A 40,671-nucleotide genomic window follows, 5' to 3' on the forward strand; every position below is an offset into this window, starting at 1 on the left:
GCAATTTGCTGGAAACTCGGATGAAAATCACAGCCTATAATCTTCATTGGCGGCTCCTTTCGTTCCGAGTCTTGGTTTTCGTCAACTCAAGTTTACTCGGCACTCGTTAGGAGCCGTCGTTGTTATGAAATCAAGCCGAAGCGCAGCATTGTCTTAATTTCTCGATACTTACAGCGCGAAGGCGAAGGATCAGCTCCGCTGCTTTTAAGTGCAACCCTCATTCAGATCAGGATTGGTTTTGGATAGACGAGACGCTCGCTCTTGCCTCTGTCAAGAAAGCAAAAAATGAATAGCACATAACAGCGAGGGTTGGCGGCAATATTTGCAAAACCCAGAACTGGCGTAATCGTCAACCTTCAGAGTAGCGGAGCGATCCCTCAGCTTCGCCCGGAGCTTATGAAAGAACACCGCACTCTCGATGGCTCCGCTTCGGGATGGCGTCTTCTGATTAAGACGGAGGATAAAAACGGCAGGCAGCGCGGTTACCTACTTCCTTCTCGCCTTTATCATTGCATCCAGCACCGCATCCTCTACTCGCTCAGCTTTGAGCCGCGCCCGCCGTTCCGGCGTCAATTCAAAATTCACGCCATGCTGTCTCATGCGATCTATCAATTGTGCGGGGCTCACGCGATTCCCCAGCATCAACTCGATATCTTCAAAGCTAAGTGCGTCTGACTCTTTACGTTCAGCCTGGAGCCTCTTGGCAGTGGCCTCAACTTCACGCATCACGCGCATAAAGTTTCCGCCCAGAATCTTGAGGATCTGCTCACGCGTATAGCCACGCTGATATAAAGCTTGTGTGATCTTGGGCAAATCAGCCACGGAATCGATTCCGTCTGGAAGGGAAGTAACGCCGTCAAAATCCGATCCCAGTCCCACATGGTCAATCCCCGCAACTTTGGCGATGTGATCTATGTGGTCGATTAACGACTTCAGCGGCGGACGCGGAAACTGTGCCGCCCACTTCTTTTCAATGGCTGCCGTTTCGTCGTATGTCACCGGACTGCCATCGGGATGGGGATGAGCTTTCTTGTATGCTTCGACCTCGGCATCGCGCTGTTTAATCTTTTCAGGATCAGACGACGCCTTGCGGTAGTTCTCATCGATAAACGCGGAATAGAAATTCACCATGACCACGCCGCCGTTATTGGTCATGGCGCGGAGCATGTCGTCAGTCATGTTGCGCGGCTGGTTGGTCAGCTCGCGCGACGAAGAATGCGACGCGATCACCGGCGCCTGGCTGACCAGTAGTGCCTGATAAAACGTAGCATCGGAAACGTGGGAGATGTCCACGATCATGCCCAGCCGGTTCATCTCACGGACCACGTCTTTCCCAAAGTCCGTCATGCCGTTGTGGTGCTTGACGTTGGGATCCTGAATGTCGCCGGAGGAGTCGGCCCACTCATTGGTGTTCGACCATGTCAGCGTCATGTAGCGGACGCCCATGCGATAAAAATCGCGCAGCAGACGCATGTCATTTTCAATGGCATGGCCGCCTTCAATACCCATCAGCGCGGCGAATTTGTGCTGGTCGCGCGCGCGGGCGATATCGTCGGCAGAGAATGCCATTGTCATTTTGTCAGGATGCCGTGCTGCCTGCTGGTAAACGCTGTCAATCAGGTCCATGGCGCGTTGGCTGTAATGGCCCTTGAACTCCGGTTCTACCCAGATGGAGAAAAACTCCGCTCCCAGATTACCCTGCTTGATCTTGTCCAGATCGATGTGGCCTTCGGCTACGGGCGTGTTCTGGCCGAGATCGAAGTTTTCGTCCAGGAAGCGTTGAGGCGTGTCCGCGTGAGTATCTACGATGAGGGTAGACTGGTGGATGGCCGCGACGGGATCAGCCTTAGGCCGCAATGCACGAGCGGCCCTGGCAGGTTTTTTATGAGGAGCTGGATGTTGTGCGAGCGTTAAGCCTGAAAGCAGAAGAACACAGATCAGCGAATGTTTTAGGTTCATTCTCTGGCAATTTTATCAGCCAGTTGGTTCGCTTCACGCCATTCGGTATAGCGGTCTGAAACCATCACGTGGAAGCACGCCTGACGGCGCTCTTCCGCGGCTTCTACCAAGCCCTGATCGCGCAGGTTCTTCAGGTATTCTTCAATCCATGCATGCTGGGCGCGCGTCAGTCCGCGCTTGGCCAGGTCAATCGTGATGCCGGCCAGGTGAGAAGAGGCATGTTCGCCAACTTCCGGCGCCGCATTGCCATTGTGGCGGCGCAGCTTCTGCTGCTGCTCCATGGTGCGCACTGCGGAATTAACCTGTAGCGGCGTGCGAAATTCTTTGTAGTACGCTTCGCTCATGTCCTGGAGAAACTGATTGCACCAGGGACGGCAATATTTCTTGTCGGCCTGCAGGGACGGACTCACGTGCAATGCACGGGTTTCCTGGATCGGCACTAACTCCTGTGTGCGCTCGAGTTCAAGCAACTGGTCATTGTCCGCAATACGCGGAAGTTGCAAGCGATCAATTTCTTCATTCTGGCGGACCATGGAATCCATAGAGCCTTTCAGAACGGGGTTCCATGCCACGCGGCGAACGTGTCCGCGATGGTGACGGGTGGTGGTATAGCGGCTGGTGGCAAAAGCCGGCACTGTGGCGGCTAGCGCCATCAGGCAAATCGACGAAGTGATTAAGATCTTCTTAGCGCTCATCGGGTCCTGTTTCGGTGCAGATGTCAGACACTCCCAACATCGGCATTAGATGACAAATTTTAAACCAGAGCTGCCGCATCTGTACCCAGCTATTTACCTGAATTTTCACAAATTTACGGAACCCTGGACCATTTGCAAGCAGAGACTTTGGTAATCAACAGCTTAGGCTGTCTGACAAAATTTGCTAGTTTCCAGCCCTGTTCGCCTAAATTTTTTTTGATCGATGATCTGGCCTTCGAAACAGCCTAAAATGCGTCTCTATTTGAGACAAACCGCACATTTAACGAACGATCCTATCTCGCCGATTGGCGGATGGAGCACAAGTTGGCTGATGAATTTGGTTATGCCTTCAGCGCTTGTTCTGGACGAGGAAATATCATTGCAATGGGTCTCGCTTTTCCGCGCGGAGATGCCTCTTTGTATCCTCGCACCCACCTGATTTTCACTGATGCCATGCGTATACGCCAGCGTGAAACGATGTGTTATTCTCCGGCACTATCCCGATGATCGATGCCCAGCACATTCCAAGTCTTGCCATAGAAAGGCTACTACTACCATGAAGCTGAGATTCCTGATTTTGTTGTTGCTCGCCACTTCCGGAACCGCGGCCCTCGCCATGCAATCGGCTCCGGCTTTGCACCTGCACGCAATCCGTGTAAATCCTGAAGCACAGGCGGCGCAGAACCAGGCTGTGGATGCCCGCAAGCGACTCTTGCTTGTCAGTGAAAACGTGCAGAAGGCAATTGCAAAAGCGGAGACGGACAAGAGTCCAGCGGCCCAGGCAGATGCTGCCAAGGCACAGCAGCAGGTTGCTTCCGCGCAAAATGCCGCTGACGATGCACAGAAAAAGGCACGTGCAGTAGAGTCACAACCTGTGACGGCCCAGGACTGGAAGCAGATACAAAATGTATTGCAGACTTACAAAAACCGTTATGAGAGCAGCATGAACCATTACGGCGTGCTTGCCACAACGCTGCTTCTGGCTGGCATTGTGCTGGCCGCGGCTTCCGCTATTGCCGGATTCATGCGCAAAAGCATCGCCGCAGGTATCGTCTCGATTATTGTTACATGTGTGGTGGGCGTTCCCAAGGTCATTCCGATCAACCAGCGCGCTGACTATTACCGTGCCCTGTTCGGACAGAGTTCCGCGCTGCTTGTCCGATCACAGTTGCGGCTGCATCCTACGACCGCCGACTATAACGAATTTGTAGATGACATTAACGTGCTTTCAGACTATGAGACGAATAAATTTCCATCCGGCGGAGATGTAGCGGCAAACACAGAGAGCCTAATCAAGGACATTGCAGCAACATCAGTCGCGCAATAATTCTTTTTGACAGTTAGCCGCGGAAGAAATCTTTGATCGCCTGCTTCATGACCTCACGGCCTGTATCGGCAATGGCTTTGGTGAGCGGAATGTCTTTGGGGCACACCTCAACGCAGTTCTGGGCGAAGCCGCACTCCTGAATGCCGCCATCGCCCATCAACGCCTGCAGACGCTCGTGCTTGAGCGCTTTTCCAGTAGGATGCTGGTTGAACAGTCGAACTTGCGCGATGGTCGCGGCGCCAACAAAGCCGGTGCTCTCATTGAACTGAGGGCAAGCTTCCATACAGCAGCAGCAGGAAATGCACCGCGAGACTGGGTAGGCCTCTTCCTGTTCGGTGGGAGAGATACGCAGACCTGCCCCGAGATCATACGTGCCATCGATCGGCACCCAGGCTTTCACGGCTTTCAGGTTCTCAAAGATCACGCTGCGGTCAACGGCCAAATCGCGAACGACAGGGAACTTGCTGAAGGGTTCCAGGCGGATTGGCTGCTCCAGCTTATCGACCAGAGCCGAGCAAGCCATGCGCGCTTTGCCATTGATCAGCATGGCGCAGGACCCGCAGACTTCTTCCAAACAGTTGGAATCGTAAGCAATGGGTGTGGTGGTTTTGCCGTCACGCGTCACGGGATTGGCGGCGATTTCCATCATGGCAGAAATCACGTTCATCCCCGGCTTCCAGGTGAGCTCAAATTCTTCCCAGCGTGGGCTGGATTTGGGATTCTCCTGGCGTTTGATCTTGAGAATGACGGTCTTTGCGCCAGACTGGGTCATTATTGTTTTGTCTCCCGTAGCGAAATGAGCTTCAACGTGGTCATGAGTGCATTGAGAAATGTGATTCCCGCAAACGCGCCAAAAATCCAATCATGATGCACAATGGCCTGCCAAACCAGCACGCAGCCGATCACAAAGAACAGAATCGCGGCATTCTTGTAAAACTTCGGCGATGTACTGCGCTGTGGCTGATCCATTTTCAACATCCCGGGCGGAGCGAGCGATCCCTACCGGCTCTTGCATCCTCATTTCCCACACTTGTCGAACCCCGAACTATTCCAAGACCCTTCAGGCTAAAGGGTTCCCTCGCTTGCGCTTGGGATTTCACAACTACTTCGCCATGTCATACCGCCGCGGCCTTGGCGGCAGCAGAGAAATGTCCACTGGCTCAAATTCAAACCGGGGCTCGTCGGCATCGGGCGCAAAGTAAGCCTTGGTAGTCTTCAGGAAATTCTTGTCGTCGCGGTCAGGGAAGTCCGGCTTGTAGTGCGCGCCGCGTGATTCATTCCGCATGGCCGCTCCCTGCGCAATCACACGCGAGAGCTGCAGCATATTGTAGAGCTGCCGCGTAAAGACAAACGAAGTATTGGCCCACTGGCTCTTGTCGCTCAGGTTGATGTTGTTGAATCGTTCCAGGAACTCAACCAGCTTGGCGTCAGTCTGTTGCAGGTTTTTGTTGTAGCGGATGACGGTACAGTTGCGCGTCATCAGTTCGCCTAGTTCCCGCCACAGGCGGAACGGGTTCTCTGTGCCATTTGAAGTTAGTAGTGCTGCGTTGGCCTCTTCCTGACGCTTGCGTTCGGAATCAAATACCGTGCTGCTCACGCCATCAGCAGACTTGCTATTGTTCTTGGCGTACAGAATTGCTTGCGGGCCCGCCACGAAGCCTCCATAGATGCACGAAACCAGAGAGTTCGCTCCCAGCCGATTTGCACCGTGGTAACCGTATTCGCATTCGCCGGCGGCAAAGATGCCTTTGATGTTAGTGGCCTGATTGAAATCCACCCAAAGGCCGCCCATGGTGTAATGCATTCCGGGGAAAATCTTCATGGGGACGTCGCGGGGATCGTCGCCCACAAACTTCTCGTAAATTTCCAGAATGCCTTCAAGCTTGCGATTGAGTGTTTCACGATCAATGTGTGTTAGATCAAGATAGACCATCGGCTGGCCATCAATGCCAAGGTCGTGCTCGTACACAACTTTGTGAATCGCACGGGTAGCCACATCACGCGGGACCAAATTGCCGTATTTCGGATACCACTCTTCCAAAAAATACCAGCGCTCGGATTCAGGAATGCTCTTCCAGTCGCGCTTGTCGCCTTTGGTCTTTGGCACCCAGACCCGGCCGCCTTCACCGCGCGCCGACTCCGACATCAACCGCAGCTTGTCCTCGCCGGGAATTGACGTGGGATGAACCTGGATGAATTCACCGTTAGCGTAATAACAGCCCTGCTGGTACAGCGCGGACTGTGCCGATCCGGTGCAGACAACGGAGTTGGTCGATTTGCCAAAAATCGCCCCGATGCCGCCGGTTGCCATGATGATGGCGTCGGCAGGAAATGTGCAAACTTCCATGCTGCGCAGATCCATGGCGCAGATGCCACGGCAGACGCGATTCGTGTCCAGGACTGCGCTCAGGAACTCCCAATGCTCGTATTTAGTGACCTTGCCTTCGGCTTCATAGCGGCGAACCTGCTCGTCCAAGGCATAAAGAAGCTGCTGGCCCGTGGTAGCCCCGGCAAATGCCGTGCGATTGAAAAGAGTGCCGCCAAAGCGACGGAAATCCAGCAACCCCTCAGGCGTGCGGTTGAAAGTGACGCCCATACGGTCAAGCAAATCGATGATCGCTGGCGCAGCCTCGCACATGGCCTTCACCGGTGGTTGGTTCGCGAGGAAGTCTCCACCGTAAATAGTGTCGTCAAAGTGCTGCCAGGGCGTGTCGCCTTCTCCCTTAAGGTTCTTGGCGGCATTGATGCCGCCCTGCGCGCATACGGAATGCGATCGTTTGACCGGCACGATGGAAAACAAATCGACGTGACCGCCGGCTTCTGCAATCTTGATAGTCGCAGCCAGCCCTGCTAGCCCGCCGCCTACCACGATAATTTTTGGTGTCGTTGCCATAAATCTTTTTTAACCACAAAGGGCACGAAGGAATGTTTCCGCTTTGCTTCATTTTTCGTACGAGCTAAAAAGACGCTTGAAAGTTCAGAATCCAGAGTCAAAGATTCGCGACCGATTCATCCCTTCCTTTGTGTTCCTTCGTGTCCTTTGTGGTTCAGTTCCTAATGTCTGCTTTGCTCCGCGCTTTGCTGCGCTGGAAGTTCAGCCGGGGTGTTCTTCCACTGTGGCCGGAAAAATGCCGCCATGGTGACCCATCCGACGATAATCAAAGTGAGAGCAAGCACCGTGCATGCCCGGCCCATCCATTTGCGCGATCTCTCGCTCACGGTGATGCCCCATTTTGCGCAGAAAAGATATATGCCGTAAGCAAAGTGCCATGATGCGGCAATGATCCCAATCAGATAAAACACCCCTGCCCACCAATGCTGCAATTCCATTTGCACCTTGTGAAAGGCGGCGTCTGAATTCGTTAAAAGATGGATCCCCGTGAAACGCATTGTGTAGGTGTGCCACACGATGTAAACGAAAGCGATTGCGCCGGTCCAGCGCTGCGCGGCATACATGAAATTTCCCGCCCACGGATAATCGCTCACATTCGATTCACCGCGGAACCAGATGTAAAAGCCGTATAGAGCGTGATAAAGCAGCGGAATATAAATTCCGACTGTCTCCAATACGGGCACAAACGGTAACCCGGTGAGAAATTTCACCTGGTCGGCATACGCCTTTGGGCCATTGGTAGCAAATGCGTTTGAGATGAAATGCTCAAGCAGAAACGCGCCAACCGGGATGATCCCGCTTAACGAATGCAGGCGACGAAGGAGAAACGAGTGGCCTTTACCGGCACGAATCGGGGGGACTCCGCGCTCGACAGGCGAGGCAATGCTAGCCATGTACTGCTATGCTCCGATCAGATTGCTAGGCAAACTCTATATTATGAAACGTGAATTTGGCCGCGTCAAACTGTGAGCCTCATCACACCTCATCACTGATGAGAGGACGCAACGCGGGGGCAGCATTAGCTTTCGTAAAAAAACAAATTCGCGACGCTTTAAAACGCCGCGAAACTGCTTTCATTTGGCGACCAGTGTCTTCATCCTATCGGAACACCAAAAGTACAAGGCAGGTTCACCGGCTGCGTAGGAGGCGTGGGAGGGGTAGCCCACGGCCCAGTATCGGTAGTGAAATCGAAGAACTCGGTCATATCTGGCATGGAAAAGTCTCTCTTGGTAAGAGCGGGCAACTTAAACCGTGTTTCAATCAGCTTGAGCGCCGCGGTGTAATCCATCGGGGTGTGAGATACGAAATTCTTCTTGGAAAACGGCGAGATGACCATGAGCGGCACCCGGAAGCCGGTCAGGGTAAAGTCGCCCGGCTGGTTCGTTGCCGGCATAATTGGCGGTATACCGTCCGGACTGGGAACAGGAATTGGCGGAACGTGGTCGTACAGCCCCCCGCCTTCGTCAAACGTTTCAATCATGACAGTATCTTTCCACGATGGGCTGTTCATGAGTGCATTGATAAGTTTCGCGGCGAATTGCGCACCCAGTTGAACATTGCTTTTCGGGTGCTCATCGACGCCGCTGCTGCTGGTGTCATTCACCTCGATACCGGTTTCTATGTACGCAACCTGAGGCAGCGTGCCGTTTTTCACGTCAGAAAAATATTGGCTGAGCGGGACCACGTTCGCGTGGTGCGCGTTGAAATAAGAGAAATAAGAGAAGTACGTATGCCCATCCGTCGTATAGATCTTCCAGGAGATGTGGTTGTTGTCCATCACCTCAAAGATTGTTTTCGCCGTTATTTGCTGAAGCGGAGGCACCACAAGACCTTGCGAGGTGGCGGCCATCCAGTAAAAGCGGTTCGGATGCGTGCGCGTGGGAGCCGGAGAAAACCAACGGTCGGATGTCGCAAAATTCGATGCGATGAAGTAGTAAAAAGGCAGATTGCTGTCGTCGTAATAACCCATGGCGCGCTTGCCGGTGAAGTCCGTAAAATTCGGCACGCCGTTCATAAACTCATCATGCGCAAACTTTCCCTCTATGAAAGCATTGCCATTCATGGTGAAAGGACCGGAGAAGTTGAATATTCGGTGAGTTTCATTCCATGAAGGCGTCAGGTTTTCTGAACATGCGCTCTGCATGTGGAATGCTTTGATGGGCGGTCCTGCCTTTCCGGTATCTGGGTCATAGCTGGGAGTAGAGACGTTTGTCGGAGTCTTGTCCGTTCCGGAAGTCCATGTATCAACGTCCTGGGGCAGAGGCGGAGTCTGTTTTGCCCGGTATGCGTTCAATTGACCGAAGTAGGTATCGAAGGAGCGGTTCTCCTGCATGAAAAGCACAATGTGGTTAATTGAATTCAAGCTCCCCGGCGTAGGTGTGGGAGTTGGCGCGGGACCTCCGCCCAGCCCCTGGCACGCGGACATCAACAAAGAGAGAAGGACTACACAGCAAAATCCTGCAGCACGACGATACAACATGGAAACTCCTGGGCCCGAAGCCTGCGTGCAGACGCACGGAAGGCTATTAATCTGAGCATGTGATAGCTGCTGCTGGAAGCAGGTTGCCACAGCTGCTCTGACTCAGCAGTTCCCCTCTGAAATTAACGGTTTGGGCCCACGATGTTTGCTCTGTTCGACCGTTCACTCACTGCTGGGATTAAACTATGGGGTTCATCAACTTCGGCGGGAGGCATGTATGAATTCATTGCTCCAGGAACTCCGCTATGCTGCGCGGCAGTTGCGCAAGGCCCCGGGTTTTGCCGTGCTGGCGGTAATAACTTTGGCCCTTGGAATCGGAGCAAACACGGCCATGTTCACGGTAATTGAGAGCGTGCTCTTGCGGCCACTGCCTTACCAGCATTCTGATCGAATGGTCTACATTGGGCCGGCGGAGGGAGACAGCTTTCAATCCACTTCATGGGTCACCTACCGCGACGTTCGCGATCAAGCGCAAAAATTGGAAAGTGTCGCCCTGTTTTCAGAGGACGTAGGCGTGGTACAGGGTAAAGAAGGCTCAGTGAGTGTAGTTACACCCGGCATTACGCCGAATGCCTTTAAGCTGCTTGGCGTTCAGCCGCTTCTGGGCCGGACGTTTACCGAGGATGAAGGCCAGTCCGGCGGCCCGCAGGTAGTGCTTCTTTCTGAAGGACTATGGAAGCAAGCGTTCAATGCCGACCAGCAAATCGCGGGCAAGACAATTCGTGTCAATGGCAAAGCGCGGACTGTGGTGGGAGTGATGCCTGCGAGCTTTCATTTTCCGGAAATAATGGGACAGGACTTGCACAAAGGGTTGTGGTTACCAATTCAGCCGACAACTGAGATGCAAAAGGATCGAGGGAGTCACTTTTTTTATATCGTTGCAGGGCTGAAACCTGGCGTTGCAATGGGGCAAGCGAAAGCCGAGTTGGCTTCGATTGCGCAATACATCCATCAAACGGACCCAGAGAAGGGCAAAGATATTGCTTTTCGGATTGCCAGCTACCAGGAGATGCTGACGGGTTCAGTGCGCGACGTTTTGCTCGCTTTGGTCATTGCACTGGGTCTCGTTCTGTTGATCGCCTGCGGAAACGTGGCGAATCTCTTGATTGCGCGGTGTCTGGGCCGTCAGCAGGAGTTTGCTGTGCGCTCCGCGTTAGGAGCCGGGCAGTTCCGCCTAGTGCGTCAACTTTTTGTAGAAGGCGGACTATTGAGTATCCTGGGATGTGTTTTCGGACTGGGTATAGCGCGGCTTGCAATCAGCCTGATTCATAAATTGCCCCCCGACACAATCCCGCGCGATGAGACCATCGCGATCCATTGGCCGGTATTGCTGGCCCTTGCAGGAATCGCAACCCTTACCACCGTGTTGACCTCAGTTCTGCCTGCACTCTTTGTAGCTCGGACTGATCCCCAACCCGCGCTGCAGGCTGCGTCGCGGGGCCTGGGGTCGCGCTCCATCAGCTCGCGCGTAAGCGGCTGGCTGGTTGCGGCAGAAGTGGCCCTTTCAACTCTGTTGTTGATCGCCACCGGTCTGCTTTTTCACACGCTGTGGAACCTGGAGCACACCAAGCTGGGCTTTGATGTGACGCGCGTGACCACCTTCATGTCCATGCCGGCCGATGCCTCAGGTTTCGCAAATATGAGCGCGTCGAAGAGCAACGAGCCATCCTCAACCTCAGTGGCAACGCTCTTTTATCAGCCAGTCCTGGAACGGATGAGGCATGTGCCCGGGGTACAGGAAGCAGCGCTCATTACCTCTCCTCCTCTTTCCGGTATCGACATGAATACCAGCTTCGTCGTGGTTGGTCAGCCGAAAGACCCCGCACACGCTCTAGAGGCCAGGATTTCCGCAGTGAGTGAGGGATATGAACGGCTCATGGGAACGCCGGTTGTCCGTGGCAGGATGATCACCAATGACGACAGCGCAAATGCGCCCTACGTTATGGTGATCAATGAAACATTGGCGCGCAAGTATTTTGCGGGGAAAGACCCACTAGGACAACAAATAGACCTGGGCGGCGAAGACACTGGAGCTATTAAGCCATATACCATTGTCGGGATTGTTGGCGATCAGGTGGACAATGGCGTGTCACATCCGCCCAAGCCTCTGCTTCTAGTGCCATATGAACAGGTGCCAACCACTTCAATCTATTACCAGCTTCTGATCAAGACGATTGTCTTTTTCGCCGTAAAGACCCGCGGAAATATTGCCGTGGCGCCGGCAATGCGAGACGTTTTCCGGCAGACCGCTCCAGACTTCGCTCTGGATAATTTTCAAACCATGCAGCAGGCAGTGGATGGCAGCAATTTCAGCCAGCGGCTGGGACTCTACCTTACAGGCTCATTTGCCGGTATGGCCGTTCTGATGGTGATTGCAGGACTGTATGGAGTTCTGGCCCAGTTGGTGAGCTATCGCAGGCGCGAAATTGGCGTTCGGCTGGCATTGGGCTCCACGCGCGAAAAGATTCTTGGCATGTTCCTGAAACAAGGTTTGACGTTTGTCCTGGCTGGCCTGGTGCTGGGCGTCATATGCGCGTTGTGGGCAGGACGGTTGGTGAAAGCCTTCCTCTATCAAGTGAAGCCTCTGGATGCCTGGACCTATGCCGGCGTGGCGGTCGTGTTGATCGTGGTGGGGGCTTTGGCGGCAGCTATTCCAGCACGACGGGCTGCGGCGGTTGAACCAATTGAGGCCCTCAGGGACGAGTAAGTTCGTCAATTTTCCAGAGCCGATGTTGTGCTTTGGAACCGGGGTGGTACTCTATCCAGTCGAAAAGGAGAGTGCCATGCCTTCGATCAGTCGCTTGCGTGGTTTCAAGATTGTCGCATTTTCAGTGTTGCTTCTTTCTCTCATAGCGGTGCGTGCTTCGGTGCAGAATTCGCCGCTCGATAAACAGGTCAGCTCCGTGCTTCCAGAAGCGCAGAGTTTGCATCTGGATCTGCACCAGCATCCTGAACTTTCATCGCATGAGACGAGGACAGCCGCGGAGCTGGCGAACCGCTTGCGCACGCTAGGCTATGAAGTCACGGAACATGTGGGCGGGACCGGCGTCGTCGCCATCCTTAAGAATGGTCCCGGCCCAACCGTGATGCTGCGTACCGAGTTGGACGCGCTGCCTGTGGAAGAGAAAACGGGGCTGCCGTATGCCAGTAAAGTTCGCGCAAAAGATGACAGCGGACGCGACGTAGGCGTGATGCACGCTTGCGGGCATGATGTTCACATGGCGGCTTTGTTTGGGACCGCTTCCATCATGGTGCATAACAAGGATTCATGGCACGGAACGCTGATGCTGATTGGCCAGCCTGCGGAAGAAACCATTACCGGCGCAGACAAGATGATTAAAGACGGGCTTTTCACGCGCTTTCCAAAACCGGATGTCGGCATTGCGCTGCATGACACAAACAATCTTCCCGTCGGCAAGGTCGGGATCACTCCCGGCTATGCCAAGGCGGCGGCGGATTCCATTCGCATCACCGTTTACGGAAAGGGCGGACATGGAGCGCAGCCTCACACCACCATCGACCCTGTGCTGATCGCAGCTCGGATTGCCGTGACGGTGCAGTCGATTATTTCGCGGGAAATTAAGCCGGGCGACGCGGCAGTGATCACCATTGGCTACATTCAGGCAGGAACTAAAAACAACATCATTCCTGACGACGCGCAGATGGGATTCACTGTTCGTTCATTCAAACCTGAGGTGCGTCAGCACCTGCTGGCATCGATTGAACGCGTAGCCAAAGGTGAAGCCATGGCTGCCGGCGCCGAGAAGATGCCACTGGTGGAAAAATATGAATCGACAGGCGCTGTCTCTAACGATCCAGTGTTGACCAGGCATCTGGCGGCGACTCTGGAGGGTGTGCTGGGCAAGGGAAGTGTGGTGACGGAAGATCCGATCATGACATCAGAAGATTACGCATATTTTGTGGAGCAGGGAGTGCCATCGTTTTATTTCACGCTCGGCGTTGCCGATCCACAGAAGCTGGCGGAAGCCAAGTCAGCGGGCAAACAGTTGCCAAGCAATCACTCGCCACTGTTCGCTCCTGTTGCGGAACCGTCCATAAAAACTGGTATGACGGCCGAGGTTACGATTCTGCGCGATCTGTTGAAGGGAACGCCGGCGGACGTGAAGAAGTACACTCAGTCGGCCGCAGGGAATTAACTTTCCCGACGTCCCGAGCGGAGCGAGGGATCTCTATAATAGCGAAGAGTTTTCGGTAACAGATCGTGACGCTTGAAAAGCGTAGAGGAACGTAGAGATCACACGCAAATCCGCCGCGTTCGGGATTCAGAAAGACCGCAAGATTCCTAAGGAGCCCTTGATCCGATGAAATTTTCTCGCCGCAGTTTTCTTCAGAACGCTGGACTCGCAACGACTGTAACGCTGGCGCAGCCGGGGGTGGCGTTTGGCGCTGGCCACGACCACAAAAGCAAACAGCCTGATGCGATCGCAAAGTTGAAATCGCGCAAGGGCGAAGCTCAGCCCATTACCACCGCTGAACGCGAGCAGAGGATGGAGCGGGCACGGCAACTGATGTCGGAAAACAAGATTGACGCCATCATGGTGATGGGCGGAACTTCATTGGTTTATTTCACCAACATTCACTGGTGGATGAGCGAGCGGCTGTTTGCGGTGATTCTGCCGGTGAAAGGGAATCCGTTTTACGTCTGCCCGGCGTTTGAAGAAGACCGCGCGCGTGAGCAGATTGCCGGCGGCCCTGGCGGAAACAACGCGGAAGTCCGCACGTGGCAGGAAGATGAAAGCCCTTATCAGCGGATTGCCGAAGGGCTTAAAGATAGAAACCTTACGACGGGAAACATCGGGATGGAAGAGACTGTCCGCTATGTTTTCAGTGAAGGGCTGAGCAAAGCCGCGCCGGGCCTGCACCTGGTAAGCGCCACGCCTGTCACGGCAGGCTGCCGGATGATCAAGAGTCAGCACGAACTGCAGTTGATGAAGCTGGCGAATGAAGTTACTCTTGCGGCCTACGAGGCGGCTTATCGCTCCACCAAAGAAGGCATGACACAGAACGATTTCGGCGCCATGGTTCAAGCCGCGCACTCACAGCAGGGCTTTCAGGGTGGCGCGAGCATACAGGTGGGTGAGAACTCCGCCCTGCCGCACGGCTCAGCCAAACCGCAGGTGATTCGTGAAGGTACGATCCTCTTGATGGATGGCGGTTGCGTCGTGGAAGGCTATGAATCCGACATCAGCCGCACTGTCGTGCTGGGCAAGCCGACAGACAAGATGAAGCAGGTGTTTGACATCGTGCACAAGGCGCAATCCGCGGCGCTGGCTGCGGCAAAGCCCGGCGTCGAGTGCCAGGCGGTTGACGCCGCAGCGCGCAAAGTGATCACCGACGCCGGTTACGGTCCAGACTACAAACATTTCACGCATCGCGTGGGACACGGGATTGGAATGGACGGGCATGAATGGCCTTATCTAGTCCGCGGCAATACTCTGCCACTGGCCCCGAATATGACTTTCAGTGACGAGCCGGGAATTTATATCCGGGGCGAATTCGGCGTGCGCCTGGAAGACGACATGCACATCACGGAGAACGGAGCAGAACTGTTTACGCCGCAAAGCCAAGATCTGGAGAAACCATTTGCCAGACCTTGAAGATGCCTATATGCGAATTCACGCGCTAAGCTCAACGCAGATCGTAATTTAGCGGCGTTAAAAATTACAGGTTTGTAATTGAAAAAATAGGCGAGAATTGTGTTCCAGGCAGAATAGATACCCCCTTGCTGCCGAACCGGGACTGCCACCGCGGTGTCCGGTGCAAGGAGCGTTATGGATTCGTGGATGCCTTGGACAGTCACGCGCAACTTCATTCGCGCGTTTTGTCCTACCTTGATAGTGTTGCTCCTATATGACCTTTTGCGCAATTTGAATCATTCAAGCCCTATGAGACAGCTGGGATTGTTTGCCGATATGGTTGCGTTGGGCGTTGTTTTGTTCATCAAAGTGGCCCCTCCATTCGGCGGCATGCGCAAGGAGTTTGCTCATCTTTTTGGCTGGTCCTACGAGATGATTTATCGGTTAGGCTATGTTGGCGCATTCCTGTTCGGTAACCTGTGGCACCTTAACCTGCAGAAAGGTTTATTGCTGGCTGCCGGATATGCATTTTTTGCGGATATGGCCAAGTTTGTAAAACCTCAGTGGAGGACTCTGAACGGGTTGTCAGGAGCGCTATAACGGCGTGCGGCATCGTGTCATGCTTTGTTTATGGTCTTTGGAGGCTCTGTCAGAGCGTGATTCCATTAACAGGTTTTTTGAATGAGATTGTTAGTGTGTTCGCAGCACTGGTGATAATCGCGCTATTGGGGTGGTGGGCCGTAAGGCAAACGGATGCTTCTACTATCCAAGAACTGAAGTTGAATGAATAAAGGGCTTGATCATTCGCCAAGCCCTTACCAAATCCAAATCTCACTTCAGCGCGTTCGCAATAAACGTCCCCACGTCCCTCTTCAGATCCGCCAGCGACGAATCCTGGATATACATCATGTGTCCAGCGCCGTAATATCCAAGGCTTACCTTGGCATGCTGCGCCTGGTCAAGATTCATGTGGTTGAGCGTATATTGCGTGGCGAAATATGGCGTTGCCAGATCGAAATAGCCGGAGCCGACAAAAAGCTTCATGAAGGGGTTCTTGTCAAAGGCGTCTTTCAGCGAGCGGGCGGTATCAGGGAAGCCGCCGCGCTGGACGCCCCAATCCCATTCATCGAAACGGAAGCCGCCGCCCAGGATGTAATACTCCAGATCTGATTTGTAGCCGAGTTCACTGCGCACATATTGATTGAACATGGCTGTGTATGGTGGACGAATCGCGCTCATGCTGGGATCGAAGCTGGCGGTGTCATCGACGTTAGAACTTGAAGTGCCGGTGAAACGGCTGTCGAGCCGACCGATAGTCAGTCTCTTGTCGCGCAAAAGCTCTTTGGTGAAATGCGATTCCTCAATGCGGAGATTGCTTTCGTCTATATAGGTCTTGCTCAGGCCGGTGTAGCGCGCCAGATGATCGATCACGTCTTGTCGTTCTTGCGGCGTAAGGCGGTCGCCTTTAGCCAGCGCATCCGCATACGGGCCGGCGGCCCATTGCTCAACTTCAGCTCGGAGCTTGTCAAAATTCTGCTCATACTCAGGACCCAGCTTTTTGTGATACCACGCGGCGCTGGCGTAAGTCGGCAGAAAGAGAATGAAGGGAAGATCATTGCCGGGAGAGCCGTCAGTGGTCTGGAAATTCAGGATGCTGGAGATCAGCATGATTCCATTGAAAGCGATGCCATGTTCCACCAGGTAGCCAGAAAGACCGGCAGCGCGCGTGGTGCCGTAGCTTTCACCCACCATGAAGAGTGGAGAGGACCAGCGCTCATAACGTCCGAGATACAGACGGATGAACTCACCCACGGACTCGATGTCGCCGCGCAGGCCGAGGAATTTTTTAGTCTGATCGCGTTTTACGGCGCGGCTGTAGCCAGTGCCCACCGGGTCAATGAAAACAAGATCGGTCTGGTCAAGCCAGGTTTGCTCGTTATCCACCAATTGATATGGCGGAGGAGGCATCATGCCGTTGGGCTGCATGCGCACGCGCTTGGGACCAATGGCTCCCATGTGAAGCCAGACTGACGCGGAACCTGGACCGCCATTGAAAGAGAAAGTCAGCGGCCGGTGCTCGTTCTGGCCGTCGAGCGTATAGGCGATAAAGAAGATGTGAGCTTCAACCTCGCCGGTGTCATTGTTCTTGAGTGGCATCATTCCCGTGGTGGCGGTGTAATGCAGCGTTTTGCCGCCAACATGGATTTCATGGTGGGTGACTACTGGTGGAACTTCCGGTTGTTCTTTCTTTGCTTCGGCGGCGGCAGTGCCGGAGGGCTTGGCTGGTTCAGCAGGACTGGCCGCGGACGCAGGAGCTGGTGGGCGGTTTCTTTGGCCGGTAGCACAGAGCGAAAGGACCATTACGACGATTAAGAAAGACGAGGTGCGACGCAGCAGCATGGTGACACACTCCACCTAAAGGAATTGGCAAGACGCGATCTTATTTAGACGTGCCTGAAGAAAACAGGTGAGTGTAGCTGGCAAGACTGAAAAGGGCAAATTTTAACGCCCGAGCCGTCGTCTCAGCGCGCGTAGAGTATTCCCGGTGGCCGCTGCGGTAGCGGCTGGGAACTCTCATGGCCTTTGAAATACCACAGAAGCAAGATCAGGAAGAAGACCACGACGAGCATAAAAATTCCGAAGTTGTGTCCCGCGGTATCAGAACGGCGCCCTTGGGAGCGTGGAGTCATAGTAACTTAGACGCGATTTCTGCGACTAAGTGTCGGTGGAAGACGAAACTTAAGGAAACTTTGCCCTTTAAAATATTTTGCGCTTGAGGCAACACTTAGGGCCATGAATGACGGTTATGACCTCTAACCGCGTCCATGGCCCTTCGATGTGATGGTCTTAGTGAGTTGGAACGACTAGATCGCGGTCAAGACGGACTTCAAGCTGCGTGCCTTTCTCCAGCTTCATCTCACCGCCTTTAAAGAGATAACTGGTTCCAGTTCCCAGACCAGCGCCCGCTGCAGCGCCAATAGCCGCGCCCTTTTTCCCGCCGATCACCGATCCAGAAACCGCGCCCACAGTTGCGCCAATAGCCGCATCAGTAATCACTTTTCTCTTGTCCGGACCTTTGCGGTAGACTTCGCCTTCTTCACCAGAGGCCTTGATGGAAGGATCTCCGGGAACGCCGGTGACGGTCCCAATCAGCGGAACCCATCCGTTTCGGGTCTCGATTTCATCCAGCGCCAGCTGCATCTTGGAACCCGTAAAACCGTGTTCAAATCGGCCTACGTGGCCCTTGATTGTCCGGCCCTTGGGAATAATCAGTCCGCTGGGCGTCACCAGATCCTCACGAAGCTCGGCTTTAAAGTGCTTGCCGTCCTGCATCTTCTTAGTGTCAAGGGTATCTTTCAGCTTGATGATGAACCGTGATCCATCAGGAATAGCATTTGGCGCGCCATAGGTGGAAGAGGGGCTGCCCTGTCCTGGGTAAGCCGCCGGCCCTTGCTGCGGAGCCGGAGTATTTCTGTCATTAGGACGTGTCTTAAGAATCGGATCGTTGGGATTGCCGCTTTCCTGGCCAATCGCACCCAGACCAAGAATCAACACAACGGCACAAACGGAGGCTGCCCACTTTGCCTGCATGGCGTTCCCACCTCAATGGATTTATTAGAAGTCTTGACCCGTGAGATGCGCAAAAGTTCCAGAAATGCTGCTTTCGAATCCACAATTTTTGTAAAGCCAAGGCTCGTCCTAAGGGTGATCCCTGAATCCGGCCATCGGGTTCCAGGAATCAGGACATTACCTAAGTAACTGGCCAGAAGTACAATTCGAGGCCATTTTGAAGCATCATATTGTCAGCAAGTGCCGATTCCCCCGGAAAGGGAATGTGACATGAAAAATTGGTTTCTGCCCGCAACACTGCTGGGCTTAAGTGGACTGGCGCTGGTATTCGCCAGCGAGAAGGGCCGCGAACGCGTTCGCCATTTTCTGGACGATTTGATGGAACACGGCGATCCATTGGGCGAATTCAACAAGTTTTGTGAAGACCAACTGGAAGTGATCCAACAGAACCTGGATCGCGTGGCCAAAGCTCTGGAAGAGGCACAACCAGGCTAACCAGCTATTTTGTTGATCGTGCCGGCCATCCGAACGTCACGTTGTGTCACGCCCCCTGAATCATGTGACACCAGCGCCATAGTGACCGTGTTGTAGCGAATATCGATGTCAGGATGGTGGTTGGCCTGTTCCGCCGCCTCAGCAATTTTGTTTACGAACTGCATTGCCGCTTTGAAGTCAGGAAAACGGAAGACCCGCTGAATCGCGTTCCCGTTACGTTGCCAGCCATTCAAAGAAGTGAGTTCCTTCTGGATTTCTGCATCCGTGAGTACAGCCGCCATAGAGCACCTTTCCAATCTAAGTAAGCAGTGATTTTAGTGCCTCCGCCGGAAAAATGCAGCACTGCGGGGTATTCACATTCGGGATTGAAAATCGTATCGAAGGCAGGGGGAATTGAGATTAAGTGGTGCGGCTTGTGCCGGCCAGTGCCGCGACTTGCTTCATGGGATAGGTGAAATGATCAATCTGGGAATTGATCTCCTTGCGAAGATCTTCCCAGATGGTATCGGGCATTTCCAGGAAGACACGCACGACTTCCGGATCAAACTGGCGGCCGGAGAACCGCTCTACCTCTTCACGAGCCACCTGAATCGTTTGGGCCGCGCGATAAGGCCGGTCAGAGGTGATGGCATCCAGCGTGTCCGCAATAGAGAAAATACGTGCGCCCAGAGGTATGCTTTGCCCACTCAAGCCGCGCGGGTAACCCGTACCGTCAAAACGTTCCTGATGGGAGTACACAATTTCAGAGGCTTCAGACAGGAACGGAATCTTCTTGAGCATCTGGTATCCGCGGAAGCAGTGCTCACGCATGATTTCCGTTTCAGCTTCAGTGAGCGCGCCCGGCTTGCGCAGGATAGCGTCTGGAATGGCCATTTTGCCGATGTCATGCAGGAAGGCGCCGCGGGCGATGACACGAATCTTGTCACCTGAAAGCCCCATCGCCCGGGCGATGGCGATGGTAAACGCCGTAACCCGTTTAGAGTGACCTTCGGTTTCCGCATCTTTCAGATCAAGGGCATCGCCCAGAGCTTCCAGCGTGATGTCATAGGAGCGCTCAAGATCGGTCATGGCCTGGCGAAGCTGCTCCGTGCGGGCCGCAACCAGGGACTCAAGATTCGACTGATAAGCCCGGTTTTCCAGTTTTAAGCGGCGATGCTCCAGGGCTCGCCGCACCATGGCCAGAAGTTGCTCACGCTCAAAGGGTTTCAGTAGATAATCATACGCGCCATTGCGGATGGCCGCCAGCGCTACTGAAATGTCATGGACCGCGGTGACCATAATCACCGGCATGTCTGGGTATTTTTCTTTCGAGCGCTCAAGTAAAGCGATTCCGTCGAGTTCCGCCATCATAAGGTCAGACAGCATCAATTCGAACTCGCCGGTCGAATTTAGAATGGCCAGGGCTTCCATGCCGGACGCTGCCTGCCGGGTCTTGTACCCCGCGGCATTCAGCATGGAAGAGATGATCTCCCGGATCGGCTCTTCGTCGTCCACAACCAATATGCGCTCTGTGGCCATTTCGGAAAGTTTACCTGTGGGGGAGCATTAATGTAACCCAGAGTTCCAGAAAATACAATGGTACTAGCACCTTAAAAAAGGGCTGAAAACCGGGAATCCATGGTATACAGAGATTACCCCTACTCGGACCAAGAAACCCAGTTGAATAGACCATGAACCTAACCCTCCAATCGGCATTTCTGGCTGAAATGTCGACATTGTTGATCCTGCTGGCAGGCGCAATACTTTTGTACAGCAGTTTCCGGGAAAAATACCTGGTTCCATGGATAGCTGGTTGGAGCGTGCTCACCGTCTCCAAAGTGTTTCTGGCCATGAGCGCTTCCAGCTCCGGCCGACCGCTTTGGGCCGCTCTGGCTTACAGCACGCACATCATTGCGGTTGGGCTTTTCGCTGCCGCGGTTTTCTTCTACGTTTCGCATCAAAAGCTGCTGTTGCCGGCCGTAATTGCCCTGAGCGCCGCATTGCCTCTGGAAATTGCCTACTCTTTGTGGCGACCCTATCCGGGGCTGCACTATACCGCGTTCGCTCTTTGTTCAGCCGTTGGAATCATCGCTTCAACCCAGCTTGTTCGTTTTGCCTGGGGCAGGGCCAGCCTGGGGCGCTGGCTGCTGGCCGTGATGCTGGTTCTGTTGCATCTAGATACGGCGGGTCATGTCCATCAAATTGTGGGCACCGACTTAGTATTGGATTTACTGCTGGGACTGGGCATGATGACAATCGTGCTGGAAGATTCCCGGACCCAGGTGCAGAGGCTTGACGCGCTCAATACCATCACGCATCAGATTTCCGACTCGCGTGAATTTGATCCCACAGTTGGCACCATTCTGGAAGAACTCAGAAGATTGACGCGAGCGAAAGCCGCATGGTTTCGCACGCTTAGCGGTGGCAGACTGGAGTTGGCCGCCCACATCGGGCTCTCACAGGCTTTCGTGGACAGAGTTACAACCATTGAAACGGCCCGAAGCGTGAGCGGCTTTGCTCTGCGTGAAGGCGAGGTTTACGTTCTTCGGGCGGCCGAATCAATACCAGAGATCCGTGCAGCGCTGGCCAGTGAAGGAATGCATCATCTTTTGCTCGTACCGGTGGAAGGGAAGAATTCGCCGGTTGGCATGTTTGTTCTGGGCATGCCCCGGTTCCGCGAATATACCGTACCCGAAAAGAAATTTCTCAAGCTGGCAGGCAAACAGCTGGGAATGGCGGCGGAGAATCGCCAACTGCTGCAACAACTGGTGCATTCACGCAATGAATGGGCGAGCACGTTTGACTCTATCCCGGACTGCATTCTTGTCCATGACCTGAACTACCGGATTTTGCGGGCCAACGGCGCTTTGCTGGGAAGGCTGCAGCGCACTCGGGATGAAGTTGTGCACAACCTTTGTAAAGAGGTATTGCCGGGCGCGGCCACCAACTGGAGCGGATGCCCTTATTGCGCGCACGCTGATTGTGCCGGGGAAGAAGATCCGTGCTTTGGCGGCTATTCCGTGGTTTCCACATCGGCGTACACGGGTGAAGATCACGCCCGGGTAGGCACGGTGCATGTGATCAAGGACATTACAGAGTCCAGAGCGGCTGAGGAACGCTTCACCTCACTCTTTAACCACATGCATGAGGGCGTGTTCCTTTCCACGCCGGAAGGTAACATTCTGGACTGCAATGAAGCATTTGTGCGCATGCTGGGCTATGACAGCAAAGAGGAGATACTTAAGCTGGATGTGGCACAGTCTGTTTACGTGGATACAGAAGACCGGAAGAAATTCCTGAGCGAAATCTCACGGCAGGGCTTTGTAAGAAATTTTGAGCTCCTGCTGCGCTGCAAAGATGGACGCAAGATTACCGTGATTGAGAGCAGCTTTGCCACGCGCGCTCCCAGCGGCAAGATTGAGCGCTACCAGGGCGTGGTGCTGGATGTAACGGAAATGAAGCGCGCGGAAGACGAGATCCGGCGGCGCAATCGCGAGTTATACGTGCTGAATAATATCGCGGTCACGTTTAACCAGTCTTTTGACCTGGACGAAATTCTGCAATTGATCATGCTGCAGATGGTGGAGCTGTTCTCCACCGACACGGCTGCCGTTTACCTGTTCGATGAGGAAACGAACACGCTCAATAAGAAATCCTCCTACGGGCACCGCACCACCTGGGCGGTGGAAAGCGAAAGTGTTGTACTGCCGCCGGCATTTATCGATTTAGTCAAGGCCAAACATGCAGAGATTATCGATCAACAAGACCTGCCGCGCTTGCCTGATGTGCTGCAAAGAGCGGTAGAGCTGGAAGGCCTGCGTTCATGGCTTTGGGTGGTCTTGTGGCGTAAGGACCGGATTCTGGGCGTGCTGGCCACCAGCAGCCGGGCTGCGCGTGAGTTTTCCCGGTCTGAGCAAGGCGTGATGATTGCCGTGGGCCGCCAACTGGCCACCACTATTGAAAAAGTGCAGCTCTACAACGAGACCAGGCAAGCTTATGAAGACCTACGCCGGACGCAGGAACAATTGTTGCAAAGCGAGAAGATGTCCGCCGTGGGACAACTGATTTCAGGTGTGGCCCACGAGTTGAACAATCCTCTGACCGCGATTCTTGGATACACACAATTACTGGAAAGCGAAAAACTGGAACCACGAATAGAAGAATTCATCCAGAAGCTGCGTAAACAGGCGCAGAGGACGCAGAGGATCGTGCAGAACCTGCTGTCATTTGCGCGCCAGCACAAGCCGCAGCGGGTGCACGTGGATTTGCGCAGCGTTATTGAGGATACGATTGCGCTTCGCGACTACGATCTGAAGGTCAACAACATCAGAGTGGAACGGGAATTTGAAGCCGTGTTGCCCTCGGTGGTGGCTGATCCGCATCAGCTTGAGCAGGTCTATCTCAACATCATCAACAATGCGGCCGACGCAATGATGGAAAGCGGGCGCGGAGGCCAGTTGCGCGTTAGCATCGCCACGGAGAACGGAAGCGTAGTCACGTCGTTCCATGATTCGGGGCCAGGAATTTATGATCCGAAACACGTTTTTGATCCTTTCTATACCACCAAGCGCGTGGGTAAAGGCACAGGACTGGGTCTGAGCATCTGCTACGGGATTGTGAAGGAGCACGGCGGCGAGATTTCCGCGCAGAACCATCCTGCCGGCGGCGCGCTGCTGCAAGTACGATTGCCGGTTGCTGTTGGGGAGAAGCCAGTCACGGAGCGCGAGCGCATTGTGGCGCGGCGGGAATCACGGCTGGAAGGCAATGTGCTGCTGGTGGACGATGAAGAAGCGGTGCTCGACTTTGAGCGGGAAGTTCTAAGCGCCGCGGGCCTGCAAGTAGTCACCGTTTGCTCAGGCGCGGATGCGGTGGACTGCTTGAAAAACGAGGATTTCGACATCCTGTTGCTCGACAGCAAGATTCCAGGAACATGGTCCAGCGAGCAGGTTTTCCAGTGGATGCAACAAAATCGTCCGGAACTGGTGCCGCGGACCGTGTTTGTTCTTTCCGATGTATCTGATCCGAGCGTTCGCACTTTTGTGGACTCCACCAAGATATTCTGCCTGGTAAAACCTTTTGAGGTTTCCGATCTGCTCGCGGTGGTGCGCCGCGCGTTGCGCCGAGTCAGGGCCGCATCAGCTTCGCATTAACGCGCTCTCGTTCCCCTAACCAGTATCCTTCCCACCCCAGGCACAGCCGCGCACGTTAATGCGGCGCTACGAATCCACCTGGGGGCAGCCAAGGCCCTGCGTAGGCGGGCAGCGTTGCGAAATGCCGGCGCAAACCGCTGACGATATGCCGCGCGATATTGCTGGTGCGCCTGCTTCAATAGACACGATCCTTGCAAAAGGGGAAGAATGGATTGGGCGGCGAGCGTTCCGCTTTGCAGAGCCAGAGAGATCCCGTCGCCCGCGAACGGATCAATAAATCCGGCGGCATCGCCCGCAAGGAACATGCCGTCCGATTCAGTCTCCGGCTCGTGGAAATAAAGCGGCGAAGTGGTAACCGATGGAAACAATGGCTGCCAGGCGCGGCTTCGCTGGTACAAGTGTGGTTCTTTGGTGAAAACATCTTCCAGTGTGTGTGCCGCATCGGCGCGGACCATGGCGCAGGCATTGATTGAATTTGGTCCAACAGGCGTCACTCCGCAATAGCCGCCGGGAAAAAAATGAAGATCGACCGTTTGCGGTGGTGAGGGCTCAGTGAAATGCGCTTTCAGGCCGATCCACCTGTCTTTTCCAGCAACATCAAATTGCGTGAGCTTTGACCATCGTCCAGTGGCATTTACCACCGCACGCGTAGAATATGTGTTTTCCGCTGTGCGGACGTGGAAAATCGTGTTCTGCTGCACCTCGACAACTGCAACGCCTTCATGCGCTGTTACGCCCGCGCTCTTTGCTGCTGCAAAAAGCGCTGGGTCAAGATCGAAACGCGGAATACTTTGCGCGGCGGGAGAGACAGGAATCACGAGAGTCTTATTGTCCAGAAATATCCGCGACGAGACGACCTGCGGGCAAGATTGAAACCTGCCATCTTCGAGGAAGCCATTCAGCAGTCCCAAAGATTCCGGTGATACAAATTCACCGCAGACCTTCTGCCGTGGGAAGCGATCTTTTTCCAGAAGCAACACCTTCGCCCCCACACGCGCAGCGGTAATCGCGCAGGCAGAGCCTGCCGGTCCCGCCCCGACAACGATCAGATCAAATTGGGCTGCTTCCAAACGATCACTCCCATGCGGTAAAGGAAAAACTTTCTGATCTCGATGTTTTCTGCCGCCGCGACTGGAGCCAATATCCGCCTAACCTCGTCCACAGTGTAAGCCCGTTTCACGGAGGCCACTGCATCATGCCGGGTGATGCGGCTGCGGTACAGAGGCATGCCAAGATATCCGAGCGCAAGGTGCAGCGGATGACGTTGCAGGTCGTGAACGAGAAACGCATGGCGCGCCACGCGCAGGCCTTCGCGGACGAATCGAACAATCTCCGCGGGCTCAAGGTGATGCAAAAAGAGGGAGCAGCCCACGGCGTCAAAGCTGTTGTCGCGGAAAGGAAGCGCCAGCGCGTCCCCGCAGACGGCAGGGTGAGTGTTGCCAAGATGTGTGGGAGCGCGGTCCAGAATGACCGGTTGTGACACAATGCCTGATCGAGCCAGGGCACTCTGAGTTTGCGTGGCAACATATCCTTCACTGCCGGCCACGTCAATCCAGGAAATTTGCTCTAGTCCGCGCTTCAGCGCCACCCGGCGCAGCAAGCTGGACATGGTATGCACGCCGCCAAACCAGCTATTGAACATGCGCAGGTCTTGCAGGGAACCCGCTACTTCGGCGGGCGTACCGGCGTCGCTATCGAGCAGTTCTTCCACCACGACGCGCTTCATGCGTTAGACCCGGGCCAATTCTTCTTCGAGCAATTGCTTGTTGTAAAGATCAGTGTAGTATCCGTTGCGCTCAAGCAGCTCTTCATGTGTACCCAGTTCCACAACGCGGCCTTCATGGAGCACGGCAATGCGGTCAGCATTGCGCACAGTAGAAACGCGGTGCGAAATGAAAATCGTAGTGCGGTCACGCATCACTTCGCGCAGGTGATTGAGAATGGTTTCTTCTGTATAGGTATCGACGCTCGAAAGCGCGTCATCCAGCACCAGTATGCGCGGATCGCGGATGATCGCGCGGGCAATCGCGCTGCGCTGTTTCTGCCCGCCAGAAAGCGTGATGCCGCGCTCACCCACCATCGTCTCGTAGCCTTCAGGGAAGCCTTCAATGTCGATAGCGATATTGGCTGCCGCAGCGGCGCGCTGTACTTGGTCGTCGGTCGATGTCTCGACGCCAAAGGCGATGTTCTCGCGCACGGAGTCGCTGAATAGAAAAGTCTCCTGCGGAACAAAGCCAATGTTCTGGCGCAAAGTTTCCAGCGGATATTCGCGTATAGGACGGCCATCGATCAACAGAGAACCGGGCCGCGTGTCATAAATGCGCGGCAACAGGTTTACCAGCGTGGTCTTGCCGGAGCCGGTCGGGCCCACGATTGCAAGACTGCTGCCCGCCGGTATCGTGAGATTCACGTCCTTAAGGACGGGCGTGCCGTCATAGCTGAAATCAAGATGCCGGAATTCAATTTCGCCGCGCAAGGTGGTGGCATTTTTCAGGTCAGGCGCAACCCCCACATCGGTAATTTCAGAACGGGCCACTAGAATTTCATTGATGCGGCCCATGGAAGCGGTCCCGCGCTGGAAGAGATTGATGACCCATCCAAGCGCAATGATCGGCCACGTAAGCATCATGATATAGGTATTGAAAGCGACGAAATCACCCAGGCTGATCTTGTGCAGAAGCACTTCACGTCCACCCAGCCAGAGCACAAGCACCAGGGCAAAGCCAAGCAGCAGCTCCAGAGTCGGCCATAGCATGCCGGTAAGGCGTGCAAGTGGAAGGCTGCGCGTTACGTATTCCTCATTACTGGTTTCAAACAGCGCGATCTCGGCTTCTTCCTGTGCGTATGCCCGGACCACACGCGCGCCGGAAAAATTCTCTTGCGCCCGGGCAGAAATATCAGAAAACTGCGCCTGGATCTTTTCAAAACGCTCATGGATCCGCCGTCCAATGTATTGCACCACAATGCTGGCGATAGGCAGCGGCGCAAAAGCATACAGCGTGAGCTTGGGGCTGATCTGCCACATAAAGACCAGCGCCACGGCAGTAAATACCAGCGTGTTGGCTGTATACATTATCGCCGGCCCAAGCAGCATGCGCACCGCATTCAGGTCATTCGTCGCGCGGGCCATAATGTCGCCCGTGCGGTTCTTCTGGTAGTAAGAATAGGAAAGCGACTCCAGATGGCGAAACATGTCATTGCGCAGATCGTATTCAATCTCACGCGAGACGCCGATCACCAGCCAGCGGGTAAGAAACTGGAACACACCCTTGCCCAGCGCAAGCCCCACCAGGAGCGACGCAAAAATCAGGATCTTCTGATGCGTGATGCCGTCATGGTTCAGATCGTCCACGGCGCGGCGCACCACCTGCGGCCAGAGTACCCACAGTCCGTTATTGAAAAGCACCGTAATCGCGCCCCAAAACAGCGTCGCGCGATACTTACTCAGGTAGGGCCACAGCGGCTTGAGATTTTTGCCCATGAAAGGTAATAGATGATTTTAACAGGGCTAAAGGATCGAAGAATCCGCATCCCTCAATCACCGATCCTGGTTCGATTGTCTAAATCCGTCTTGCACTGTATGAGGTTGCACTGTATGAGCCAGACGGATTCTAAAGCGTTCTTGCGATTTCATTTCATGCCGCTCTCGGCTGTGAGCCTCTCGTACCATTGTTCAGGGCATGATGTACTCTGAAAATGGCTTGTCTTGTTTCACATATGCGCTGTCGTGGAAGCTTAAGCGTTTGATCCACTATCTCGCCGGCAGTGCAGAAGCACCAGACATCTGTTTCGCTCTGAGGTTTGTAATGAAGCCTTTGCTTCTTGTTCTTTTTGTTGTGGTTGCGTTTGGCGGTTTGAATGCGCAGCAGAATATCTGGCAGCCATCGCCGGGGCATACGCAAGTGCCAATATGGCCGGGGAAGGCGCCGGATGAACAGCCCGTCGCGGGACCGGAAGATGCGACGCCCAGAATGAACGACATCAGCAATGTTACGCTTCCCACCATGACGGTCTATTCTCCCACGGGGAAGAATACGGGCGCTGCTGTCGTCGTGTTTCCTGGCGGGGGTTATGAGGATCTGGCCATCGTACTTGAAGGCACCGAAGTCTGCGATTGGCTGATCACAAAAGGAATTACGTGTGTGCTGCTGAAATACCGCGTGACGGCTGTGGGGCCTTATCCCAGATCGGGGCCGTACCCGGAATCACCCATGGCGCTGGAAGATGCGCAAAGGGCCATGGGGCTGTTGCGCCTCAACGCGGCCAAGTGGCAGATCGATCCGCACAAGATTGGCGTGCTGGGTTTCTCGGCGGGTGGGCACTTGGTGGCCGCGATCAGCACGCATTTTGAGAAGCGCCTGTATCCTGCTGCGGATGCTGCCGATCAAGAGAGCTGCCGTCCGGATTTTGCGGTGGCGCTCTATCCCGGGCACCTGACCATCAGGGCCGCGATATCGGATGCCAGACATGGCACTAAAAAGTTTGTGGTTCAATATCCGGAGAATGCCGATATACAGCTCGGATTGAATCCTGAAGTTCCTGTTACCAGCCAAACACCCCCTACGTTTTTGCTGCAGGCAGAAGATGATCCTGTGGATAGCGTAAACAACTCGCTGGCTTACTATATCGCGCTCAAGAACGCAGGTGTTCCCGTGGAGATGCATTTGTACGCGCAGGGCGGGCATGCCTTTGGGCTGCGGCGCACGAAATTTCCAATAACCGAATGGCCCCAACTGGTGGAGAGGTGGTTGAGGACAATCGGGATGACTTCGGAATAGACCGTCTCATTGTGAATTTGTAAATCCGCGCTAATCCGCGTTCATCCGCGGTAAGATTTGCCTTCTTTGATCACGGCGATTACGCGCGATTCCGGCGATTCTACGAGGGCGTCTTCATAATCAGATACCCGCCCGCCAACCCAAAAATCAAATCCGGCGACCACGCGGCGATCAGCGGAGGAAGCTGGCTTACGTTGCCCATGGCTTCAAACAGGCTGGAAGTCAGAACGTAGGTCACGCCGATGACCAGCGCTACTACCACGCCGCTGAGAGCTCCGCGGCGTCCGCCGGAAAGCGCGAAAGGCACAGCCAGCACGGCCATGACAAGCGTGATCAACGGGAACGCAATCTTTTTCTGCAACTGAACGCGCAGACGCACCACGTCAAAGCCACCCTGCTGAAGATCGTAAATATAGCGCTGCAGTTCGTCATAGTTCATCTCAGACGATTGCAGGACTTCTTTCTTGAAATAGGTTGGCGGCTCGTTCAGTTCGGCAAAGGTGCTCACGTCAAACTTTTGCAGGTCTTCCTTACGCAGGTCTTGCTGAAGATCGGCGCCGGCAGAAATGCTCCAGGAGCGCTGCCAGCCATTTTCAAACGTCCACTTTGATAGGTGTTCCGCCCAGCGTGCTCGCGCGGCATAGACTCGCTTGACCATCTGGAAAGAATGCGGATTCAGCTCAAAGACTGAGATGCTGCCGAAAGTGTTGCGGTCCGGGTCAAAAGCCTCGTAGTAATAAATTTTGCGGTTTTCCACCGTGCCGTCAGATCTCTTCTTGCTTTCGCCAAAAATCCACTTGCGGTCAGGACGCAGATAAGTCTGCGCCGGCTTGCCTTTAATCATGTTGCGTAATGTTTCAACGCGTTTGTTGGCGTAAGGCAGATACCACTGGTCCAGAACAAAGAGGCCGCCGGCCAGCGTGGTGGCGATCACCAGAATCGGAATCACCGTGCGATAAATGCTGACGCCCGTCGCTTTCATGGCCGTAATTTCATTCGATTTCTGCATTAATCCGAACATCACCAGCACGGTCAGCAGCACGGCCAGAGGAGTGATCTGGTAAAGCACTGAAGGAACAAAGTTGAGCAGGTATTCAAGCTGCGTGAGCAGCGGAATCTTCTTTCTCACGATGTCAGAGAGCAGCTCAAAATAAGTAAAGACCAGGAACAGCACCAGCAGGCTGGAAAGGATGAGCAGCAGATAACTCACAAAGCTGCGCAGAACGTAGTCGTCGAGAATCAGCGGAAAGCGGGTGCTGAAAAGACGACCGCGACGGCGGTTGCCATTCGTTGCAGGCTCTTCCGTTCTGGAGTTGAAGAGCTTGCCAAAGATGTCCTTAAACTGGCCAAGCAGCATTTGTCCCAGACCCAGCTCAACAGGAATTCTGTCCGTGCGGCTGAGCAGAACCAAGCCGATGAGGCCAAAGACAATATTGGCCATCCAGACGCCCAGCACCGGAGAAATTTTTCCTCCGCGCGCCAGGGAGACGCCGATGATCGAAACAAAATAGTAGATGAAGACCAGGACGATAGTGAGCACAAAGCCTGCGCCCTTGCCGCCTTTCTTGGCGGAAAGGCCCAGCGGAATTCCAATCAGCACCAGCACCAGGCACGCAGTCGGAAGCGCAAGGCGGCGATTAAATTCTATCCAGTACCAGCGGGCAAATTCTTTATTGGGATTGTATTTCTGGCGGTAGAGCTCCTGGGTGCTGAGCTGCGCCACGGGCACAGCGTCCTGCGCGGGCTTAGGAATCGGTGGCTGGCTGATGGCGATGTCGGTTTCCTGAAACGTCGTAATCGTGTACTGGTCAGGAGCGCGCGAATTAGTGTCGTGCGTTTCGCCGTTAATCAGATGCAGCCGGATGGCGTCGGCGCCGGAAGCGCTGACAATAGCTTCTTTGGCGATGGTGATCTTGGGAGCGCCGGGAGTGCTGATGTCGGCGTCAAAAACATTTTTCCAGACCGCCGCGCCGCCAGCGCTGGAAACGTCTTCCACATAAAGCACATGGTTCTTAAATCCTTCATAGAAAACGTGCGGCTGGACTTCAAAAGAAATCTGCGTGGCAGCCAGCTTGTTTTGCAGTCCTGCCAGCGCCGCGGCGGAGCGGGGTTCAACGATGACTGTATTGACCAGCGCAAGACACCATGCAGCAAAACCGAATACCGAGATGATTTTCAGGAATTTACGAACACTCACCCCGGAAGCGCGCATCGCCGTGACTTCACTATCGGCGGCCATGCGGCTGAGCCCCAGCAGGATTCCCACCAGCACTCCCATGGGGATAGTGACTTTTAAGGCGGCAGGTAGCGTAAGAAAGAAAATTTCCGCAACGCTGGGAAAGGGAGCGCTGTTGCGCACCACGGCTTCAAGGATGCGCGTGAGTTCGCGCATAAAAATGACGAAAGTGAACACTGAGGCCCCAATGAGCCCGTGCCAGAGCACTTCCTTCAGTATGTAGCGGGTAAAAATGCGCACGCGTTTTTCTTCTGAAAGTCTAGCAGAAGCCCGCTTGTGTTATTAATGGATAATCAATGGGGACGCCTGCAATCCATCTGTTATTCCTCTGGCACATGCACCAGCCGTATTACAAGGACCTGGTCACCGGGAAATATCGCCTACCCTGGGTGCGCCTGCATGCGCTCAAGGATTATTACGGCATGGTGAAGCTGCTGGATGAATTTCCCGGCTTGCACCAGACATTTAATCTTGTCCCGTCACTCATCACGCAGCTACAGGAGTATGTGACCGGAACAGCGCAGGACCCCTTTTTGCAGGTGGCAGCCATGCCCGCGCCGGAGATGGACCTCTCCGAGCGGCTGTTTGCGGTCCAATACCTTTTTCAAGCGAATGCGGAGAACATGATTGGCCGTTATCCGCGTTATCGTGAGTTAGCGCAACAGTTTAATGGCCGCCCGCAGGACGCGCAGAACAATGCCCGGCGCATGACGGATGGCGACATTACCGATCTTCAGGTGCTCTCACAGATTGCATGGATGGATGAATTTTTTCTCGACGATCCCACCGTCGCTGAACTAATCAGCAAAGGCCGCGAGTTTTCACTGAAAGACCAGGAGCAGGTGATCGCGATCCAGCAGCATTTTCTGGCCAAGGTCCTTCCGGCCTACGCCGCGGCAGGGAAGCGCGGCGCCATTGAGATTTCCACCTCGCCTTTTTACCATCCCATTCTGCCGCTGGTGTGTGACACAAATATTGGCGAAGTGTCACACCACGGCCTGCCGCTGCCGTCACAGGGCTTCCGCCACCCGGAAGACGCGCGTGAGCAAATCGAACGCGGGCTGACATTGCATGAACAGGTATTTGGCGCGAGACCAAAAGGCATGTGGCCGTCAGAAGGAAGCGTATCCAATGAAGCTCTAACCATCGCGCATGACCTGGGCGTGAAGTGGATGGCCACCGACGAGGGCGTGCTCTGCCGTTCTCTGGGAACCATTTTCCAGCGCAATGGCAGCGGAATGCTGGATGCCGAATGCGCCGCCCAGCTTTACCAGATTTTTCGCTGGCAGCAGGGCGCGGCAGAAATGAGCATGGTGTTCCGCGACCATTCGCTCTCTGACCTGATTGGCTTTGTTTATTCCGGCGTGCCCGCCAGAGAAGCGGCAGATGATTTTATCCGTCGCGTGAAGCAAGCGGCCGAGCCCGTGCTGGCGAAGGGCAAGACAGCGGTGGTGCCAATCATCCTTGATGGCGAGAACGCGTGGGAGTATTACCCGCAGTCCGGACGGGAGTTTTTGCGGCGGCTGTACGATGGCATTCAAAAAGATCCATCGATCGCGGCACTGACAGTTTCTGAAGCCATTGAGAGGGAAGCCTCACCGGCTGCCATCGAATCGATAGTTCCGGGCTCGTGGATCAACTCAAATTTTGACGTATGGATCGGCGCGCCGGAAGACAACGTGGCGTGGGACCAGCTTACGGCTGCGCGGGAGTTTTTTACGGCGAATGCGGGCAAGGCTTCCGCACAACAGGCCGCCCTGGCGTATGAAGAATTGCTGATTGCGGAAGGCAGTGACTGGAACTGGTGGTATGGGCCGGAGCACCACTCGGCGAATGATCGCGATTTTGACGAGCTTTACCGCAAGCATCTTTCCAACGTCTATCTTGCGCTGGGCGGCACGCCGCCTGACGTGCTGGCGCAGCCGATTGCGGGAGCTCATGCCAAGCCGCAGTTCACGCCGCAAACCGCGTATATCCATCCGGCGGTGGATGGAAAAAACATTGGCTACTTTGAATGGCTGGGCGCGGCTTCCCACGTGGCTGACCGGCATTCTTCCGCCATGCATGGAAAGCTTTTTCTGCTGGACACCGGCTATGCCGGCATCGACGAAGAAAATCTTTACTGTCGCGTGGATTTCATCGACGATCCGGCGGAGTGGGCCACCGGAGACACGCGGCTGGTGGTAGCAATAGAAACCGTGAGTCCAGGCGGCAATGGCAGCCAGACCGTGCGACTGGAAGCCGATATTTCACAGGGCAAGCTTGGCGGATGGAAGCTAGGCGACAATGGCCAGCCGCAAGACGCCGCCTTTCAGGTTGGAATTGAGTCGATCTTTGAGTGCCAGACGCCGCTCAAGCGGCTGAACGCAGCCATGGGAGCCCGCCTGCGCGTTCGCTTCTCTTTGTGGCGCGATGGCCTGCCGCTGGACGCGCTGCCGCAGGAAGGCGCCATTGAAGTGCAAGTGGCCCCTGAAAGCGAGTTAAGCGCGCTGCCTTACGCGAAGCCGTAAGGAGCAGTAGTTAGTATTTAGTACTTGGCCGTAAGTCCGCAACGGTTGACCTATCCTAAAAATGTGGGAATGGTGGAGACAGGAAACGCCAAAGATCGTGTGACATGGAACAGCAACTTCCGCATTGGCGCACCACCGTTGCAGTTGTCGTCCGGCTTCCCAAAGTGGAATTTCAGCTCGCAAAAATTTAGTCCGGCAAGCCGCGTGAAAGAATTTTCTTGTTACGATTGCGGTCTCTCATTTTGAAGGGCCGCTTCCGCCTCCTTACTGGACCAACGGTTTTGTGGCGAATGGCGGCAGAAAGGACTCATGACATGACAAACGATAAAGATAATCGAGTACTGGGTAGAAAAGGCGCGAGAACGTTATCGAATGAAGAACTGCTGCAGGTACCCGGCGGAAGTGGAACGCTCAAGATCACGCATCTTCCTAACGGCCTTGCCGATGCCCTGGCAGATTTTTAGAGCTGCCGAAGAACCATGCGAAGCTCAAACTGTTGAACCCACCCTTTCGCCGGAAGCTGAAGAAACAAGGGCCAGCATCCGCGAAAGAGTGGGGCACCGGAGGCTGGCTATTAGCTCTTAGCTAATGGTTCGCCTAACGCCCTTTGCCTGTGGCTTCGTCTTTTGCCACCTTTGTAAATCGCCAGGCCCAGCATATTGCTCAGCACCACCACGGCGCAGATCTTTGCCGCGTACACGCCAGGGTCAGCCACGTCGATAATTGGGTAAACCATGATTACCAGCGAGACCAGGCTGGAAACCAATCCTACCAGCGACAATACCTTCACCCATGTGGGCAGCGCGCTTCGCAGTGCGCGGCGGCCCAGCAGCGGCAACGCGAACAATGCCACATAGGCGATCGCGTAAAGAGCAATCGACGAGCCGGCCAGAAGCTGGCTTGCTTCCTGTTCGCGCACGCCCAGCATGCTGAAGAAGATAAGCAGCATGACCAGCGCGGCTACAAAGAGAATCGAATTCACCGGGGTCCGTCGATTCGGATGAAGGCGCGCGAACCAGCGTGGCACCAGGTTGTCCCACCCGGCGGTCATCGGCAGGCGTGTGAGGCCGGTAAAGATCAGGCTGGCGCTGGCCACTGCGCGCATCATCAGCAGAGAGATTGCCAGCGGCGCGGCCCAACCCGCGTCGCCAAAGGCGCTCCGCATGGTCTGGGGAATGGGGCCAATCACGTTGATGGGCTGTGATCCGACAAAGGTCAGCACTGAACTGGTTCCCAGAATGAACATCAGCGCAATGATAGGAGCTGAAATCACCACGGACTGCCCAATGGTGCGCGCCGCGTTGCGAGACTCGCCTGCCAGAATGGCCACGTATTCGAATCCGCTCAGCGCTCCCACGGTCATCTGGCCGAAAATTGCCAGACCAAACCATGATGGCCGCGGGGGCTGCCACGGTATTGGCTCATAGTGTGTGATGGTGCCGCGCAGCAGCGCCCACAGCGGCAGGCCCAGCAGAATCACGTACGCGGCCATCACTCCTATGCTGCCCACGTTGTGCAGCCATTTCCCAATGTCCAGGCCTCGGATCGCAACCAGAGTGATGCCGGCCATTACTCCCCCGGTCAGCACAAGCGTCGCGAGTTTGCTTGCGGGAATCCACGCTCCGGCCGCGCCCAGAATGTAGCCCAGATCTGTGGGGACAACGAAGATGATGGCGCCAGTGACAATGACCGCGTAGACCCATAGGTTCCACGCCGTGAGAAATCCGGCCATTTCGCCAAAACCGGATTTTGCCCATTGGTAGAGACCGCCCTCCAGAGGCATCATCCGGTTCAGGTATATGACCACGGCTGCCAGCGGAATGTAATAGAGAACCATCGCGCCCAGCCAGAAGGCCACGTGCGCGCGCCCTAATTTTGCCGCGATGCCCACCCACGTCGAGCCAACTACGCATAGCACCTGCGCCATGACAAGATCGCCAAGACCTAGTTCCTTACGCAGGCCTGCCTGTTCGCTCGTTGTAGTGTCTGGCACGGTCAACAATGATGCCACAATACGGCAATACCAGTCTTGCCAGCGGACGGGAGACTGTTTCAATCGCGCATCAGGCGCATCTTTTCTCGACCGCGAGCGCCAGGACCGGCGCGTTGCGTCCTACGTTGGTCCGTGAACGTCGCGGCTTTTGTGAAATGAGAACTGCGCTCGGCGCGCCATCTTCGTACGGCAGATCATTGGGGATCCAGAACCGTGTGTCACCCACGTTGATCCAGCGGCCAACGTTCTCCAGCACCATAAACTGCATTACCGCATTCGATCCGCATCGGGGGCATCTGCCATGTTCGTTGAGCCTGGCCACAATAGAACAATCCAGGCACTCAAATTCTTCCGATGGATGATCGATCGGGCTGATCAATGTACCGGTCATTTCCATCCTTTCCGTATCGCATTTCCTGTTGCTTGCAGCGAATCCCTGTTTACTCTGTGAACTCGCGGTTTTGTCATCTACTACCAATCAAAGTAACTGGATTCCACGCGGCTGCGAACTGGCAAGTCTTACAGTGGGCGGCGAGAGAACGTAGGGAGAAGAATTTGATGCGGTCACGCTGGTTTGTGAAAACGGGCCCGCTCATCCTTCTGCCTGATTTGCCGGAAGGATGAAGAGCCCGCTAAGAAGTGACGAGCACGAAGGATCTAGCTGGCCTTGGCAGTAACCGCGACGGGCTGAAACACTGTCACGATGAAACGCGCGGTGCCATTCATCGGGATGAAATTGTATGTTTCACGGACTCCAGTAGCAGGAAACGAGTCCGGTCCCTTGAAATGCGTGTTAATGCCGCCCGTGGAGAAAGCCTGCGATTTTCCAATGGCCGGAAGTTCAATGACGGGAAGCAGAACGCTGAAGTCGTTTCCGCCCGTATCAATACTCATGTGAGTTGTCACGGTGACCAATGTGCCTATGCCGGTCTCCAGGACGCGAACGGCGCTGCCGGAAAAGGTCTTGGTCTGGCCGTTCTCAGTGTAGGAAACAAATGGCTGGCCCAGGAAGTTGTGTTTCAGGTACGTGAAGGTGAGGTTACCGCCTTGCAGAGTGTATTCATTCGGCTGTACGCCTGGCATATTTACTCCTTTTTCTTTATCGATCATTAGTCTTGAGGGCCGCGTATCTTCCTTGCCGATGCGCCGTGAAATCGACCTATGGACGAAGGTCAACGATAGGCGGCCGAAGGCGCATCATTCCGGGGAGCCGGCAGTTTTTTCGGCTATAAGAGGAGTGATTCATAAGAAGAAAGTGTTTCAAAAGAAAATTACCTTAGACGTGGAGAAGAGCCTTACCACTGATAGATATGGCAGAGCGATCAGAAAGCCTAGGTTTTACAGCGGATAAACGCGATGAGCGCGATTCGGTCCGGCATCTCGCGAATATAAGGTAAGCGTGATCCCCTTGTTATGAATGTTATTCGGTTTCAAATCCTGGTCAGCGCTGATCGGCGTAATCCGGTAAAGTCTTGGCTTTTCCGGGCGGTATTATCCATCTTCATTAGTGGTGAGCTTTTGTTCTTTCTCTGCACATGCGCGGGCCGATGCGTGGTCTCATGCCGCCGCGAAAAACGTGCATCGAATCGCAACTCTTAGTAAGCTATTAAAGTTTCACGCCTTTTACTGTCCCCCACAACTATCAACGTGTCAATACTTTCCGGCGCATTTGCGTCAGCCGCGTTACCCTGCGTTTGCGCCTGGTTTGCGTCCAGTGGCGCCGGAGAATCGAGCCTGTCAATCAAGCTCACGTTCGCGCTGGGCTGCAGCCGTCCGTAGACATCGGCCGTAATTTTGATAGAGCTGTGACCAAGCTGCTCACTCACATATTTCATCGATGCGCCGCTCTGGATCATCAGTACCGCAAACGTGTGACGGAGGCAATGCGGAGTGAATCTTTGGATCCCCGCTGCTTGGCAGGCTGGGTCCATGAAGCGCAGCCCGATAGTGCGCGGCGTCAGGGGCTCGCCATCTTCACGCGGAAAAAGTAGCTGCTCGGAAAAACTCTCATCGGTTCCAAGCTGCATCGCGGCCAGCATCCGGGCCTCGCGCAATTCGAGCAAGACGGCGCGGAGCTGCCTGGACATATCCACTCGCCTTTTGCTGCCGATGGTCTTGGGTGTCTCAAAGCCGTACACCGTGAACTGCCGCGACACCATGAAATACCTGTTGGGATCGTTCTCGTCTTTTCCAAAAGCACAATCTCCCCACTTCAGCCCGATCAGTTCACCGCGCCTCATCCCGGTACGCAGCGCGGTTAGGAACAGCGGATAGCGTTCAGGGAAAAGATCACGTACCGCATCAAGGAACAATTCAGATTCCCGCTGCGTCATGCTTTCGATCTCTCGCGCCGGTTTATCTGACTTCACCATGCGGCCCAGGCAGGATGCAGGATTGCTGGTTGCCACCTTGTGCTTCACGGCATAGGTAAAAAAGCTGCGCAGGCATCCGACTATCAAGCTAATGGTCTTTTGCGCGTGAACGCATTGCCCGTTCTCTTTCTTTGTCGCCAGGGCATAAACGAAGTCCTCAACGCGCTCCGCGGTGACGGCGCTCACGCGCTGTTTTCCGAAGTAGGGTAGGATGTGGCAGTCCATGAGCCACTTGTAAAGCGCGAGGGTGGCCGGCTTCGTGTTTATCTCGATGTGTTTCTTGAGCCAGCGGTCGGCGTATTCTGAAAAGATAACGGCTCGGGCATCGTCCTCTCCGAAGATACCCATGTCGCCCTGAGCCAGTCGTCCCTCAACCTTGCGGGCGACCTCTCGCGCAATCTCAAGCGAGTTGCCGATCTTCTTCGTTTTGCGGTGGCCCTTGTAGTTGATTACCAGATACCACGATCCGCGAATCTTCTTTACCTTCACGCCCATGTGTTACTTTCCCCCGGTGACGCTGGAAAAGATTTCATCTACCAGCCGGTCCACGTCAACGCGCTCGATCTTCACCGATTGCCGCTCCATCCATGAATCGAAGGTCTGACGATTGACGCGAATCTTACCCCTGGCCTGACTCGCTGGCAATGGATCATTGTGCCGGTGTATCCATTCGCGGAGCGTCCGCTCTCCGGCACACGCATAACGGGACAGAGTTTTTAAATCCATCCACTGCGGCCATGCTGGTAGGAGTTGAGGCTGGCGAATTGTGTCTGGTGCTGCCATCACGCCGCCTCGCCCTCTTGCGCAGCGGCCAGGGCTACAATCCCGCGAGTCTCATCAAGAACAGTGGCCCGGTTTTGCTCAATGAGTCGCGCCATAGTATCGGCGTTCACATGGACGTGGCGCGCGCGGTTGATTCCTTCGCAGCTCCACTCCTGAGGACTGCGCCGGAAATGCGCAATCTGATCACCTAGCAATAAGCAGTACGTGCGCCGGACTTCTGAGGCCGCCACCAGTTCAACGGGGCGATCCTGATCGGCGAGTGGCGTAGCGTTGCTTCGGAAGGCTTGCAGTTTGTCTTTACGGATTTGTGATTTCAAAACTCTCCTCCTTTTCGCACTGTGCCTGCACCTTCCGGATACTTCTGAGATTGGGAACTGCTCTGACTGACTTTAAGTTTCAATGCACGGGCGCTGTTGCGCCTGCTTCTTTCCTTATCCTGATACACGCCATTCCCTTCGGGAAATTGTGTCTACTCCCAAAGTCGGAAGCCGGAAAAAACAAAACTCCCAGCTTCCAGAATATTTCTTACCCCAAGAGCAAAGGTCTTAAAAAAGAGTCGCGCTTATTTGAAGCAGCAAAAGCTGCCTTCCCATTACGACCGGGACGTATGGCGATTGCAGGATCAAGTACCTGCCCGTTGCCCGGAATTTCGTCCGCGGCCTGGTTGGGCGATCTTTCCGTCACCGTGATAAAAGTCTGGAGGGCCGACCCGCCGGCGAAAATGGCGAGGAAAAACAAGCCGGCGCAAATCGGGAAGACGACCATCTCCACGAATCCACCACGGGGATGTTTCTGCAGATCGACCACGTCGCGAATGCTGATGAGGGAAATCACGCCGGCCGCAGTGGCCATCAACCTACCGTGCGCGACCCCAATCCACTTCCCACCAATCGCGGTATGCAGAATTGCTGACCCAATCAGCGCGAGGCCACCCGCGAGACCGAGGACCCCAAGAACCTTGTCCCGGTTGGCCGCAACGCCTCAAGAGTCGATCGTCGACACCAGATTACACAGGGCGAGAACCACGACGATTGACGAGATTACGGCTGAGACCACTGACCCGACGCGAAGCTCACGGCGACCGTACATTTTCGCCCAACGTTGAAGGCCGCCACGCCCGGGCGCCAGTTCGGACGTGGGCTGCGAGGATTGGTTGGGCGTTCTTTTCATCACGCTCGAACGCAGTTCTGTGCCTCGGAGGAAAAGCGACCGTGCCGCCGCTTGGGCGCAACTGCGTTTGGTCGGTGGATTATTTTGCCTTGGTGATTGTTCATTCGCGGATATGCGCGTTATTAGTGGGCATTCCAACATGCGCAAAATCGGACTCAGCGCAGCTCTGTTCGCGATCTCGTTGACCGGCCTTGCCGGGCTCAGCTTCGTCTACGGCAATTTCGCGCCGCTCCTCGGTCCGATGCCCTGGCCGAGAGGCTGGACCTACGGTCTGGGGGCGATTCTCGTGGCGGCCTGCGCCGGCCTGTTCCTGACGCGAACCGTTGCCGCAAGCACAATCACCATCGCCATGTACGCCGTCGCTTGGGCGATGGCGCGCATCTCGCCCATCGTCCATGCCCCGCTCAGCGTCGGCTCCTGGTACGGGATTAGCGAAGCGGTGACCATGCTGGCGGGGGTGTGGACACTTTACGCGCTGCACCGGCGCCGCGATCACCCGACCGTCGCCACGGCGCTCACGGGTGACCGGGCGCTGCTGGCGGGACGGGTTCTCTTCGGCGGCGCCTGCCTGGTGTACGGCAGCGCGCATTTCGCATACGCGACGTACTCGTTGCCTTTCGTGCCGACGTGGCTCCCGGCGCGGATGCCGCTGGTTTACCTGACGGGGGCCTGCCACGCCGCCGCC

The 40,671-nt window shown here is 55.0% G+C and carries 33 protein-coding genes; 11 read left to right on the top strand and 22 right to left on the bottom strand.

Annotated features, from left to right (window positions below; translation table 11 throughout):
• Window positions 1-486: 486 nt before the first annotated feature.
• Complete coding sequence (locus LAO76_26605; GenBank protein MBZ5494511.1) at window positions 487-1,959, bottom strand: dipeptidase; 1,473 nt, start codon at window positions 1,957-1,959, stop codon at window positions 487-489.
• Complete coding sequence (locus LAO76_26610; protein MBZ5494512.1) at window positions 1,956-2,654, bottom strand: DUF5715 family protein; 699 nt, start codon at window positions 2,652-2,654, stop codon at window positions 1,956-1,958. The genes LAO76_26605 and LAO76_26610 overlap by 4 nt, the downstream gene beginning before the upstream one ends.
• Before the next feature lie 556 nt (window positions 2,655-3,210).
• On the opposite strand from LAO76_26610, the gene LAO76_26615 reads away from it, so the two are divergent.
• Window positions 3,211-3,981 (top strand): hypothetical protein, encoded by a 771-nt coding sequence (locus LAO76_26615; protein ID MBZ5494513.1) that lies wholly within the window; start codon window positions 3,211-3,213, stop codon window positions 3,979-3,981.
• A gap of 13 nt (window positions 3,982-3,994) precedes the next feature.
• Here LAO76_26615 and sdhB read toward each other — a convergent pair whose 3' ends face one another.
• The 5 genes from sdhB to LAO76_26640 all read right to left on the bottom strand — a co-directional run bounded on the left by sdhB (window position 3,995) and on the right by LAO76_26640 (window position 9,353).
• Window positions 3,995-4,753 carry a succinate dehydrogenase iron-sulfur subunit gene (gene sdhB, locus LAO76_26620; protein ID MBZ5494514.1) on the bottom strand — a complete coding sequence of 253 codons (759 nt, stop codon included), beginning with the start codon at window positions 4,751-4,753 and terminating at the stop codon, window positions 3,995-3,997.
• Window positions 4,753-4,950, bottom strand: a complete 198-nt coding sequence (locus LAO76_26625) for a hypothetical protein (GenBank protein MBZ5494515.1) — start codon at window positions 4,948-4,950, stop codon at window positions 4,753-4,755. Before LAO76_26625 ends, sdhB begins: the two co-directional genes overlap by 1 nt.
• Before the next feature lie 133 nt (window positions 4,951-5,083).
• The gene (gene sdhA, locus LAO76_26630) at window positions 5,084-6,874 is read right to left on the bottom strand and encodes a succinate dehydrogenase flavoprotein subunit (GenBank protein MBZ5494516.1); all 1,791 of its coding nucleotides are present in this window, start codon (window positions 6,872-6,874) and stop codon (window positions 5,084-5,086) included.
• Window positions 6,875-7,035: 161 nt separating this feature from the next.
• A complete protein-coding gene (locus tag LAO76_26635) occupies window positions 7,036-7,767 on the bottom strand; it encodes a succinate dehydrogenase (GenBank protein ID MBZ5494517.1) in 732 nt (243 codons plus the stop codon).
• A gap of 200 nt (window positions 7,768-7,967) precedes the next feature.
• On the bottom strand, window positions 7,968-9,353 hold the full coding sequence (locus tag LAO76_26640) for a hypothetical protein (GenBank protein ID MBZ5494518.1): 1,386 nt from the start codon (window positions 9,351-9,353) through the stop codon (window positions 7,968-7,970).
• 217 nt (window positions 9,354-9,570) lie between these two features.
• Here LAO76_26640 and LAO76_26645 point away from each other — a divergent pair, with 217 nt between their 5' ends.
• The 4 genes from LAO76_26645 to LAO76_26660 all read left to right on the top strand — a co-directional run bounded on the left by LAO76_26645 (window position 9,571) and on the right by LAO76_26660 (window position 15,550).
• The gene (locus tag LAO76_26645; protein ID MBZ5494519.1) at window positions 9,571-12,060 is read left to right on the top strand and encodes an ABC transporter permease; all 2,490 of its coding nucleotides are present in this window, start codon (window positions 9,571-9,573) and stop codon (window positions 12,058-12,060) included.
• Window positions 12,061-12,136: 76 nt separating this feature from the next.
• Window positions 12,137-13,510 carry an amidohydrolase gene (locus LAO76_26650; protein ID MBZ5494520.1) on the top strand — a complete coding sequence of 458 codons (1,374 nt, stop codon included), beginning with the start codon at window positions 12,137-12,139 and terminating at the stop codon, window positions 13,508-13,510.
• A 165-nt stretch (window positions 13,511-13,675) separates the two neighbouring features.
• Window positions 13,676-14,971 (top strand): Xaa-Pro peptidase family protein, encoded by a 1,296-nt coding sequence (locus tag LAO76_26655; protein MBZ5494521.1) that lies wholly within the window; start codon window positions 13,676-13,678, stop codon window positions 14,969-14,971.
• Window positions 14,972-15,145: 174 nt separating this feature from the next.
• Window positions 15,146-15,550 carry a hypothetical protein gene (locus tag LAO76_26660; GenBank protein MBZ5494522.1) on the top strand — a complete coding sequence of 135 codons (405 nt, stop codon included), beginning with the start codon at window positions 15,146-15,148 and terminating at the stop codon, window positions 15,548-15,550.
• 231 nt (window positions 15,551-15,781) lie between these two features.
• Here the strand turns inward: LAO76_26660 and LAO76_26665 are convergent, their stop codons facing one another.
• The gene (locus LAO76_26665; GenBank protein ID MBZ5494523.1) at window positions 15,782-17,311 is read right to left on the bottom strand and encodes a peptidase S10; all 1,530 of its coding nucleotides are present in this window, start codon (window positions 17,309-17,311) and stop codon (window positions 15,782-15,784) included.
• 486 nt (window positions 17,312-17,797) lie between these two features.
• Window positions 17,798-18,151 (bottom strand): hypothetical protein, encoded by a 354-nt coding sequence (locus LAO76_26670; protein ID MBZ5494524.1) that lies wholly within the window; start codon window positions 18,149-18,151, stop codon window positions 17,798-17,800.
• Window positions 18,152-18,790: 639 nt separating this feature from the next.
• Between LAO76_26670 and LAO76_26675 the strand changes: the two genes are divergently transcribed.
• On the top strand, window positions 18,791-19,015 hold the full coding sequence (locus LAO76_26675) for a hypothetical protein (protein MBZ5494525.1): 225 nt from the start codon (window positions 18,791-18,793) through the stop codon (window positions 19,013-19,015).
• Here LAO76_26675 and LAO76_26680 read toward each other — a convergent pair.
• Together LAO76_26680 and LAO76_26685 are read right to left on the bottom strand one after the other, a co-directional pair.
• Complete coding sequence (locus LAO76_26680; protein MBZ5494526.1) at window positions 19,012-19,296, bottom strand: 4a-hydroxytetrahydrobiopterin dehydratase; 285 nt, start codon at window positions 19,294-19,296, stop codon at window positions 19,012-19,014. The genes LAO76_26675 and LAO76_26680 overlap by 4 nt on opposite strands.
• 118 nt (window positions 19,297-19,414) lie before the next feature.
• Window positions 19,415-20,533, bottom strand: a complete 1,119-nt coding sequence (locus LAO76_26685) for a response regulator (protein MBZ5494527.1) — start codon at window positions 20,531-20,533, stop codon at window positions 19,415-19,417.
• Between the two features lie 152 nt (window positions 20,534-20,685).
• On the opposite strand from LAO76_26685, the gene LAO76_26690 reads away from it, so the two are divergent.
• Window positions 20,686-24,144 carry a GAF domain-containing protein gene (locus LAO76_26690; protein MBZ5494528.1) on the top strand — a complete coding sequence of 1,153 codons (3,459 nt, stop codon included), beginning with the start codon at window positions 20,686-20,688 and terminating at the stop codon, window positions 24,142-24,144.
• Here LAO76_26690 and LAO76_26695 read toward each other — a convergent pair.
• The 3 genes from LAO76_26695 to LAO76_26705 are packed head-to-tail and all read right to left on the bottom strand — an operon-like array spanning window position 24,141 to window position 27,625.
• Window positions 24,141-25,214 (bottom strand): NAD(P)/FAD-dependent oxidoreductase, encoded by a 1,074-nt coding sequence (locus LAO76_26695; protein MBZ5494529.1) that lies wholly within the window; start codon window positions 25,212-25,214, stop codon window positions 24,141-24,143. The genes LAO76_26690 and LAO76_26695 overlap by 4 nt on opposite strands.
• Window positions 25,190-25,870, bottom strand: a complete 681-nt coding sequence (locus LAO76_26700) for a methyltransferase domain-containing protein (GenBank protein MBZ5494530.1) — start codon at window positions 25,868-25,870, stop codon at window positions 25,190-25,192. Before LAO76_26700 ends, LAO76_26695 begins: the two co-directional genes overlap by 25 nt.
• Before the next feature lie 3 nt (window positions 25,871-25,873).
• A complete protein-coding gene (locus tag LAO76_26705; protein ID MBZ5494531.1) occupies window positions 25,874-27,625 on the bottom strand; it encodes an ABC transporter ATP-binding protein/permease in 1,752 nt (583 codons plus the stop codon).
• Window positions 27,626-27,950: 325 nt separating this feature from the next.
• Between LAO76_26705 and LAO76_26710 the strand changes: the two genes are divergently transcribed.
• Window positions 27,951-28,922, top strand: coding sequence for an alpha/beta hydrolase (locus tag LAO76_26710; GenBank protein MBZ5494532.1), 972 nt, complete (start codon window positions 27,951-27,953; stop codon window positions 28,920-28,922).
• A 100-nt stretch (window positions 28,923-29,022) separates the two neighbouring features.
• On the opposite strand, the gene LAO76_26715 is transcribed toward LAO76_26710, so the two are convergent.
• Complete coding sequence (locus LAO76_26715; GenBank protein ID MBZ5494533.1) at window positions 29,023-31,398, bottom strand: LptF/LptG family permease; 2,376 nt, start codon at window positions 31,396-31,398, stop codon at window positions 29,023-29,025.
• A 56-nt stretch (window positions 31,399-31,454) separates the two neighbouring features.
• Between LAO76_26715 and LAO76_26720 the strand changes: the two genes are divergently transcribed.
• Together LAO76_26720 and LAO76_26725 are read left to right on the top strand one after the other, a co-directional pair.
• Entirely contained in the window at window positions 31,455-33,668 is a 2,214-nt protein-coding gene (locus LAO76_26720; protein ID MBZ5494534.1) for a glycoside hydrolase, read from the top strand.
• 314 nt (window positions 33,669-33,982) lie between these two features.
• Window positions 33,983-34,132, top strand: a complete 150-nt coding sequence (locus LAO76_26725) for a hypothetical protein (protein ID MBZ5494535.1) — start codon at window positions 33,983-33,985, stop codon at window positions 34,130-34,132.
• A 110-nt stretch (window positions 34,133-34,242) separates the two neighbouring features.
• Here LAO76_26725 and LAO76_26730 read toward each other — a convergent pair whose 3' ends face one another.
• From LAO76_26730 to LAO76_26760, 7 genes are all read right to left on the bottom strand, one after another.
• Window positions 34,243-35,595, bottom strand: a complete 1,353-nt coding sequence (locus LAO76_26730) for an APC family permease (protein MBZ5494536.1) — start codon at window positions 35,593-35,595, stop codon at window positions 34,243-34,245.
• Window positions 35,596-35,731: 136 nt separating this feature from the next.
• On the bottom strand, window positions 35,732-36,052 hold the full coding sequence (locus LAO76_26735; GenBank protein MBZ5494537.1) for a hypothetical protein: 321 nt from the start codon (window positions 36,050-36,052) through the stop codon (window positions 35,732-35,734).
• Between the two features lie 266 nt (window positions 36,053-36,318).
• Window positions 36,319-36,744 carry a hypothetical protein gene (locus LAO76_26740; protein ID MBZ5494538.1) on the bottom strand — a complete coding sequence of 142 codons (426 nt, stop codon included), beginning with the start codon at window positions 36,742-36,744 and terminating at the stop codon, window positions 36,319-36,321.
• Window positions 36,745-37,256: 512 nt separating this feature from the next.
• Complete coding sequence (locus LAO76_26745) at window positions 37,257-38,528, bottom strand: site-specific integrase (protein MBZ5494539.1); 1,272 nt, start codon at window positions 38,526-38,528, stop codon at window positions 37,257-37,259.
• A 3-nt stretch (window positions 38,529-38,531) separates the two neighbouring features.
• Entirely contained in the window at window positions 38,532-38,816 is a 285-nt protein-coding gene (locus LAO76_26750; protein ID MBZ5494540.1) for a hypothetical protein, read from the bottom strand.
• The gene (locus LAO76_26755) at window positions 38,816-39,133 is read right to left on the bottom strand and encodes a hypothetical protein (protein ID MBZ5494541.1); all 318 of its coding nucleotides are present in this window, start codon (window positions 39,131-39,133) and stop codon (window positions 38,816-38,818) included. The genes LAO76_26750 and LAO76_26755 overlap by 1 nt, the downstream gene beginning before the upstream one ends.
• 208 nt (window positions 39,134-39,341) lie before the next feature.
• A complete protein-coding gene (locus LAO76_26760; GenBank protein ID MBZ5494542.1) occupies window positions 39,342-39,668 on the bottom strand; it encodes a hypothetical protein in 327 nt (108 codons plus the stop codon).
• A gap of 457 nt (window positions 39,669-40,125) precedes the next feature.
• Between LAO76_26760 and LAO76_26765 the strand changes: the two genes are divergently transcribed.
• Window positions 40,126-40,671 (top strand): hypothetical protein (locus LAO76_26765; protein ID MBZ5494543.1); only part of this gene is annotated, 546 nt, incomplete at its 3' end.

The sequence above is a fragment of the Terriglobia bacterium genome, from assembly GCA_020072645.1.
GTDB lineage: Bacteria > Acidobacteriota > Terriglobia > Terriglobales > Acidobacteriaceae > Angelobacter.

What these genes read in the sequence shown, in the direction of transcription:
- LAO76_26655 (MBZ5494521.1), top strand. Translation starts at nt 13,676, where the DNA reads ATGAAATTTTCTCGCCGCAGTTTTCTTCAGAACGCTGGACTCGCAACG.
- LAO76_26615 (MBZ5494513.1), top strand. Translation starts at nt 3,211, where the DNA reads ATGAAGCTGAGATTCCTGATTTTGTTGTTGCTCGCCACTTCCGGAACC.
- LAO76_26710 (MBZ5494532.1), top strand. Translation starts at nt 27,951, where the DNA reads ATGAAGCCTTTGCTTCTTGTTCTTTTTGTTGTGGTTGCGTTTGGCGGT.
- LAO76_26760 (MBZ5494542.1), bottom strand. Translation starts at nt 39,668, where the DNA reads ATGGCCACTGCGGCCGGCGTGATTTCCCTCATCAGCATTCGCGACGTG.
- LAO76_26730 (MBZ5494536.1), bottom strand. Translation starts at nt 35,595, where the DNA reads ATGGCGCAGGTGCTATGCGTAGTTGGCTCGACGTGGGTGGGCATCGCG.
- LAO76_26640 (MBZ5494518.1), bottom strand. Translation starts at nt 9,353, where the DNA reads ATGTTGTATCGTCGTGCTGCAGGATTTTGCTGTGTAGTCCTTCTCTCT.
- LAO76_26660 (MBZ5494522.1), top strand. Translation starts at nt 15,146, where the DNA reads ATGGATTCGTGGATGCCTTGGACAGTCACGCGCAACTTCATTCGCGCG.
- LAO76_26670 (MBZ5494524.1), bottom strand. Translation starts at nt 18,151, where the DNA reads ATGCAGCTGGCGCTGGATGAAATCGAGACCCGAAACGGATGGGTTCCG.
- LAO76_26665 (MBZ5494523.1), bottom strand. Translation starts at nt 17,311, where the DNA reads ATGGTCCTTTCGCTCTGTGCTACCGGCCAAAGAAACCGCCCACCAGCT.
- LAO76_26610 (MBZ5494512.1), bottom strand. Translation starts at nt 2,654, where the DNA reads ATGAGCGCTAAGAAGATCTTAATCACTTCGTCGATTTGCCTGATGGCG.
- sdhA (MBZ5494516.1), bottom strand. Translation starts at nt 6,874, where the DNA reads ATGGCAACGACACCAAAAATTATCGTGGTAGGCGGCGGGCTAGCAGGG.
- sdhB (MBZ5494514.1), bottom strand. Translation starts at nt 4,753, where the DNA reads ATGACCCAGTCTGGCGCAAAGACCGTCATTCTCAAGATCAAACGCCAG.
- LAO76_26745 (MBZ5494539.1), bottom strand. Translation starts at nt 38,528, where the DNA reads ATGGGCGTGAAGGTAAAGAAGATTCGCGGATCGTGGTATCTGGTAATC.
- LAO76_26680 (MBZ5494526.1), bottom strand. Translation starts at nt 19,296, where the DNA reads ATGGCGGCTGTACTCACGGATGCAGAAATCCAGAAGGAACTCACTTCT.
- LAO76_26675 (MBZ5494525.1), top strand. Translation starts at nt 18,791, where the DNA reads ATGAAAAATTGGTTTCTGCCCGCAACACTGCTGGGCTTAAGTGGACTG.
- LAO76_26645 (MBZ5494519.1), top strand. Translation starts at nt 9,571, where the DNA reads ATGAATTCATTGCTCCAGGAACTCCGCTATGCTGCGCGGCAGTTGCGC.
- LAO76_26750 (MBZ5494540.1), bottom strand. Translation starts at nt 38,816, where the DNA reads ATGGCAGCACCAGACACAATTCGCCAGCCTCAACTCCTACCAGCATGG.
- LAO76_26625 (MBZ5494515.1), bottom strand. Translation starts at nt 4,950, where the DNA reads ATGGATCAGCCACAGCGCAGTACATCGCCGAAGTTTTACAAGAATGCC.
- LAO76_26650 (MBZ5494520.1), top strand. Translation starts at nt 12,137, where the DNA reads ATGCCTTCGATCAGTCGCTTGCGTGGTTTCAAGATTGTCGCATTTTCA.
- LAO76_26605 (MBZ5494511.1), bottom strand. Translation starts at nt 1,959, where the DNA reads ATGAACCTAAAACATTCGCTGATCTGTGTTCTTCTGCTTTCAGGCTTA.
- LAO76_26720 (MBZ5494534.1), top strand. Translation starts at nt 31,455, where the DNA reads ATGGGGACGCCTGCAATCCATCTGTTATTCCTCTGGCACATGCACCAG.
- LAO76_26725 (MBZ5494535.1), top strand. Translation starts at nt 33,983, where the DNA reads ATGACAAACGATAAAGATAATCGAGTACTGGGTAGAAAAGGCGCGAGA.
- LAO76_26690 (MBZ5494528.1), top strand. Translation starts at nt 20,686, where the DNA reads ATGAACCTAACCCTCCAATCGGCATTTCTGGCTGAAATGTCGACATTG.
- LAO76_26735 (MBZ5494537.1), bottom strand. Translation starts at nt 36,052, where the DNA reads ATGACCGGTACATTGATCAGCCCGATCGATCATCCATCGGAAGAATTT.
- LAO76_26705 (MBZ5494531.1), bottom strand. Translation starts at nt 27,625, where the DNA reads ATGGGCAAAAATCTCAAGCCGCTGTGGCCCTACCTGAGTAAGTATCGC.
- LAO76_26740 (MBZ5494538.1), bottom strand. Translation starts at nt 36,744, where the DNA reads ATGCCAGGCGTACAGCCGAATGAATACACTCTGCAAGGCGGTAACCTC.
- LAO76_26685 (MBZ5494527.1), bottom strand. Translation starts at nt 20,533, where the DNA reads ATGGCCACAGAGCGCATATTGGTTGTGGACGACGAAGAGCCGATCCGG.
- LAO76_26700 (MBZ5494530.1), bottom strand. Translation starts at nt 25,870, where the DNA reads ATGAAGCGCGTCGTGGTGGAAGAACTGCTCGATAGCGACGCCGGTACG.
- LAO76_26635 (MBZ5494517.1), bottom strand. Translation starts at nt 7,767, where the DNA reads ATGGCTAGCATTGCCTCGCCTGTCGAGCGCGGAGTCCCCCCGATTCGT.